Origin of the sequence: Sedimenticola thiotaurini (assembly GCF_001007875.1) — a bacterium.
Lineage (GTDB): Bacteria > Pseudomonadota > Gammaproteobacteria > Chromatiales > Chromatiaceae > Sedimenticola > Sedimenticola thiotaurini.
This window is the reverse complement of record NZ_CP011412.1, coordinates 2,991,647-3,049,317: the sequence shown is the minus strand read 5'-3', so window position 1 is coordinate 3,049,317 and position 57,671 is coordinate 2,991,647. Positions and strand designations below refer to the sequence as shown.

At 59.4% G+C, this 57,671-nt stretch carries 49 protein-coding genes, 1 tRNA gene, 2 other RNA genes and 2 riboswitches (1 of these 54 cut by a window edge); of the genes, 25 read left to right on the top strand and 27 right to left on the bottom strand.

The features are described from left to right. The 4 genes from gcvPB to gcvT all read right to left on the bottom strand — a co-directional run. On the bottom strand, positions 1–1,375 hold the 5' portion of the coding sequence (gcvPB, locus tag AAY24_RS13965) for an aminomethyl-transferring glycine dehydrogenase subunit GcvPB (RefSeq protein WP_046860215.1). Its footprint begins 80 nt before the window's first position; 1,375 of the gene's 1,455 nt are visible here — the first part of the coding sequence; its start codon is at positions 1,373–1,375; its stop codon lies beyond the left edge, outside the window. Between the two features lie 17 nt (positions 1,376–1,392). Beyond that, positions 1,393–2,790: an aminomethyl-transferring glycine dehydrogenase subunit GcvPA gene (gene gcvPA / locus AAY24_RS13960; protein ID WP_046860214.1), complete on the bottom strand. Its 1,398-nt coding sequence runs from the start codon at positions 2,788–2,790 to the stop codon at positions 1,393–1,395. A gap of 16 nt (positions 2,791–2,806) precedes the next feature. Further along, on the bottom strand, positions 2,807–3,202 hold the full coding sequence (gcvH, locus tag AAY24_RS13955; protein ID WP_046860213.1) for a glycine cleavage system protein GcvH: 396 nt from the start codon (positions 3,200–3,202) through the stop codon (positions 2,807–2,809). 99 nt (positions 3,203–3,301) lie between these two features. Next, entirely contained in the window at positions 3,302–4,393 is a 1,092-nt protein-coding gene (gene gcvT / locus AAY24_RS13950) for a glycine cleavage system aminomethyltransferase GcvT (protein ID WP_046860212.1), read from the bottom strand. Between the two features lie 133 nt (positions 4,394–4,526). Next, positions 4,527–4,622: riboswitch (glycine riboswitch) on the bottom strand. 15 nt (positions 4,623–4,637) lie between these two features. Next, positions 4,638–4,725, bottom strand: a riboswitch (glycine riboswitch). 213 nt (positions 4,726–4,938) lie between these two features. Between gcvT and AAY24_RS13945 the strand changes: the two genes are divergently transcribed. The 3 genes from AAY24_RS13945 to AAY24_RS13935 all read left to right on the top strand — a co-directional run bounded on the left by AAY24_RS13945 (position 4,939) and on the right by AAY24_RS13935 (position 8,793). Then, positions 4,939–5,955 (top strand): Fe(3+) ABC transporter substrate-binding protein, encoded by a 1,017-nt coding sequence (locus AAY24_RS13945; RefSeq protein WP_046860211.1) that lies wholly within the window; start codon positions 4,939–4,941, stop codon positions 5,953–5,955. Between the two features lie 128 nt (positions 5,956–6,083). Continuing rightward, positions 6,084–7,757 (top strand): ABC transporter permease, encoded by a 1,674-nt coding sequence (locus AAY24_RS13940; protein WP_046860210.1) that lies wholly within the window; start codon positions 6,084–6,086, stop codon positions 7,755–7,757. Continuing rightward, entirely contained in the window at positions 7,732–8,793 is a 1,062-nt protein-coding gene (locus AAY24_RS13935; RefSeq protein ID WP_046860209.1) for an ABC transporter ATP-binding protein, read from the top strand. The genes AAY24_RS13940 and AAY24_RS13935 overlap by 26 nt, the downstream gene beginning before the upstream one ends. Before the next feature lie 9 nt (positions 8,794–8,802). Here the strand turns inward: AAY24_RS13935 and pepP are convergent, their stop codons facing one another. Both pepP and AAY24_RS13925 read right to left on the bottom strand, forming a co-directional pair. After that, positions 8,803–10,110: a Xaa-Pro aminopeptidase gene (pepP, locus tag AAY24_RS13930; protein WP_046860208.1), complete on the bottom strand. Its 1,308-nt coding sequence runs from the start codon at positions 10,108–10,110 to the stop codon at positions 8,803–8,805. Then, positions 10,107–10,661 carry a UPF0149 family protein gene (locus tag AAY24_RS13925; RefSeq protein WP_046860207.1) on the bottom strand — a complete coding sequence of 185 codons (555 nt, stop codon included), beginning with the start codon at positions 10,659–10,661 and terminating at the stop codon, positions 10,107–10,109. The genes pepP and AAY24_RS13925 overlap by 4 nt, the downstream gene beginning before the upstream one ends. A 149-nt stretch (positions 10,662–10,810) precedes the next feature. Between AAY24_RS13925 and AAY24_RS13920 the strand changes: the two genes are divergently transcribed. The 5 genes from AAY24_RS13920 to AAY24_RS19255 all read left to right on the top strand — a co-directional run bounded on the left by AAY24_RS13920 (position 10,811) and on the right by AAY24_RS19255 (position 12,888). Further along, on the top strand, positions 10,811–11,041 hold the full coding sequence (locus tag AAY24_RS13920) for a TIGR02449 family protein (RefSeq protein ID WP_046860206.1): 231 nt from the start codon (positions 10,811–10,813) through the stop codon (positions 11,039–11,041). A 67-nt stretch (positions 11,042–11,108) separates the two neighbouring features. Beyond that, positions 11,109–11,423, top strand: coding sequence for a cell division protein ZapA (locus AAY24_RS13915; RefSeq protein WP_046860205.1), 315 nt, complete (start codon positions 11,109–11,111; stop codon positions 11,421–11,423). Positions 11,424–11,452: 29 nt separating this feature from the next. After that, positions 11,453–11,637, top strand: a non-coding RNA gene (ssrS, locus tag AAY24_RS18790) — 6S RNA. Between the two features lie 23 nt (positions 11,638–11,660). Beyond that, positions 11,661–12,248 carry a 5-formyltetrahydrofolate cyclo-ligase gene (locus AAY24_RS13910; RefSeq protein WP_046860204.1) on the top strand — a complete coding sequence of 196 codons (588 nt, stop codon included), beginning with the start codon at positions 11,661–11,663 and terminating at the stop codon, positions 12,246–12,248. Between the two features lie 193 nt (positions 12,249–12,441). After that, entirely contained in the window at positions 12,442–12,888 is a 447-nt protein-coding gene (locus AAY24_RS19255) for a hypothetical protein (protein WP_046860203.1), read from the top strand. Positions 12,889–13,028: 140 nt separating this feature from the next. Here the strand turns inward: AAY24_RS19255 and ilvA are convergent, their stop codons facing one another. Further along, on the bottom strand, positions 13,029–14,585 hold the full coding sequence (gene ilvA, locus AAY24_RS13900; RefSeq protein WP_046860202.1) for a threonine ammonia-lyase, biosynthetic: 1,557 nt from the start codon (positions 14,583–14,585) through the stop codon (positions 13,029–13,031). Positions 14,586–14,792: 207 nt separating this feature from the next. Between ilvA and rpiA the strand changes: the two genes are divergently transcribed. Further along, positions 14,793–15,446, top strand: a complete 654-nt coding sequence (gene rpiA, locus AAY24_RS13895) for a ribose-5-phosphate isomerase RpiA (protein ID WP_046860201.1) — start codon at positions 14,793–14,795, stop codon at positions 15,444–15,446. 292 nt (positions 15,447–15,738) lie between these two features. On the opposite strand, the gene AAY24_RS18605 is transcribed toward rpiA, so the two are convergent. The 6 genes from AAY24_RS18605 to rplM all read right to left on the bottom strand — a co-directional run bounded on the left by AAY24_RS18605 (position 15,739) and on the right by rplM (position 19,062). Continuing rightward, entirely contained in the window at positions 15,739–16,728 is a 990-nt protein-coding gene (locus AAY24_RS18605; protein WP_052761252.1) for a porin, read from the bottom strand. A gap of 438 nt (positions 16,729–17,166) precedes the next feature. Next, the gene (locus AAY24_RS13885) at positions 17,167–17,538 is read right to left on the bottom strand and encodes a hypothetical protein (RefSeq protein ID WP_046860200.1); all 372 of its coding nucleotides are present in this window, start codon (positions 17,536–17,538) and stop codon (positions 17,167–17,169) included. A gap of 405 nt (positions 17,539–17,943) precedes the next feature. Next, positions 17,944–18,065, bottom strand: a non-coding RNA gene (locus tag AAY24_RS18785) — RtT sRNA. Positions 18,066–18,106: 41 nt separating this feature from the next. Next, positions 18,107–18,180: transfer RNA gene (locus AAY24_RS13880), tRNA-Gln, on the bottom strand. A gap of 37 nt (positions 18,181–18,217) precedes the next feature. Next, positions 18,218–18,610, bottom strand: coding sequence for a 30S ribosomal protein S9 (gene rpsI / locus AAY24_RS13875; protein WP_046860199.1), 393 nt, complete (start codon positions 18,608–18,610; stop codon positions 18,218–18,220). Positions 18,611–18,633: 23 nt separating this feature from the next. Next, a complete protein-coding gene (rplM, locus tag AAY24_RS13870; protein WP_046860198.1) occupies positions 18,634–19,062 on the bottom strand; it encodes a 50S ribosomal protein L13 in 429 nt (142 codons plus the stop codon). Between the two features lie 346 nt (positions 19,063–19,408). Between rplM and AAY24_RS13865 the strand changes: the two genes are divergently transcribed. The 3 genes from AAY24_RS13865 to nspC all read left to right on the top strand — a co-directional run bounded on the left by AAY24_RS13865 (position 19,409) and on the right by nspC (position 23,200). Then, a complete protein-coding gene (locus AAY24_RS13865) occupies positions 19,409–20,617 on the top strand; it encodes a (Fe-S)-binding protein (RefSeq protein ID WP_052761251.1) in 1,209 nt (402 codons plus the stop codon). A 221-nt stretch (positions 20,618–20,838) separates the two neighbouring features. Further along, entirely contained in the window at positions 20,839–22,053 is a 1,215-nt protein-coding gene (locus AAY24_RS13860) for a saccharopine dehydrogenase family protein (RefSeq protein ID WP_046860197.1), read from the top strand. Positions 22,054–22,069: 16 nt separating this feature from the next. Beyond that, positions 22,070–23,200 carry a carboxynorspermidine decarboxylase gene (nspC, locus tag AAY24_RS13855; protein ID WP_046860196.1) on the top strand — a complete coding sequence of 377 codons (1,131 nt, stop codon included), beginning with the start codon at positions 22,070–22,072 and terminating at the stop codon, positions 23,198–23,200. A gap of 18 nt (positions 23,201–23,218) precedes the next feature. Here nspC and AAY24_RS13850 read toward each other — a convergent pair whose 3' ends face one another. Beyond that, positions 23,219–23,635, bottom strand: coding sequence for an OsmC family protein (locus AAY24_RS13850; RefSeq protein ID WP_046860195.1), 417 nt, complete (start codon positions 23,633–23,635; stop codon positions 23,219–23,221). 116 nt (positions 23,636–23,751) lie between these two features. Here AAY24_RS13850 and crp point away from each other — a divergent pair, with 116 nt between their 5' ends. Next, on the top strand, positions 23,752–24,405 hold the full coding sequence (gene crp, locus AAY24_RS13845; RefSeq protein WP_046860194.1) for a cAMP-activated global transcriptional regulator CRP: 654 nt from the start codon (positions 23,752–23,754) through the stop codon (positions 24,403–24,405). A gap of 112 nt (positions 24,406–24,517) precedes the next feature. Here crp and AAY24_RS13840 read toward each other — a convergent pair whose 3' ends face one another. The 3 genes from AAY24_RS13840 to AAY24_RS13830 all read right to left on the bottom strand — a co-directional run bounded on the left by AAY24_RS13840 (position 24,518) and on the right by AAY24_RS13830 (position 26,897). Next, on the bottom strand, positions 24,518–25,453 hold the full coding sequence (locus AAY24_RS13840; RefSeq protein WP_199930384.1) for a hypothetical protein: 936 nt from the start codon (positions 25,451–25,453) through the stop codon (positions 24,518–24,520). A gap of 68 nt (positions 25,454–25,521) precedes the next feature. After that, positions 25,522–25,974: an NfeD family protein gene (locus AAY24_RS13835; protein ID WP_046860192.1), complete on the bottom strand. Its 453-nt coding sequence runs from the start codon at positions 25,972–25,974 to the stop codon at positions 25,522–25,524. Further along, positions 25,974–26,897: an SPFH domain-containing protein gene (locus AAY24_RS13830; protein WP_046860191.1), complete on the bottom strand. Its 924-nt coding sequence runs from the start codon at positions 26,895–26,897 to the stop codon at positions 25,974–25,976. The genes AAY24_RS13835 and AAY24_RS13830 overlap by 1 nt, the downstream gene beginning before the upstream one ends. Before the next feature lie 270 nt (positions 26,898–27,167). Here AAY24_RS13830 and AAY24_RS13825 point away from each other — a divergent pair, with 270 nt between their 5' ends. Next, positions 27,168–28,214, top strand: a complete 1,047-nt coding sequence (locus AAY24_RS13825; protein ID WP_046861323.1) for an efflux RND transporter periplasmic adaptor subunit — start codon at positions 27,168–27,170, stop codon at positions 28,212–28,214. After that, positions 28,207–31,434, top strand: a complete 3,228-nt coding sequence (locus AAY24_RS13820) for an efflux RND transporter permease subunit (protein ID WP_046860190.1) — start codon at positions 28,207–28,209, stop codon at positions 31,432–31,434. The genes AAY24_RS13825 and AAY24_RS13820 overlap by 8 nt, the downstream gene beginning before the upstream one ends. A gap of 191 nt (positions 31,435–31,625) precedes the next feature. Here the strand turns inward: AAY24_RS13820 and AAY24_RS13815 are convergent, their stop codons facing one another. Beyond that, the gene (locus AAY24_RS13815; protein WP_046860189.1) at positions 31,626–32,825 is read right to left on the bottom strand and encodes a TraB/GumN family protein; all 1,200 of its coding nucleotides are present in this window, start codon (positions 32,823–32,825) and stop codon (positions 31,626–31,628) included. Positions 32,826–33,012: 187 nt separating this feature from the next. On the opposite strand from AAY24_RS13815, the gene AAY24_RS13810 reads away from it, so the two are divergent. Genes AAY24_RS13810 through AAY24_RS13800 form a run of 3 tightly spaced genes read left to right on the top strand, consistent with a single transcriptional unit; the run spans position 33,013 to position 35,198 of the window. After that, a complete protein-coding gene (locus tag AAY24_RS13810) occupies positions 33,013–33,429 on the top strand; it encodes a hypothetical protein (RefSeq protein ID WP_046860188.1) in 417 nt (138 codons plus the stop codon). After that, entirely contained in the window at positions 33,429–34,532 is a 1,104-nt protein-coding gene (locus AAY24_RS13805; protein ID WP_046860187.1) for an AI-2E family transporter, read from the top strand. The genes AAY24_RS13810 and AAY24_RS13805 overlap by 1 nt, the downstream gene beginning before the upstream one ends. Before the next feature lie 6 nt (positions 34,533–34,538). Next, a complete protein-coding gene (locus AAY24_RS13800) occupies positions 34,539–35,198 on the top strand; it encodes a hypothetical protein (protein WP_046860186.1) in 660 nt (219 codons plus the stop codon). A gap of 184 nt (positions 35,199–35,382) precedes the next feature. Here the strand turns inward: AAY24_RS13800 and AAY24_RS18600 are convergent, their stop codons facing one another. After that, complete coding sequence (locus AAY24_RS18600; protein WP_052761250.1) at positions 35,383–37,398, bottom strand: tetratricopeptide repeat-containing sulfotransferase family protein; 2,016 nt, start codon at positions 37,396–37,398, stop codon at positions 35,383–35,385. 172 nt (positions 37,399–37,570) lie between these two features. Beyond that, on the bottom strand, positions 37,571–41,434 hold the full coding sequence (locus AAY24_RS13790) for a DUF3683 domain-containing protein (protein ID WP_046860185.1): 3,864 nt from the start codon (positions 41,432–41,434) through the stop codon (positions 37,571–37,573). Positions 41,435–41,671: 237 nt separating this feature from the next. On the opposite strand from AAY24_RS13790, the gene AAY24_RS13785 reads away from it, so the two are divergent. Beyond that, the gene (locus AAY24_RS13785; RefSeq protein WP_046860184.1) at positions 41,672–42,640 is read left to right on the top strand and encodes a 2-hydroxyacid dehydrogenase; all 969 of its coding nucleotides are present in this window, start codon (positions 41,672–41,674) and stop codon (positions 42,638–42,640) included. A gap of 10 nt (positions 42,641–42,650) precedes the next feature. Here the strand turns inward: AAY24_RS13785 and AAY24_RS13780 are convergent, their stop codons facing one another. From AAY24_RS13780 to AAY24_RS13765, 4 genes are all read right to left on the bottom strand, one after another. Further along, on the bottom strand, positions 42,651–42,980 hold the full coding sequence (locus tag AAY24_RS13780; protein WP_046860183.1) for a PilZ domain-containing protein: 330 nt from the start codon (positions 42,978–42,980) through the stop codon (positions 42,651–42,653). A gap of 133 nt (positions 42,981–43,113) precedes the next feature. Then, positions 43,114–43,785, bottom strand: coding sequence for a methyltransferase family protein (locus tag AAY24_RS13775; RefSeq protein ID WP_234422181.1), 672 nt, complete (start codon positions 43,783–43,785; stop codon positions 43,114–43,116). Then, the gene (gene ppk2 / locus AAY24_RS13770) at positions 43,782–44,741 is read right to left on the bottom strand and encodes a polyphosphate kinase 2 (RefSeq protein WP_335337176.1); all 960 of its coding nucleotides are present in this window, start codon (positions 44,739–44,741) and stop codon (positions 43,782–43,784) included. The genes AAY24_RS13775 and ppk2 overlap by 4 nt, the downstream gene beginning before the upstream one ends. Positions 44,742–44,898: 157 nt before the next feature. Continuing rightward, complete coding sequence (locus tag AAY24_RS13765; protein WP_052761249.1) at positions 44,899–46,659, bottom strand: chloride channel protein; 1,761 nt, start codon at positions 46,657–46,659, stop codon at positions 44,899–44,901. A 104-nt stretch (positions 46,660–46,763) separates the two neighbouring features. On the opposite strand from AAY24_RS13765, the gene AAY24_RS13760 reads away from it, so the two are divergent. From AAY24_RS13760 to AAY24_RS13745, 4 genes are all read left to right on the top strand, one after another. Continuing rightward, positions 46,764–47,483, top strand: a complete 720-nt coding sequence (locus AAY24_RS13760; RefSeq protein WP_046860181.1) for a class I SAM-dependent methyltransferase — start codon at positions 46,764–46,766, stop codon at positions 47,481–47,483. Between the two features lie 200 nt (positions 47,484–47,683). Next, positions 47,684–47,938, top strand: a complete 255-nt coding sequence (locus tag AAY24_RS13755; RefSeq protein WP_234422180.1) for a FeoA family protein — start codon at positions 47,684–47,686, stop codon at positions 47,936–47,938. 41 nt (positions 47,939–47,979) lie between these two features. Next, entirely contained in the window at positions 47,980–50,292 is a 2,313-nt protein-coding gene (feoB, locus tag AAY24_RS13750) for a Fe(2+) transporter permease subunit FeoB (protein ID WP_234422179.1), read from the top strand. Further along, entirely contained in the window at positions 50,292–50,525 is a 234-nt protein-coding gene (locus tag AAY24_RS13745; protein ID WP_234422178.1) for a FeoC-like transcriptional regulator, read from the top strand. The genes feoB and AAY24_RS13745 overlap by 1 nt, the downstream gene beginning before the upstream one ends. Before the next feature lie 133 nt (positions 50,526–50,658). On the opposite strand, the gene AAY24_RS13740 is transcribed toward AAY24_RS13745, so the two are convergent. From AAY24_RS13740 to AAY24_RS13730, 3 genes are all read right to left on the bottom strand, one after another. Further along, positions 50,659–51,297 carry an SPOR domain-containing protein gene (locus AAY24_RS13740; protein WP_046860179.1) on the bottom strand — a complete coding sequence of 213 codons (639 nt, stop codon included), beginning with the start codon at positions 51,295–51,297 and terminating at the stop codon, positions 50,659–50,661. Continuing rightward, positions 51,297–53,057 carry an arginine--tRNA ligase gene (gene argS, locus AAY24_RS13735; RefSeq protein ID WP_046860178.1) on the bottom strand — a complete coding sequence of 587 codons (1,761 nt, stop codon included), beginning with the start codon at positions 53,055–53,057 and terminating at the stop codon, positions 51,297–51,299. Before argS ends, AAY24_RS13740 begins: the two co-directional genes overlap by 1 nt. A 96-nt stretch (positions 53,058–53,153) precedes the next feature. After that, a complete protein-coding gene (locus tag AAY24_RS13730; protein WP_046860177.1) occupies positions 53,154–55,355 on the bottom strand; it encodes a primosomal protein N' in 2,202 nt (733 codons plus the stop codon). A gap of 637 nt (positions 55,356–55,992) precedes the next feature. Between AAY24_RS13730 and AAY24_RS13725 the strand changes: the two genes are divergently transcribed. Both AAY24_RS13725 and AAY24_RS13720 read left to right on the top strand, forming a co-directional pair. Next, complete coding sequence (locus tag AAY24_RS13725; protein ID WP_046860176.1) at positions 55,993–56,589, top strand: HNH endonuclease; 597 nt, start codon at positions 55,993–55,995, stop codon at positions 56,587–56,589. 32 nt (positions 56,590–56,621) lie between these two features. Continuing rightward, positions 56,622–57,479, top strand: coding sequence for a fructosamine kinase family protein (locus AAY24_RS13720; protein ID WP_046860175.1), 858 nt, complete (start codon positions 56,622–56,624; stop codon positions 57,477–57,479). Positions 57,480–57,671 lie beyond the last annotated feature (192 nt).

Genomic DNA, 57,671 nt, shown 5'->3' with positions numbered 1-57,671 from the left:
AGGGGGCACCCTTCACCATTTCCGGGTTCTCCTTCGCCTCATCCAGAATCCTGCCCATGGCGTCGATGAAGGCATCCAGCGTCGCCTTGTCCTCGGTCTCGGTCGGCTCGATCAGCAGACACTCCGGCACCAGTAACGGGAAGTAGGTGGTGGGCGCGTGGAAGCCGTAATCCAACAGCCGTTTGGCGAAGTCCATGGTGTTGACGCCCAGCTCCTTGGCCTGCTGCTTCAGGGTAATGATGAACTCATGGGTCGCCCGGCGTTCCGGATAGGCAGCCTGGAAGCCGGCCGCCTGCAGCTGTTTCATCATGTAGTTGGCATTCAGGGTGGAGAACTCGGCCACCCGGGGCATGCCTTCTCGGCCCAGCATGCGGGCATAGATATAGGCCCGCAACAGCACCCCGGCATTACCGGCAAAAGCGGTCAGACGGCCGATGCTCTCGGGACACTCCCGCTCGGTCAGCCAGTGATACTGATCCCCGTCCCAGGTCACCATGGGTACTGGCAGGTAAGGGACCAGTCGTTCACTGACCCCCACCGGCCCGGCCCCCGGTCCGCCACCACCGTGCGGGGTGGAGAAGGTTTTGTGCAGGTTCATATGGATCACATCGAAGCCCATGGTACCGGGCCGCACCTTGCCCAGGATGGCATTCAGATTGGCGCCATCGTAGTAGAGCAGACCGCCCGCATCATGGACGGTTTTGGCAATCGCCTCGATATTACGATCGAACACTCCCAGGGTGGAGGGGTTGGTCAGCATGATCCCGGCAGTCTGGGGCCCGACCACCGCCTGCAGTGCTTCCAGGTCCACGTCACCCGCCGGTCCGGTGGGTATCTCCCGCACCTTGTAACCGCACATCACCGCCGAGGCCGGATTGGTGCCGTGGGCCGCATCCGGCACCAGGATTTCACAACGGGCGCTGTCACCCCGCGCATCGTGGTAGGCACGGATCATGGCCACACCGGCAAACTCGCCCTGTGCACCCGCCGCCGGACTGAGCGATACCGCCTTCATGCCGGTCACTTCCCGCAGCATCTCCTGCAGCTCATAAAGACAGGCCATAAAACCCTGGCTATGGCTCTCCGGCGCCTCCGGGTGGCGTGACTCCAGCCCCGGCAGACTGGCCAGGCTGTTACAGGCCCGCGGGTTGTACTTCATGGTGCAGGAGCCCAGCGGGTAGAAATGGGTGTCGATGGAGAAGTTCTTACGGGACAGACGGGTGTAGTGGCGTACCGCCTGCATCTCGGAAACCTCCGGCAGGGCGGCGGACCGCTTGCGGCGGAACTGTTCAGGCAAGCCGCTCACATCAGCCCGATTGAGGGGCGATTGCGCCGGCGCATAACGTCCGGTCTTGGATTGTTCAAAAATTAACATGCTGCAGATTCTCCCGATTACTCTTTCGGCACCAGACCGCAGGTCACACCACCCTGCAGCTGGATCACCCGGGCCAGTTTTTCCCCATAGGCGGCGATCTCGTCAGCGGTCCGCTTTTCCGTGGCACAGACCAGAATCGCCTCGCCCAGCTCCGGATAGTCGCGGGACAGATCCAGCCCACCCAACAGGTTGTGAGCGGCCAGGGAACGCAGCACACTGGCCGCCGGCGCCGGCAGGGTCACCACCCGCTCATGGAAAGCGGGCCGCTGGAAAAGGGTCTCCACACCCGGTATGGCGGTCAGGGTCTGCTCCAGCTGGCGGGTATTCTCATAACTGGCGGCGGCAGCCCGTTCCAGACCTTCACTACCCAGCAGTGCCATATGGATGGTGGCGGCGGTGACCATCAGCCCCTGGTTGGTGCAGATGTTCGAAGTCGCCTTGGAACGGCGGATATGCTGCTCACGAGCCTGCAGGGTCAGGGTGTAGCCCACCTTGCCATCCAGATCTTCGGTCCGGCCGATAATACGCCCCGGCATCTGCCGCACCTGAGCCTGCTTACAACAGAGGAATCCGAAGTAGGGACCGCCGGAAGAGAGTGGCGCGCCCAGCGGCTGGCCCTCACCACAGCAGATATCGGCACCGGTCTCTCCCCACTCACCGGGCGGGGTCAGCAGCGCCAGACTGAGCGGGTTGACCAGACCGATGGCCAGGGCGCCGTTGGCGTGGGCCCAGTCGGTCAGGGCATCCACCTCTTCCAGCACACCGAAGAAGTTGGGTTGCGGAATCACCAGGGCGGCAAAATCCTCACCTGCATACGGTTCCAGCACGGCCGGATCGGTGTGACCGCCCTGCGGGTCGAAGGGCAACTCCACCAGTTCGATCTGCTGGTTCCTGACGATGTTGTGCACCACCCGGCGATAGGCCGGATGGACGGTGCGCGGCATCAGGATACGTTTCGATTTGGACTTGCGATTGGCCCGCACCGCCATCAGCACCGCTTCGGCCAGCGCCGAGGCGCCGTCATAGAGGGAGGCGTTGGAGACATCCATACCGGTCAACGCCACCATCATGGACTGGTACTCGTACAACAGCTGCAGGGTACCCTGGCTGGCTTCCGCCTGATAGGGGGTGTAGGCGGTATAGAACTCACCCCGGGTGGTGATCTGCCAGACCGCCGCCGGAATATGGTGATCGTACGCACCGGCACCCAGGAAGCAGACTGGTTGACCATCCTGCTGGGCGCGCTGGCTCATCAGCCGGGTGATCTCCATCTCCGACAGCGCGGTGGGGATGGCGTCCAGCTGGGAGAGCCGCAGGCTGGCCGGTATCTCGTCGAACAGGTCGTCGGTACTGGCGGCACCAATGGCGGCCAGCATCTCCTGCACCTCTTCTTCTGTGTGGGGGATAAATGGCATCTCTCTAGGAATCCTCTCAGTGCGCTTCCGCTTCCATTACCTCGGTGTAGGCCTCGGCATCCAGCAGTTCATCCAGTTCTGCCGGGGCAGAGAGTTTGACCTGGAACAGCCAGCCGTCACCGAACGCATCCTGGTTGACCGTCTCCGGGGCATCCGCCAGGGCTTCGTTGATCGCTATCACTTCCCCGGATACCGGACTGTAGACATCCGAAGCCGCCTTCACCGACTCCACCACGGCACACTCACTGCCGGCTTCCAGGGTGGCGCCCAGTTCGGGCAGCTCAACAAAAACCAGATCACCCAGCATCTCCTGGGCATGCTCGGTGATGCCGACAAACACCGTACCGTCCTCTTCGTCCCGCACCCACTCGTGACTCTTGGCGTATTTCAGATCATTGGGTACATTGCTCATTTCTTGGCCCTCGTTATTTGGCTAATCAGGTTGTTAGCGCGAATTATAAAAGTTGAAACATCCGGCGAGCGCTGCCGGCCAGGGTTAGTCTGAATTGCCCTACAGCTCCACCAGCGCCTTGCCGTTGCGCACGAAGGGGGGCCGTACGATTCTGGCCGGTATCCGCTTGCCGCGAATCTCCACTTCACACTGCCCGCTCACTTCAGGCGCCAGCCGTGCCAGGGCGATGGATTTCTCCAGTGTAGGCGCAAATCCGCCGGAAGTGATCTCACCAACCTCCTGGTCGGCAACGAACAGCTTCTGATGATTGCGCAATACGCCACGACCACTCAATACCAGACCGACAAACTGCCGATTGGCCGGATCGTCCCGATGAGCCTCGATGGCTGTACGACCGATAAATGCCCGATCCGCCGGCTCCCAGGCAATGGTCCAGTTCAGACCCGCTTCCAGCGGCGACACGTTTTCGTCCATGTCGGAGCCGTACAGGTTCATACCCGCCTCCAGGCGCAGAGTATCCCGGGCGCCCAGACCACAGGGCTGCACACCGGCATCCGCCAGGGCCTGCCAGAAGGCAACCGCCTGATCCTCCGGCATCACCACCTCAAAGCCGTCCTCACCGGTGTAGCCGGTCCGCCCGACAAACCAGTCATCCGCAGTTGCGGCAAAAAAAGGTTTCAGTCCGGCCGCTGGCTCGCGCAGCGCTTCAGGCAGCAGGGGCAGCGCCTTGTTGCGCGCCTGGGGCCCCTGTACCGCAATCATGGCCAGGTCCCGGCGCGGCGTCACCGTAACGCCAAACTCCGGCGCCTGCCGGTTCAGCCAGGCAACATCCTTCTCAGTGGTGCCGGCATTGACCACCATGCGAAACCAGCTGTCACTCATAAAGTAGACGATGAGGTCGTCGATGACACCGCCCTGCTCGTTCAGCATGCAGCTGTAGAGGGCCTTGCCGGGCTGCTGCAGGCGCGCCACGTCATTGGCCAGCAGGTGGCGCAGAAAATCACGCACCCGGTCACCGGAGAGATCCACCACCGTCATGTGACAGACATCGAACATGCCGGCAACCCGGCGCACGGCATGATGCTCTTCCAGCTGGGAGCCATAGTGCAGCGGCATGTCCCAGCCACCAAACGGGACGATGCGGGCACCCATCTGATTATGGATATCGAAAAGTATGGTTCTGTTTCCCATCGGATTCTCCACCAGTCAAAAACAAGCCGTTGCCGACCGTCCAGGGTCAGCACAGCAAACGGGGCGTCCCTGAACAGAGCCGTTTCCGGCTGTTCCAGGACAAAAAAAAGGGCGGCGCAGGGGATCAATCCTGCGCCGCCCCTCTGTCCTGAACCTGAGAGTTTGAAACCGGACAAACCGGTCCCTGCCCCGTCGGTGGGCCTGACGGCCGCTCTCCAGAGTCAATCCGGAAGAAACAATTTCTCCCCACACCGAGGTCCTTCTGCCTGAGCGATTCCGGACGGTTTGCGCCTTCGGCGTCGGCCTGAGCCGATCTCTCCCGCGGTGTTTTGGACTGAGTGGTCGACTATACCTGCTGAATTCTGCTTTGCCAATAACGACGGTAGCGCCCGCTGCCAACTGCCCAGCGCCGCCAAGGGGAGCGGCGGATGCGTCGCAAACAATAGCCGGCAGTGGAAAGCATGGGGAGATAATAAAGATTGATAATGCGAATGATTCTTAATAGAATACAGATCAAGAACCAACCAACCTGGAGACAGATTCCCATGATTTCCCGTTTCAAGTTCGCCGTTTTCTCTACCGCCATCGCCCTCTGTGGCAATGCCCTGGCGGCGGAAGTGAATGTTTACTCCGCCCGTAAGGAGGCATTGATCAAACCGCTGCTGGATCAGTTCAGCAGTGAAAGCGGCATCCAGGTCAATCTGGTCACCGGTAAGGCCGACGCCCTACTGAAACGGCTGCAGTCGGAGGGGGCAAACTCCCCGGCGGATCTGTTTATCACCACCGATGCCGGCCGGCTGCACCGCGCCAAAGAGGCGGATGTACTGCAACCGATCAACAGTGAAAAGCTTACCAGCGCCATACCTGCTCACTACCGGGACCCGGAAGGCTACTGGCACGGCCTGTCAGTGCGGGCCCGGGTCATCACCTATGTAAAGGACCGGGTTGATCCCAAGCAGCTCTCCAGCTACGAGGCACTGGCGGACGAACAGTGGAAAGGCCGCATCTGCATCCGCGGTTCCGGGAACATCTACAACCAGTCACTGGTGGCCTCCATGATCGCAGCTGACGGTGAGGCCGCCACCCAGCAGTGGGCCGACAGCTTCGTGAAAAACTTTGCCCGCAACCCCAAGGGGGGCGACCGGGATCAGGTCAAGGCGGCTGCGGCCGGCGTCTGTGATCTGGCCATTGTGAACACTTACTATCTGGGTGCCATGATCAACAGCAAGGATGAGAATGAAAAGGCGGCCGCCGCCAAGGTCGCCCTGTTCTGGCCCAACCAGAGCGATCGCGGTGCCCATGTCAACGTCAGTGGCGCCGGTGTAACCCGCTCTGCCCGGAATAAGGCAGCAGCAATCCAGCTATTGGAGTTTCTCACCAGCGAAAAAGCCCAGGGCTGGTACGCCAGCGTCAACCATGAGTATCCGGTACGGCCGGGTGTGGAGTGGTCTGACACCCTGCAACAGTGGGGCAATTTCAAAGGCGATACCCTCAACCTCTCCGAACTGGGCAAAAACAACCCGGCCGCCGTCCGTCTGATGGATCGGGCCGGCTGGAAGTAACCGGACATCCCGGCGGCTGCTATTGCACTATCACGCTGGCAGCCAGAGAATAGGCCCTGCCCTCTCGACGCCATCCTAACGGGTGGCGTCGGGTTTTTTGTCTCAGTCATTCTGGTAGTAATAAACCCTTGGCTTCCAATAACTACAGGAGAACGAGCGCGCCACTGTCCTGGCGACTCGGCATTACGGCTACCGCCCTGCTGCTGGCCATGCCGGTGCTGGTGGTTACCAGTTATGCCCTGATCCCGGCGGGCGAGGTGTGGCAACACCTGGCCAATACCGTGCTGACCGACTATATCAGCAACTCACTGCTGCTGATGCTGGAGGTGACCGTCGGCACCCTGCTGATCGGGGTCTCCACCGCCTGGCTCACCACCATGTGCCGTTTCCCCGGCCGGGGCTTTTTCGAATGGGCACTGCTGCTGCCCATGGCTATGCCGGCCTATATCATCGCCTATACTTACACCGGCATGTTTGATGTGGCCGGTCCGGTACAGTCCACTCTGCGGGACTGGTTCGACCTGCGTTACGGTGACTACTGGTTTCCCGAGATCCGTTCCCTCTGGGGAGCCGGCGGCATGTTGTCCCTGACCCTCTACCCCTATGTCTACCTGCTCTCCCGCGCCGCCTTTCTGGACCAGTCGGTCTGTGTCCTGGAGGTGAGCCGCTCACTGGGCAACGGTCCCTGGCGAACGTTTTTCCGGGTCGCCCTGCCGCTGGCCCGTCCGGCCGTGGTGGCCGGCCTGAGCCTGGCGCTGATGGAGACCCTGGCCGATTACGGCACTGTACAATACTTCGGCATCGGTACATTCACTACCGGCATCTTCCGCACCTGGTTCGGCATGGATGACAGTGCGGCGGCCGCCCAACTCTCCACCGCCCTATTGCTGTTTGTTTTTACCCTGGTACTGCTGGAGCGCTGGTCCCGGCGCAAAATGCGCTACCACCACTCCAGCCAGCGCCACCAATCCCTGCCCGGCTTTGTGCTGCGTGGACGCCAGAAGCTGGGCGCCGTGCTGATCTGTTCCGCCGCGCTCTTCTTCGGTTTCCTGCTACCGGCGGGGCAACTGCTCTGGTGGGCCATCGAGACCCGGGAGATGATCGACGGGGAGTTTTTACGGCTGATACTGCACACCGTGGGACTGGCTGCCGGTACGGCGCTGCTGGCCCTGTTGCTGGCGCTACTGATGGGCTATGGCCGCCGCCTCAGTCCCGACCGGGCTACGGTGGTGGCGGTCCGGGTGGCCGGAATGGGCTATGCGGTTCCCGGTACGGTGATCGCAGTGGGCGTGATGCTGCCGCTGGCTTGGCTGGACAACAGCATCGACAGCTGGTTGCGAGCCCACTTCGACATCTCCAGCGGACTGCTGTTGAGTGGCACCTTAGTGGCGCTGGTACTGGCCTACCTGGTGCGCTTCCTGGCGGTATCATTACAGACTGTGGAAGCGGGACTGGGCAAGATCAAGCAGAGCATTGACGAAAGCGCCCGCACCCTGGGCGCGTCACCGGGCCAGGTGCTGCACCGGGTCCACCTGCCGATGCTGAGGGGGAGCCTGCTCACGGCCTTGCTGTTGGTGTTCGTGGATGTGATGAAGGAGTTACCGGCCACCCTGGTACTGCGCCCCTTCAACTTCAATACCCTGGCGGTGCGGGCGTTTGAACTGGCATCGGACGAACGCCTGCAGGATTCCGCCAGTGCCGCCCTGACCATTGTGCTGGCGGGTATCATCCCGGTCATCCTGTTGAGCCGCTCCATACGTAATTCGAGAGAGAAGCATGACCTATCAACTGGAACTGAATGAGGCATCCATCGGCTTTGGTGCAACCGAAGTGGTCCACCGGGTCAGCCTCAGGCTGCATGAAGGGGACATCGGTTGCCTGCTGGGTCCCAGCGGCTGTGGCAAAACCACCCTGCTGCGGGCCATTGCGGGATTTGAGCCACTGCGCGACGGCAGCGTCGCCCTGCATGGCAAAGTGGTCTGCGACACCCGGCACATGGTCGCGCCGGAACGGCGCCGGGTCGGCATGGTATTTCAGGACTTCGCCCTGTTTCCCCATCTGACGGTGGCTGAAAATATCGGCTTCGGCCTGCGTGGACAGGGCGTCCGGGCGAGGCAGACGCGGATCGCGGAACTGCTGGACCTGGTCGGCCTGGCCGATCTGGCCAGCCAGCACCCGCACCAGTTATCTGGCGGGCAGCAGCAACGTATTGCCTTGGCCCGGGCCATGGCACCCAGACCGACGGTACTGCTGTTGGATGAACCCTTTTCTGCCCTGGATCCCGAGTTACGGGGTCAACTGGCCAGCGAGGTAAGGGCGCTGTTGAAACAGGATGGAGTTACCGCCATCCTGGTAACCCACGACCAGACCGAGGCGTTCACCATGGCGGATCGGATCGGTGTCATGAACCGGGGTGAACTGCACCAGTGGGACACTGGTTACAACCTCTATCACCATCCGGCCACCACCTTTGTGGCGGATTTTGTCGGGCGGGGCGCCCTGTTTGACATCACCGTGAACGACAGAAACAGCATCAACACCCCGTTTGGACGCCTGAGCGGCAAACTGCCCGAGGGGATCGCCCCCGGTACCACCCTGCAGTTGCTGGTACGGCCCGACGATATTCACCTGACCACCAAACAGGAGGGTATCCGGGCACGCATCGACGAGCGGCTGTTCCAGGGGGCAGCCTACCTCTACACATTGCAGCTGGAGAGCGGCGACCGGTTCCAGTGTCTCGCCCCCAGCCATCAGCAGCACAGTGTCGGGGATAGTGTCGCCCTGAAACTGGATATCCAGGACCTGGTACTGTTTACGGCTGACGGCGAGGCGCTCTGAACAGGCAATTCAACGCGCCATCAGGGCCTCGATCTCCTCCACCGACTTGGGCACATCCTTGGAGAGGATGTCGTGCCCATCCTTGGTGACCAGCACGTCATCCTCGATGCGGATACCGATGTCCCACCACTTCCTGGCCACGCCTTTGGATCCAGCCGGAATGTAGAGTCCCGGCTCCACCGTCAACACCATGCCCGGCTCCAGTTGGCGCCACTTGCCATCGATTTTGTAATCCCCCACATCATGCACATCCATACCCAGCCAGTGGCCGGCCCGGTGCATGTAAAAGGGCTTGTAGGCTTCATTCTTTATCAGGGTGGAGACACGCCCCTTGAGTATGCCCAGTTCCACCAGTCCCTTGGTAATCACTTTCACCACGGCATCATTGGGATCATTCCAGTGATTACCCGGGCGAACCTGCTCGATGGCGGCGGCCTGGGATTTCAGTACCAGTTCATAGAGCGCACGCTGTTCCGGTGAAAACCGGCCGTTGACCGGGAAGGTGCGGGTAATATCAGAGGCGTAATAGTCGTACTCGCAACCGGCATCGATCAGCAGCAGGTCACCCGATTTCAACTCGGCGGAGTTCTCCACGTAGTGCAGAATACAACCGTTGGCACCACCGCCCACGATGGGCGTGTAGGCCTGAAAGCGACCACCATGCCGGGCACACTCGTGCACCAGTTCCGCCTCCACCTGCCACTCCATCAGCCCGGGTCGGCAATACTGCATGGCGCGTTTGTGTGCCTTGGCCGAAATCTTGGCCGCTGTACGCATGGTCTTGATCTCGGAACGGCTCTTATAGAGGCGCATATCGTGCAGATAGTGGTCCAGCGCCACAAACTCGATCGGGCCGGGCACGCCGGCACGTCCCTGGCGCCGGATGGCACTGATCCACTCCGACATCTGCTTGTCCAGCTCATGGTTGCAACCCATGGCGTAGAAGACCCGCTCACTCTGTTCGATCATCCGTGGCAGGATGTCGTTCAGATCTCCGATGGGGAAGGAGTCATCGGCGCCATAGAGTTCACAGGCACCCTCCTGCCCGGCCCGACGGCCGTTCCAGGTCTCCTTCTCCAGATCCCGTTCCCGGCAAAACAGAACGTACTCGGCCTGCTTGCGTCCGGGAATCAGTACAGCCACCGCTTCCGGCTCCGGGAAGCCGGTCAGATAGTAGAAATCACTGTCCGGTCGATAGGGGTAATCGGCATCCCGATTACGGATTGCCACCGGGGCGGCGGGCAGTATGGCGATACTCCCCGGTCCCATCATGCGCATTAACTGGCTGCGCCGCCGTTTAAACTCAGCGCGGGTCATGAACGTTCAGTCTCATCAGCTACCATCTCCCCGTGGACCAGCATTGCGGCCACCCAGATAAATTCTGTCACTTCCATCAACGCCTCTTCATCTTCTTCACCACTCTCCAACTGATCCAGGTCCATGCGGGTGATCTCGCTCAGAGAAGTCAACGCTTCCTGAGTCTCGCTGGAAAACTGATGACCCGCCGTCAAACCTGCCACACCGACACCATAGAGAAAGCCCTGACACCAGTCCGCCACCGCCTGGGCACGCAACTTGAGCGGCTTCTCATCATCCGGCAGAAATGGAGTGAAACCCAAGCCGGGACCCTGCACTGCAGCAACCGTTTCATCATGCAGTACACCGAGTGACGTGGCACACTCACGCACCAGCAGGTCGGTCGACTGCTCCTCATTAAACAACTCACTAAACCAACGTGCCCGGGCATCCTCCCGACCACTGCAGATCAGTCCGCATAAAATGCCATGCACCTCCGCACCACTGCTCTCAATATCGGCCGACGCCATCTGCCGCTCGACACGCTCATAATCTAAACTGCTTTCAGTCATCGGAAACCTGCCTCACGGAATCTTGACACATCGAAATATCAGAACAACGTCACCCGCCACGGAATATCTCATTCCATATCCTGTTAATCATTGTATCATGCCAGTGGATAACGTTGACCGACACGATGGCTCACTCTATATTGGACCCTATGAACGCGAACGACCCCAACTCCACCACAGAACTGGACCTGAAGCGGCTTGAATCCCAGGTGGATCAACTGATCCAGACTGTCGAGCGACTGCGCCAGGAGAACAGCAGTCTGCGCGGTAAGCAGCAGGAGTTGATGTCGGAGAGGGCAGAACTGATCGAGAAGACCGAACTGGCCAGAAGCCGGGTCGAGGCCATGATCTCCCGATTGCGGGCCATCGAAACCGGTTGACCGGGATTCAGGCAGCGCCGCACTTCCTATCCGAAACTACAAAACCTGTAAACACTGGGTACAAATCGTGACCGAAAACAGCATCCCCGTTATTGTGCGCATACTGGACAAGGAGTATCGAGTCGCCTGCCAGCCAAGCGAGGAGGAGAGCCTCAGATCCGCTGCACGCCTGGTGGATCAGAAAATGCGCGAAATTCGCTCCAGTGGCAAAGTATTGGGAACCGACCGGATCGCAGTCATGGCATCGCTCAATTTGGCCCATGAACTGCTGGAAAGGCAGCAGGCAAAAGAGGAGATCAACACCGGGGTTAACGAGCGCCTGCGCAATATGCAGCAAAAAATCGACGCCGTTCTTAGTAAAGAAAATCAGCTGGATCTTTAAACCCAATCGGGTTAGCCTGTTTACACAGGTATCCCCTGCAGTGTTTGTAAGCGAATCGGGTATTTTCTTGAGCCTATTCATTACCCCGGGGACTTAATAGGAGTGCCATTGTGCATGTCCGCCCCCGAGCGGAAAGCCTTAAGCCTCCTTGTCGTCCCCACTTGAACCTACTGGTTCAAGAACGATGATTTGCTACGGCACAGGTGGGGGGTACCTTATTTCATTCCCGCACAGTGTATGCAGAACCTCAAACAGATTCGCCGAACTATCCGCGCCAGACGCCGCACTCTCTCCAGCCGGGAGCAGCGCAGGCACAGCCGATCGGCAGCCAGATATTTCGTCAGAAACATTCATCTGGTTCGCTCCCGGCGGATCGCACTCTACCTGGCGTCCGACGGCGAACTGAATCCTCAGCCGCTGGCCGAGCGGTTGCTAAAACTCAACAAACAACTCTACCTGCCGGTGCTCCGACCCGGTTCATATAATGCCCTCTGGTTTGCAGAGTTCCGCCCCGGCGATTCCCTGCACCCCAATCGGTTCGGCATTGCCGAACCGGACACCCGACACAGAAAACCGGTGCCACCCTGGAGTCTGGATCTGATCATCATGCCGTTGGTGGCATTCAGCAATGACGGCACCCGTATGGGTATGGGTGGCGGTTATTATGATCGAACACTGGCTTATCAGCGTAGGCACAAAGGGTGGGTACGCCCCACCTTAATAGGTTATGCACACGATTTTCAACGGGTAAAAAAACTCAAGCGACAGACTTGGGATGTCCCGTTGCACGGTATTATTACCGAGCAGGGCTACCAGGCGTTTTGAAGCTATAGATAAACCGCTTCTAAAAAACCGCACTGCAACAAACAGCAGCAGCGTTTACCCACCATCCTTTATCAATGAACACCCCTACTGAACAGCCCAAAAAACTCCAAAATATCCGTGATTTACTAGCTTTTTCTGAATACTTTATTATACTCAAAACAGACTTTTGCATTCTGATCGCGGAGGGAGCGTAATGGCCGTCAAAAAAGCCAGCAAAAAGAAGGCTGCAAAAAAGAAGAGCGCAGCTGCAAAAAAAACCACCAGCAAAAAGGCTGTTACCCCCAAAAAGAGCATCAGCAAAAAGAAAGCAGTGACAAAGAAGAAAGCCGTCGCTAAAAAGAAGGTTGCCAAGAAAAAAGTAACCAAGAAGAAGAGCGCGGCCAAAAAGAAAGTCGTAAAGAAAAAAGTAGCGAAGAAGAAAGCCGCCGCAAAAAAGAAGGTGGTGAAGAAAAAGGTATCGAAGAAAAAAACGGCCGCTAAAAAGAAAGTTACCAAGAAAAAAGCGGCTCCAAAACAGAAGATTGCTAAAAAGAGCGCCTCTAAGAAAAAAGCCACCGCCAAAAAGAAAGTTACCAAGAAGAAGGCGGCCCTTCGTCCCAGAAAGGTCCGGCCCCGTAAAAAGGCCACCACAAAGCGTTAAATCGTTATCCAATAAAAAAGGCCCTGAAGCAGGGTCTTTTTTATCCGGGGAGCGGGTATCCGGTTACTTAACTTAAACCGGCAGGGCTGAACCGGAACAGACCACCGGACTATCCGACCGCGTCGCTGACTGCTGCCGTCTCAACCGTGATAGGCCTTCTCCACCGCATCCGAACATTCACCCCCGCAGGCGAACAGCCGATAGGCCGGGTTATCTGTCTCCTCGGCCCAGGGATAACCGAGTTCTTTCAGAAATGCCTGAAAATCACGCTTGTCACCATGGGCAATCTGCACCCCCATCAAAACCCGCCCATAAGCCGCCCCGTGATTGCGGTAGTGGAAAAGAGAGATATTCCAACGCTGCCCCATGCCGGTCAAAAAATTGAGCAACGCACCGGGACGCTCCGGGAACTCGAAGCGAAACAGGGATTCACTATTGACGCCCGGTGAATGGCCGCCAACCATGTAACGGATATGCAGCTTAGCGGTCTCGTTGTCGGTGAGATCCACCACCCGGTAACCCTTCTCAGTGAGTTGTTGCAGCACTTGCTCCCGTTCCGCGCCACCACCCGCCAATTCAATACCTACAAATACATGGGCCTGTGCCGAATTGGCATAACGGTAATTAAACTCGGTAACACTACGCTTGCCGATAGCACGGCAAAACCGAAGGAAACTGCCCGGCTGTTCCGGTATCTCCACCGCCAGCAGGACCTCCCACTGCTCGCCCAGTTCAGCCCGCTCCGCGACGTGGCGCAGACGATCAAAATTGATATTGGCGCCACTCTCAATAGCTATCAGGCTTTGCTCTTCCAGGTTTTCCCGGGCCACATACTTCTTTAACCCGGCAACCGCCAACGCCCCGGCCGGCTCAGCCACTGTCCGTGTATCATCGAACAGGTCCTTTATGGCCGCGCAGATTTCATCAGTAGACACCAGCAGCACCTCATCCACCAGCGCCCTCGCCAACCGAAAAGTCTCTTTGCCAATCTGCTTAACCGCCACACCGTCGGCAAAAATACCCACCTGCTGAAGGGTCACCCGACGCTTCTTCTGCAACGCGGTGTATAGAGTAGGAGCATCCTCCGGCTCCACACCGATCACTTTCACCTGGGGATAGACATATTTCACGTAGGCGGCAATGCCACTGATCAGGCCGCCACCACCGACCGGCACAAAGATGGCGTGAGGTGGACCAGCGTGCTGTCGCAACAGTTCCATGGCGATAGTTCCCTGGCCGGCAATCACCTCCGGATCATCGAAGGGATGGACAAAGGTCATACCCTTCTGCGCAGCCAGTTGCAGGGCATGCTCACAGGCTTCGTCATAGGAATCACCCCATAAAACCGTTTTCGCCCCATGCGCTTTAACCGCCTGGATTTTAATCAGTGGCGTGGTTTTTGGCATTACGATCAGCGCCTTGATACCCAGGTGCTTTGCCGAGAGCGCAACACCCTGGGCATGATTTCCGGCCGATGCAGCAATCACACCCCCGGCTTTTTCCCTCTCCGAAAGACCCCGTATCCGGTTATAAGCGCCGCGCAGCTTAAATGAAAAAACCGGCTGCAGATCCTCCCGCTTCAGGAGCACCACATTATTCAACCGCTCAGACAATCCAACCGCCTGATCCAGGGGTGTCTCCCGAACAATGTCATATATCTGTGCCCGAAGGATTCGCTCGATGTAACTCTGGGGCATACTCTGTCCTGTGTTTTCCCGACGGTAATGGAGCTAAGCAATCAACCTTACAGCGGATAGCTCCATCAATATATCAAACTTGCTTATACCCAAGCACAGAAATCCTTCTGCGATAAAGGACAGCATCATGGTACAAAGAACGAATTTTGTGATAAAACACCCGGCCATAGTAATTACCAGTCGGCTACGTGGAATTGAGGAGCGGTAATGAACCAAGACGAACTGAAACGGATGGCGGCGGCAGAGGCTGTCAAACAGGTCAAGGGCGGCATCATTGGGGTTGGAACCGGCTCCACGGTTAACCACTTTATCGATCTACTGGCGGAGATAAAACAGACCATAGACGGCGCAGTATCCAGTTCAGAGGCATCCACTGAACGCCTGAAAGGACACGGCATCCCGGTACTTGACCTGAACGCTACCGGCGAACTGGAACTCTACATCGATGGCGCCGATGAATCGACCCGACATCTGCACCTGATCAAGGGTGGGGGTGGCGCACTGACCCGGGAAAAGATCGTCGCCGGCGCCAGTAAAAGGTTCATCTGTATCGCCGACGAGAGCAAACTGGTGGATGTGCTGGGCGAGTTCCCCCTACCGGTGGAGGTGATCCCCATGGCCCGCAGCCACGTTGCCCGACAGTTGGTGAAACTGGGCGGTACCCCGGTGTGGCGGGACGGCTTTATCACCGACAACGGCAATATCATCCTGGACGTGCACAACCTGCGCATTATGGATCCGGTCAAAATGGAGCAGGAGATCAACAACATCGCCGGCGTGGTAACTACCGGCATCTTCGCCCTGCGACCGGCCGATCTGCTGATCCTAGGATCCCCGGAAGGGGTCAAGGTGATCGAGTAGACACCTCAGACGGATGGTATCCGTCGACTGATGCGGCTCCTACTAAACATTCCTCGCCAAAACACTCCGTAGGAGCTGCTTCAGCTACAATCCATAGCCGCCAAGAAAGCCTAGTCGCCACTCAAACACCTCCCACGGCCAGCAATCAGGATACGACTCGAAGAAAAACCACCCCACATCCACTGGAGCGATTCAGCAATCAAATCCCTTAACAGTTGTTTTTACGCCCACAAAAAAACGGGACCCGAAGGTCCCGTTCTTTATTACTGCTTTCTAACTGATCGAGATCAGATTAGAAGTCGTGACGCAGGCCCACACCAAAGGTGCTTGCATCGGTGTTAGCAGCGGTTTCCTGCTGAATGTAATCAGCATAGATGCGGGTAGCCTTGCTGAAGTTGTGCTGGATACCGATACCCCAGTTAGACAGATCGGTGTTGATGGCATCCAGATCCCTTTCGCCGTATACGGCGTACAGGGTGTTGTTACCGAAGAAGGCCTGTCCAGCGATAGCATAGGAGTCGGCACCGGTGTTAGGGGTATTGGGCAGATCATCCAGATCTTCGTACTGAGCAATGATCTTGAAGTTGCCGAAGTTGTAGCTACCGGCCAGACCCCAACGGTCGGCCATAGCAAGACCGTTGTCAACGTCCAGGTAGGAGAAACCGACGCTCAACGGACCGTTGTTGTAGTCCAAGCTAACGTTGAAGGCATCGATACCGTCGCTCGGGTCGACAGCAACAGCAGTACGACCGTCATCCATAATCATGGCTGCCTTGGCGCTGAAGCCATTGAAGTCAGGAGAGACATAAGCCACTGCATTGCCGGTACGGCTCAGACCCAGGTAGTGAGCGTTGGAGCTAGCATCCAGACCACCCATGGTAGCCTGACCAGGGTTGACGTTGAAGATATCGGTCTTATCCACAGAACCGTAGTAAGGGGTCCACTGGCGACCAACAGCCACGGTACCGAAGCCACCGGTCAGGCCGACAAAGCCCAGACGACCGTCGATAGCGTTAGCCGGACCGGTCAGACCACCACCTTCAGAGGTGTTGACTGCCCACTCGAACTGGAAGATGGCCTTCATGCCATTACCCAGATCCTCACCACCCTTTACGCCGATACGGCTGGTGTTGGTGATCACGTCCCAAACGTCACCATTGGCGGCGTCGCTGTCGTTATTGACTACGGCAACGTCAGCACGTCCATACAGAGTGGTCTCGGCGCTGGCAGCCATGGGCGCTACGATAGCAGCGGCGATGGCGATAGTAAGAAGTTTTTTCATTAGTAGATTCCCGCTAATTGAAATTGAAAATACGAAAATTGCTGTGCGGGGAAGATACTAGTACTCCCCTGAACGGTTTGCAACCTGTTTTTTTAAAAAAACCACAGTTTCCTGTTTTGTTGTAAAAATACAACGACATTAGAGGCGCTATTTAATTCCTAAGCAGACAAAAATACCGAATGACAGTACTTTAGGGAAATATCAGTACAATCTACTTTCAGTATCAAACAGCCCATATTTCATCTGAAGAATCTACCGGATCGATCAAAAATGGCTGACTGTCTGTTGAATGTCGCTTTTTTGTACTGCTCAAACCACGCCCACCCGGAGAAACCAGCCGAATATTGCACCCAATCAGGTTGAACACCATTTTTTGTCGACACAAAAAAACCGGATGACCAAGATCATCCGGGAAATAGGTATCAGAAATTCGCGGCCTTAGCGTATCCGACCAGCCCCCCGATAGAGCAGATCATGCTGCTGATCATCAATACCCGCGGAAGCAGACGCGCTAGCGGCCTCTCTACCCGCAGCTGTCGCTGGCATTCGGGTGAAGTCCACCTGGGACAAAGATGCACCCCCATAGAGAAGATCACTCTTCAACTCTTCAACACCACCGGATCTGATGGGGCTGGTGAAAGCCTTGCCAGCGGCGGTTGCCGGCAGTCGGGAAAAATCCACTGCAGACGCGGGCGCTTTGCCATAAAGCAGATCCTGACTCAGATCTTCGATACCGCTGGCCAAAGTAGCGCCGGATGCCAGAAAAGTTCCCAGCACAAGCAGGGTGGTGGCGGTTAATTTTTTCATCATTGGATCTCCTGAAGTGTTAATACCGTTAATTGGATTCACTAAAAAAGACCCGGCAAGCTGAGAAGATATTTCAGCCATTTGAGTATTTAGTTGATTCGTCAAACCCGGGCGGTTTATCGGGGATGGGGGATTATTCACCCTTTGGGAACAGCGCTGCACGCCGAACCTCGGTGAAGCTTCTCACCCTCCATACAGCACCTTTTTCACTGCCCATGAAAAAACCCGCCAGAGCGGGTTGTTTCAGGGGTTCTTCGGTTGACTCTGGGCGCATTGACCGGTGGGATGAAATATTCCGAATCAAGGCGAAGATTGAAGGCAATAGCAAAGCTATTGGCAAGATCTTTAACACAGAGTCGGGATATTTCAGCCAGCGGACAACAGTCCACGGGTCGACCGGAGAGCCCCAGTCTGGGGATGGAGGATTATTCGGCCTGCGGCCTCACCCTCCGGGCTCGTCGCTATGCTCCTCGTGGCGCTGCGCGCCGAACCTCGGTGGAGCTTCTCACCCTCCATACAGCACCTTTTTCACTGCCCATGAAAAAACCCGCCGGAGCGGGTAGTTTCAATATGGCTGGGGATGGAGGATTCGAACCTCCACTGACGGAGTCAGAGTCCGTAGTCCTGCCGTTAGACGAATCCCCAAATGTCCGGCGCCACCAGCGGCAGCACCAGGTACAGCTTAACGCTTGGAGTACTGCGGACGCTTGCGCGCTTTGTGCAGACCAACTTTCTTACGCTCCACCTCGCGGGCATCGCGGGTCAGGAAGCCGGCGCGGCGCATCGGGCTGTGCAGCGCCTCATCGTAATCAGACAGCGCACGGGCGATGCCGTGACGGATAGCACCCGCCTGTCCGGTGGTACCGCCACCCTTGACGGTCACTTTGATGTCCACGTTCTTCAACAGGTCAGCCACTTCCAGTGGCTGGCGGACAACCATACGGGCAGTTTCACGGCCAAAGTACTCGTCCAGGGGACGACCATTGACCACGATGTTGCCGCTGCCGGCACTCAGGAAGACGCGAGCAGCAGAGCTTTTACGACGTCCGGTTGCATAATTCTGGGTTTGAGCCATTTTTCTGTTCCGTTATAGGGATTTCAGATATCCAGTGCCTGGGGCTGCTGTGCCTGATGCGCATGCTCGGGGCCGGCAAAGACCTTAAGCTTCTTGAACATCGCACGACCCAGTGGATTCTTGGGCAACATGCCCTTGACTGCGGTCTCGATCACACGCTCCGGCGCCTTTTCCAGCAGCTTTTCCAGACTGATGGATTTCAGGTTGCCGATATATCCGGTGTGATGTTGATACATCTTGTCTTTCATCTTATTACCGGTCACGCGGATCTTTTCCGCATTGACTACCACAATGTAGTCACCGGTATCCACGTGCGGGGTATATTCAGGTTTATGCTTTCCGCGCAAACGGCGCGCAATCTCTGTTGAGAGACGGCCCAGGGTCTTGTCTGTGGCGTCGACCACGAACCAGTCGCGGCGCACTTCTGCGGGTTTTGCACTTACGGTCGTCATCTGACTTGCTCCAGCGGAGTAACAATACTAGCGCTTCAAAAAAGAGCGCGAATATTACCGGACCCCGCGCGCGCTGGCAAGGCCCGGTGAACTATTTATTCAAAAAAAGAGGCGTAGCAGGGGAAGCTACGCCTTTTAATAATATAAACCACCAAAGGAGGATGGAGTACTTAAAAATGCATCTGCATTTAAAGTTTCATAATTTTCTAATATAGTGATTTTTCTGTCAACCCCTATCGTCATCTGCTTTATGAATTGACATCATCCCGCCCTGCCACGACACTCAGCAACCGAAGGACCTCACCCGACCAATCCCAAGGGCCACCCCGACAAACCGGCTTTGATCTTGAAACAGACCACGTCAGACACCGTGAATCACAACGACGCCCTACTGAAAGAGGCTGACCGCTGCGTCAAATGCGGGATCTGTCTGCCCCACTGTCCCACCTACAAACTGACCCAGGATGAAGGTGACTCGCCCCGGGGACGCATATCCCTGATACAGGGAATAGCCAGTGGCGCACTGGACAGTCAACGGGCCCACCGGCATCTGGATCGCTGCCTCGGCTGTCTTGCCTGCCAGTCCGCCTGCCCCTCCGGCGTCGACTACAGCCGCCTGATTGATGGTTACCGGGCAACCCGATCCCAGACCCGCAGACAGCGGATCATCCACTCCCTGATTACCCGACTGCCCTACCAGGGATGGAGCCGAATCGGTTTATGGCTCTACACCCACACCGGTCTGCGTCAGCTGTTGCGCCCGCTGATCGGCAAAAAGATGCGTCGCCTGGACGATCTGCTGCCGAACCGGGCCAGATTGGGCAGTTGGCGCCCACGCTACCCGACCAGCTCCCCTAAACAGGGACGTGTCGGCCTCTTTACCGGTTGCGCGGGACGCATCAGTGATCGACCCGCACTGGATGCGGCTATCGCCGTCCTGACCCGATTGGGATATGAGGTGGTGGTCCCTGAAAACCAGGGGTGTTGCGGAGCCATGCATCAGCACGGAGGCGACCCGACCAGCGCCGAACGCATGAGCAACGTCAATCAACGGGCCTTTGACAACCAGGGACTGGACGCGATTATCTACCTGGCCAGTGGCTGTGGCGCCCAGTTGACCCGCCATCCGTTTGCCGCCCCGCTCTATGAGATCAGCCAATTCCTGAACCGTTGCCACTGGCCGACGGAGTGCCAACTCAACGCTATGGATTGCACTGTTGGGCTGCACTCACCCTGTACCCTTAAATATCCATTGGAACTGACCAATGAGCCGGAACAGCTGTTACGGCGAATTCCCGATCTCCGGCTGGTTTGCCTGGACCAGATCGATTGTTGCGGAGCGGCTGGCAGTTACCTGCTGGAACAACCGGCCATGTCCGATGCACTGGGCTCCCGGGCGATCCGGCAGGTAGCATTGCAGCAGTTGCAGTTCCTGGCCACCAGCAACAGCGGTTGTGCCCTGCAGTTGGCCAGGGAAGTGCGCCAGTCCCCCCAAACGATTCGTACCGTACACCCGGTTGAACTGATCAATCAGAGTCTGAATAACCATCCGTAGCACCCGCTGAAACCCCACGCCAGACACGCGGACGTAATGACTGCACCCTCTTCTACTGTTATGATTGCGACCCTCTTTCAGCACCCGAAAACCAAGCACCCGACCCGGTTCTACGGAGGCTGCAGGTTCGCTCTGAAATGCCGTTCCGGCACACGCGAGGGGAGAGAAGACCACCCTGCGCAGGGTATACCCTTACTAATCCTTTAAGGAATACTAAGACCATGAGTACTGTACTGATTATCGGAGCCGGCGGCGTGGGCCGGGTAGTCGCGCACAAGTGCGCCCAGGTGCCGGAGGTGTTCAGCGGCATCCACCTGGCCAGCCGCACCCGCTCCAAGTGTGACCAGATTGCCACCGAGGTGGCGGAAAAGACCGGCAGAACCATCCAGACCGCTCAGGTGGACGCGGACAAGGTTCCCGAACTGGTGGCGCTGATCAAACAGATCAAGCCGGCCATGGTGATCAACGTGGCGCTACCCTACCAGGATCTGACCATCATGGATGCCTGCCTGGAGACCGGCGTACACTACCTGGACACCGCCAACTACGAGCCGCTGGACGAGGCCAAATTTGAGTATAAGTGGCAGTGGGCCTACCGGGATCGCTTCGAGCAGGCCGGGCTGATGGCACTGCTTGGCTCCGGCTTTGATCCCGGTGTCACCAATGTGTTCTGCGCCCACATGCAGAAACATCACTTCGACCAGATCGACACGGTGGATATCCTGGACTGCAACGGCGGCGACCATGGCTACGCCTTCGCCACCAACTTCAACCCCGAGATCAACATCCGCGAGGTGACCGCCAACGGCCGCTATTATGAAAACGGCAGATGGGTCGAGACCAAGCCCATGGAGATCCATCACACCTTCGATTTCGAGCAGGTCGGCCCGAAAAAGATGTACCTGCTCTATCACGAAGAGATGGAATCACTCTCCAAGAACCTGAAAGGGGTCAAGCGCATGCGCTTCTGGATGACCTTTGGCGATGCTTATTTGAAACACCTGGAGGTGTTCCGCAATATCGGCCTGGACTCCATCGAGCCGATCATGTTTGAGGGCCGCGAGATCGTGCCGATCCAATTCCTCAAGGCACTGTTACCGGATCCGGCCACACTCGGCCCGCGCACCGTCGGCAAAACCAATATCGGTTGTATCGTCAAGGGCAGCAAGAACGGTCAGCCGGTCTCCCGTTATGTCTACAACATCTGTGACCACCAGACCTGCTACCGGGAGACCAACGCCCAGGGCGTCTCCTATACCACCGGCGTACCGGCTATGATCGGCGCCATGATGATGCTGACTGGCAAGTGGATGAAACCCGGTGTCTGGAACATGGAGGAGTTCGATCCCGACCCCTTCATGGCGGCACTCAACCAGCACGGTCTGCCCTGGACCGACGTGGCCACCGACATCGATATCGACGCCCTGCCCGAGTAAGGAGCCGGAAACCGCCATGACCCTCGACATCGCCCGAATCCCCACCCCCTGCTACGTGCTTGAGGAGGAGAAACTGCGCGCCAACCTGGCCCTGATGGACCGGGTGCAGCGGGAGTCCGGCGGCAAGATTATCCTGGCGCTGAAAGGCTACGCCATGTGGAGCACCTTCCCGATCATCCGGGAAGTGTTGCACGGCTGTACCGCCAGTTCCCTGAATGAGGCCCGGCTGGCCGCCGAAGAGTTTGGCAGGGAGGTGCATGTCTACGCGCCCGCCTACAGCGAGGCGGAGTTCCCGGAGATCCTCAAACTGGCCCACCACGTCACCTTCAACTCGTTCAGTCAGTGGCGCCGCTTTGGCCCACAGGCATTGGCGGCCGGTGTCTCCTGCGCCATCCGGGTCAACCCCCAGGTGGCCGAAGTGGCGGTGGATATGTACAACCCCTGCGGCAGCACATCCCGGCTCGGAGTCACCCCCGAGGAGTTCCACCCGGAGGCACTGGAGGGGATCGAGGGGCTGCATTTTCATGCCCTGTGCGAATGCGGCGCAGAGAGTCTGGAGCGGACCCTGGCCGCCTTTGAACAGCGCTTTGGCGAATGGATACCGCAGATGAAGTGGATCAACTTTGGCGGTGGACACCTGATGACCCGTCAGGGTTATGACGTGGAACTGTTGATCCGCCTGGTGCGTGATTTCCGCCAACGCTACGGCGTCGAAGTGTACCTGGAACCGGGTGGCGCGGTCGGCTGGCAGACCGGCCCGCTGGTGGCTTCAGTGCTGGATATCGTGCACAACAACATGGATATAGCCATTCTGGACACCTCGGCCGCAGCCCATATGCCGGACGTGCTGGAGATGCCCTACCGCCCCAATGTACGCGGCGCCGGCGAAGCGGGCAGTACGCCCTACACCTATCGACTGGGGGGCAACACCTGTCTGGCCGGAGATGTGATCGGGGACTACGCCTTTCGACAACCGCTGCAGGTGGGCGACAAAATCGTACTGGAAGATATGATCCACTACACCTTCGTCAAAAACACCACCTTCAACGGTGTCAACCTGCCTTCACTGGCTATCTGGACTACCGACGACCAACTGCGCATGATCCGCACCTTCGGTTACCAGGAGTTCAAGAACCGCTTGTCTTAGGCGGGCACTGCTTCTGGGCTATTCAGCCACCAGCTCAAAATCGTGGCTGATCTCCACCACCTGACCCAGCATGATCGACGCCGAGCAATATTTCTCCGCACTCAACCGCACCGCCCGCTCGACCGCCTTTTCAGTCAGGCCAGGTCCGGCCAGCCGGAAGTGGACATGGATACGGGTGAACACCTTCGGATCGGTGTCAGCGCGCTCCGCCTCCAGTTCCACTTCACAGAGCGTCACCTGATGGCGCCCCTTGCGCAGAATATGCACCACATCGAACTGAGTACAGCCGCCCAGCCCCAGCAGCAACATCTCCATCGGCCGCACACCCAGGTTGCGTCCACCGAAATCGGGCGGGCCATCCATCACCACCGCATGGCCACTGCCAGATTCACCCACCATGAGGGTCTGCTCGACCCATTTTACCCGTGCTTTCATCACATACTCGCAACTTTATAAAGCCCTGGAGACTAGCATAGTTCGACAATCAGGAGGAGCTCACATAGAATCCCAGTGGAACGTTTCATTCCCAGTCCTTAGCCAGAAGGTCGAACATGAGTATTATCAAGCCACCAGAACAGGAACCTGCTTTTCTAAAGCCCTTTCTGTCGTTCTGTCACAGACGCCGCTATCCTGCCAAAACGGATATCATCCATCCGGGCGATCGGGCTGATATTCTCTACTACATCGTCGATGGATCGGTCACCATCCTGATCGAGGATGAAGAGGGCAAGGAGATCATCCTCACCTACCTCAACAAGGGAGATTTTATTGGTGAAATGGGCCTGTTCATCTCCCAACCCAATCGCAGCTCCCTGGTTCGCACCCGCACAGACTGCATGCTGGCAGAGATCAGCTATGTGCGCCTGGAGCAGTTACTCGAAGGTGAGCTGAAGGAACATGCCAAGGATATTCTCTACGCCATCGGCGGTCAGCTGACCCAGCGCCTGATCCACACCAGCCGGAAAGTGGGACACCTGGCGTTTCTCGACGTCACCGGCCGGGTCGCCGGTACCTTGCTGGAGCTGTGTAAACAACCGGATGCCATGACCCACCCTGACGGCATGCAGATTCGCATCACCCGCCAGGAGATCGGTCGCATTGTCGGTTGTTCCCGGGAGATGGCCGGGCGGGTACTGAAGAATCTGGAAGAGCAGGGCCTGGTTTATGTAAAAGGTAAGACTATCGTGGTATTTGGCACCCGCTGATTGGTGACCTGACCAACCTTGTAACAGCTACACTTCCCCGTTTGTGCCAATTGCGCCCTGTACCTGACTTACGGGCACGCAGATCTTTTGTCCAGCCAACCCCAGTATCGGTTTAACGCAGGCCATCTTTAACTGACGTCTTCCGCACCAGGTCATCCTTGCTGCCGAAAACCTTGTCAGGACCTGCGGAGGAGACCTGGTAACTCTCTTCGCCCGGCTCAAAACGGAGCGCCGTTCCCCAGCCGTCCAGCATATCCTGCTCACCGATACCCAGATCCTGCTGCAACCGATCCAGCGTCACCTGGGCCGGATTGAATCCCGAACCGTACTGGATCATCCACACCTTGATGGATCGATTGAGTTGTCCGAGGCGACGATTGGTCTGCGCCAGTTGGGGATCCACCGGTTTGACGGGGGTTGTGGCCAGGGCAGGCTCCTCCGGCTCTGCTGTCAGCATAGGCAGAACCAGCACCAGACCCACGATCAACAGTGCCACTATGCCCGCGCCAATCCAGAGCAGGCGTTTTTTCCGTTGCGCCTCCTCCTGCTCCGGGTCATCACGCTTTACAGCCGTACTCCGCTCCAGGAAGACCCCCACATTTGCCGAATCGTCATCCGGACGGTAAGCCGCACGCTCCCCCTCCTCCAGCACGATCTTCTTGACTCCCTGGGGCTGAACCGCGGTCAGTGGACGGGTCGCCTCCGGATCCATAACCGGCTCTGGCAGGTCCAGCGACAGCGGTTCATCCGTCGTCGCGGCAGCACTCTCTGGCGGGGATTTTTCGGGACTGGGCGTGGCGGCGCGCACCGGGGGACCGATCGGCTCGATGGAACACTCTGCACCACGCGCCCTGACTTTCTCCAGCAGGTGCTCGGCCTTGGACTTTTCCAGCGCTTTTTTGATTCTGAAGCGGTCTCCCTGTATCAAATGTCCCGCCTGCTCCGGCGATATCTTGAGCAGCTGCGCCAAGGCTTCCTGCACCTCTGCGTGCTTGAATCCCTTGCGTAGTTTACCGCTGAAAACGAGTCGATAGTTCGGAGTAGTCATTGTTCTGGTTATTGTCAGGACCGGGAAAAATCAGCCCAAGGCTAGCACATCATTTCCCGGTCATTCCACTAAGTCTCCCGCAATTTCTCCACTTGCAACACTACGCCATCCACACCGACCACTTTTATCCGGGTTCCGCTCGGGCAGTCGGCACCCTCAATTTTCCAGATAGTATCATCCACTTTGATCTTGCCGCGTCCGTTCACCACCGGTTGATCCAGAGTGAATACCCGGTCGATATACTGTTCGCCACGGCGGTTCAGCCGCGGTTGATCACTGGGGGTGGGGTGTTTCAGCAGGTAGAGCCGCCAGGCCACGATACTGCTGACACTGAACAGGGCAAAAAACAGTACCTGGATCTCCCAGCCCAGTCCCGGTACCAGCAGGGTGGCCAGGCCGACGATACCTGCCGAGATGGCCATCCAGAGGAAGAAGGCGCCGGGCGAGAACACCTCCAATACCACCAGGATCACCCCCAGCACCCACCAGTGCCAATAGGTGGCGGCATCAAACAGCTCCATCACGGTTCACCCCGATTCGATTTTCCGACCGCCTCCCGGGCCAGCTCGGCGATTCCCCCAACCGAACCGATCAGGCTGGAAGCCTCCAGCGGCATCATGATCAACTTCTGGTTGGGTGCAGAGGCGATATCCTTCAGCGCCTCGGTATACTTCTGGGCGACAAAGTAGTTGATCGCGTTCACATCACCCTTGGCGATAGCCTGGGATACCATCATGGTTGCCTTGGCCTCAGCCTCGGCCAGGCGCTCTCGCGCTTCCGCCTCCCTGAAGGCGGCTTCCCGCTCACCTTCCGCCTCCAGAATGGCAGCCTGCTTCTCGCCTTCCGCCTTGAGAATCTCGGCCTGCCGCATACCCTCGGCCTCCAGGATCTGGGCACGCTTCTCCCGTTCCGCCTTCATCTGGCGCGCCATGGCATCCACCAGATCCCGGGGCGGCGAGATATCCTTGATCTCGATACGGGTCACTTTGATACCCCAGGGGGTAGTGGCATCATCCACCACCGCCAGCAGCTTGGCGTTGATCTGGTCACGCATGGAGAGCAGCTCATCCAGATCCATCGAGCCCATCACGGTCCGGACGTTGGTCATGGTCAGATTCAGGATCGCGTGGGTCAGCTGACTCACCTCGTAGGCGGCCTTGGCCGCATCCAGGACCTGGAAAAAGACCACGCCATCCACAGTCACCATGGCGTTGTCTTTGGTGATCACCTCCTGGGAAGGCACATCCAGCACCTGTTCCATCATGTTCAGCTTGGCCCCGACACTGTCCACCAACGGAATGATCAGGTTCAGTCCGGGACGTAGCGTCTTGGTATAGCGGCCAAAGCGTTCCACCGTATACTCCATGCCCTGGGGCACCCGTTTGACCCCCAGGGCCACGATCACCACCGCCAATACCAGCACCGCTACGGAAAAGAGTTCCATTGATATTTCTCCATGACTTAAGATCCGCCCGAGTATACCCTGCCGCCATTGCGGCGCATATGGTCACTGCATAACCCATAATTGGAAACTATTTCCCCGGAAAAAAACAGGGAGATGTGACCGCTCCATCCCTACCGCGGACCGGCCAGCCGCGGTAAGATAGACGCGGTTGGGAGCAGCCCGATAAACCGCAACCATCTGAAAATGAAACCATTCTCGTAGACGCAGCAATTCAGATTTATGAAACGCTGGCGCAATGAAGGACCCCCGATGCGATCCCTAACGTTCTCCCTGTTACTCTTTCTTGCCTTTCCGGTCAGCTCCACCTTTGCTGCCGACAAGCTGGCAACCGACACGGCTCAACGGGTCACCATGCCCCGTGAATACCGGCTGGATGGCGTGGTGGAAGCGATCAACCAGTCCACCGTGTCGGCCCAGACCAGTGGACAGGTGGTGGAGATTCTGGTGGATGTGGACGATTTCGTCGAACAGGGCGAGACCATCATCCGGCTCAAAGATACCGAGCAGCGCGCCCGACTGGAGCAGGCCGAAGCCGATTTGAAAGCGGCCGATGCGGTGCTGCAGGAGGCCAGCCGCGACTACGAACGCACCCGTGAGATCTTCCAGCGTAAGCTGGTGGCCCAATCCGCCATGGATAAGGCAACCGCCAACCTGAAGGCGTCGAAAGCACGGCAACAAGCCGCTGTGGCCGCCCTCAACCAGGCGCGGGAGCAGCTGGAATACACCCGCATCCGGGCGCCCTATGCCGGCATCGTCACCGAGCGCATGATCGAGATCGGCGAGACCGCCTCACCAGGCCAGCAGCTGATCAGCGGCATCTCGGTGGATCAACTGCGAGTCTCGGTTGATGTACCCCAGAGCCTGATTCCAGCCATCCGGCAGCAGCCCGACGTTCGCATCATCTTGCCAGATGGGCGCAGTGTAGAAGCCACCAAGGCAACCATTTTTCCGTTTGCCGATGCCGCCAGCGCCACTTTCAAGGTGCGCCTGAAACTGCCGGATCAAATACCGGGACTGTTCCCGGGCATGCTGGTGAAAACCCGCTTCCAGATCGGCCAGATGGAGGAGTTGCTGATCCCCACCGCCGCGGTGGTCTATCGCAGTGAAGTGACAGCCGTCTATGTGGTGGATGCCGAACAGCGGATCACCCTGCGCCATATCCAGACCGGCCAAAAACGGGGCGATGACCGCATCGCAGTCCTCTCGGGGCTGGAAGAGGGCGAGCGGGTAGCCCTCGATCCGATCAGGGCCGGCAGCCTGCTGAAACTCCAGTTGAAGGGTTCCGGCAATGAGTAAGCTGGGTATTTCGGGCCGTATCGCCGAACGTTTTCTCTCCACCGAAATCACCCCGCTGCTGGCCCTGGTGGGTCTGTTGCTGGGTGTGTTCGCCATCCTGGTGACACCGCGCGAGGAAGAGCCCCAGATCAATGTCACCTTTGCCGACATCTTTATTCCGTTCCCCGGCGCCAGCGCCATCGAAACGGAAAACCTGGTCGCCACACCGGCAGAACAGGTGCTGTCTGAAATCGAGGAGATCAAGCACGTCTACTCCATCTCCCGACCGGGCATGGCGATTATTACGGTCCAGTACAAGGTGGGCGTCGAACGCACCGATGCCATCGTGCGGCTCTATAACAAGATATTCTCCAACCAGGACTGGCTGCCGGAAAATCTGGGGGTAGGGCAACCGATCATCAAGCCAATGGGCATTGACGATGTGCCGATTGTCACCCTGACGCTGCGCTCCGACAACCCCACCACCGGCGCCTATGAGCTGGGCCAGGTGGCACACGCCATTGAATCGGAGCTGAAACGGGTAACCGGCACCCGGGATATCTACACCATCGGCGCCCCCACCCGGATAGTCAGCGTGCGCCTCAACCCGGAGGCACTGGCCGGCTACCAGATCAACCTCAACCAGCTACGCCAGAGCCTGCAGGCCGGCAACAGTGTCCGGGATGACCTGAACATCACCCGGGATAACCGGGAGGTGCTGGTACAGGCCGGCAGCTTCCTCACCAACAACGAAGAGATCGGCAACCTGGTGGTTACCACCCACGCCGGCAGACCGGTATTTCTGCGCGACGTGGCGGAGATCCGCCAGGGACCGGATCAGCCGGATCAATATGTCTGGACAGGCACCGGTCCCGGCACCGCAGCGGATCAGCAGATATCCGGTGGCACCACCCCGGCAGTTACCATTGCGGTGGCCAAAAAGCCAGGCACCAATGCAGTGGATATCAGCGATGCGGTGATCCAGCGTTTTAACCAGCTGAAGGGCACATTCATCCCCAGTGACGTGCAGGCCACCGTTACCCGTAACTACGGTGAGACCGCCGACACCAAGGCCAAACTGCTGATCAGCAAGCTCATCTTCGCCACCGCATCGGTGGTACTGCTGGTGATGTTTGCCCTGGGCTGGCGTGAAGCATTCATCGTCGGTTCCGCAGTCGTGGTCACCCTGGCCATCACCCTGTTCGCCTCCTGGGCCTGGGGCTTCACCCTCAACCGGGTCTCACTGTTTGCGCTGATTTTCTCCATCGGTATCCTGGTGGATGATGCCATTGTGGTGGTGGAGAACATCCATCGCCACCTGACCATGGGTGGCCGCAGCCTGCTGCAGGCGATTCCGGCGGCCGTGGACGAAGTGGGCGGCCCCACCATCCTGGCGACCTTTACCGTGATCGCGGCACTGTTGCCGATGGCCTTTGTGACCGGACTGATGGGCCCCTACATGAGTCCAATCCCCATCAACGCCAGCATGGGTATGCTGATATCACTGGTGGTGGCCTTTGTATTTACCCCCTGGCTGACCCGCAAGGCCCTCGGCCACATGGCAAACGAACAGGGCGATGAAGGGTCGCACGACAGCGCGATCAGTCCACTCGCCCAGCGGGTCTTTCAACGGATCATGCCGCCGTTTCTGATCGGCAGACGGGGCCGGGCCATGCGCTGGCTGCTGTTGCTCTCGGTACTGATCCTGATTGCCGGCTCGTTTGCCCTGGTAGCCACCCAATCGGTGGTGCTGAAGATGCTGCCGTTCGATAATAAATCCGAGTTCCAGGTGATGCTGGACATGCCTGAGGGCAGCAGTCTGGAGCGCACCGCCCAGGTGCTGGACAACATGGGACGCTACCTGAGCACGGTGCCGGAAGTCGCCAATTACCAGGTCTATGCCGGCACCTCCGCCCCCATCAGTTTCAACGGCCTGGTGCGCCAGTACTACCTGCGTGAAGGGGCACACCTGGGGGATATCCAGGTAAATCTGGTGGACAAGAAGTTGCGGGATCGCCAGAGCCACGACGTGGCCCTGGCAGTACGCGCCCCGCTGCAGGAGATCGCCCGGCAGTTTGATGGCAACGCCAAGATCGTCGAACTGCCTCCCGGCCCGCCGGTTCTCTCCCCGCTGGTGGCGGAAGTCTACGGTATCGACTACAAGGGGCAGATTCAGCAGGCCAAGGCGTTGCGGGAGCTGTTTGCCGATACGGCGGATATCGTGGACGTGGATGACTCGGTGGAGTTCCCGTCGGAAAAGATCATCCTGCAGGTGGATCGGGCCAAGGCGGCCCGGCTCGGCATCGCCCAGTCGGAGATCACCCGCACCCTGGGCATGCTGCTGACCGGTGAGGATGTCAGTTACCTGCATGGGGAAAATCTCAAGTACGCGGTGCCGATCCGGGTTGAATACAGCCCCGGAGACAAAACCGATCCGATCCAGCTGCTGACCTTGCGACTGCCGGGGGCGGACGGCAGGCAGATCCCCCTGTCGGAGATTGTCACGCCGCTACCGAGCCAGCGCGCCCACTCCATCTACCACAAGGATCTGCTCCCGGTTGTCTACGTGACCGCCGACGTGGCGGGTGAAACAGACAGCCCGTTGTATGGCCTGTTCGCCATTTCCGAGCAGCTAAACCAGTCCGACGGCCTGGCACAGTGGTTCCTGAGCCAGCCGGACGACCCCTACGAGTACAGCCTGAAGTGGGACGGCGAGTGGCAGATCACTTACGAGACATTCCGCGACATGGGCATCGCCTACTCGGTCGGCCTGCTGCTGATCTATCTGCTGGTGGTGGCACAGTTCCGCTCCTACCTGGTGCCATTGGTGATCATGGCTCCAATCCCGCTGACCCTGATCGGCATCCTGCCGGGCCATGCGGTATTGGACCGGCAGTTCACCGCCACCTCCATGATCGGCATGATAGCCCTGGCCGGTATCATCGTGCGCAACTCCATTCTGCTGGTGGATTTCGTCAACCAGGAGGTGCGCAAGGGTATGCCACTGGCCGAGGCGGTGGTGCTGTCGGCGGTGGTGCGGGCCAAGCCGATCATCCTGACCGCACTGGCGGCGATGGCCGGCGCCTTCTTCATCCTGGATGATCCGATCTTCAGCGGTCTGGCGGTCTCCCTGATCTTCGGCCTGTTTGTCTCCACCCTGCTCACCCTGGTGGTGATACCGGTGGTCTATTATGCGGCGATGGAGAAGCGCATCGACAGGATCATCTCGACGCCGGAGTGATGCCGGATCGGGTAGCCAGAACCGGCCCGCCGGGGTACGCAGCGCGCCCCGGCGGTGTTATGGAAATGCCGCAGGGTGAGCACGCTTTGTGTGCCCACGCGGATTCAGATGACAACGGGGGCAGAGATGACGCGCCCACCCAACAAACCTGTAAAAAGCCCCCCCTGGCCAAACGGTCACAGTGCCATTCATCACCCGGTCAGACGATCAAAGATCCGGAAACCGGCCAGGTAGGTACCGGCCGCCGAGCCCAGGGTACTGAACAGGAATACCAGCAGGGTGCGGGAAACCCGGTTACGCCACCAACCCCGTATCCGGGTGGTATCGTGCTTGAGGCGGGAGAAATCCCCCACCTCCGGCTTGCGCAGGAAAATCTCCACCGCAGCGGTCACCATGCCGGCCCCGACCGTGGGATTGAGCGAGGTGATCGGCGCCGCCACAAAGGCGGTCACAATCGTCAGTGGATGGGCAGCCGCAAGCAGCGCCCCCAGGGCCGACAGTGCTCCATTGATCAACACCCAGTCAGCCACCAGTTGCCAGCCCAACGCCGGACTGCGCAGAAAACCGATCACGAACCCGGTCACCACCAGGGCCACGATCAACCAGGGGATCAGCTTCGGCCAGCGGCTGGGGGTGGGCAGATGATCCAGCTTTTCGATCTCCCGGGCCGGTCGATCCATGCCCGCTGCCAGATACTGGCGAATACCCTTCAGGTGTCCGGCACCCACCACCGCCAGCACCCGTTCCGGCGACCCCACCTGTACCTCCTGGATCAGGCGTGCCGCCATGTAGCGATCCCGCTCATCAATCAACGGGGTAAACAGATCTTTGCGATCCTCAGCGAACTCGGCGAAGGTGTGCTCCAGCACATCGCCCTCCTTCAATCCCTCAATATCCGCTTCGCTCACTTCGTCGCGGGACACCAGGCTACCCAGCAGGCCGGCAAACAGGCCAAAGCGTTTCCACCAGGGTACGTTGTGCAGCACCCGCTTCAGGGTGACACCGATTTCCCGGTCGATCAGCAGTACCGGCTTGTGATGTTCCTGGGCATGGTGGATGGCGGCCAGCTGTTCCGCGCCAGGTTCGATTTCAAACTGCTCGGCGAGCCGCTGCTGATAGGCGCCCAGGGCCAGATTGGCCGCCACCATGCTCACCTTGCCCTCCCGAATCACTTTGAACAGATCCATACGGGAGAGGGCGTCCGGATCCAGTATGGCCTGATAGCGGCTGGGGCAGAGTTCCACCGCCACCGCATCGTAGTCACCGCTTTCCAACAACTCCCGAACCTTATCGGCACTGGCCCGGGAAACGTGGGCAGTCCCCAGCAACGTGATCTGACTGCTACCTACCTGAACCTCGACCAGAGGCTCCTGTTCCACCGTTTCTGACATCGAATTTAACTCCCTGGCAAGCCGTGCATAATACCCTCTTTACCCGCCGTTTGTCTTTGCCACGCCACTCACCGGCCAATTTGGACGGTTACAGCAAACCGACGGGCAAAGCTGTTTTCCAAGACCCACTGCGTACAATTTTTTACTGATCCGGGTTACACTGCCGGCTTCAGACAAGGAGCGAATTATGACCCGAACCGTCCTGAGAGTCGCCGCCCTAGTGGCAACCCTCATTCTGCTCAGCGGTTGCAAAACCATGAACCTGATGCAGGACAAAAAAGAGGAGTCGCTACAGAACCGGCTGAAAGCCTATCAATCGACCCTGCGTTGGGGTTATCCGGGACAGGCCTACAACTTCCTGCGCAAGGATATTGCCGCCAAAACCCCGCTGCCCCAAAACCTGAGCAATGTGAGTGTCACTGAATACAAGGTGATCCGGCCGCCTGACCTGGTGGCGGAGAACCAGGCGACCCAGACTGCAGTGATTGGCTACATCTTTGATGATCGGCAGGTGGAAAAAACCCTGCATGACCGACAACTGTGGGAGTACGATCCGGAGGCCAAAACCTGGTTCCGCATCAACCCGATTCCCGAGTACCGTTGATGACCGAGGCGAGCCGATCAGCTGACGGAGGACGCTTCCTGCTGACCACGGCGGCTTTTGTCATCGTGGTGGCCGGCATGCGCGAAGCCCAGGGTGTGCTGGTGCCGTTTCTGCTCTCCGGCTTCATCGCCATCATCTCCGCCCCGGCTCTGTTCTTCCTGCGCGCCTACCGGGTGCCCTCGGTGATCGCCATCATACTGGTGATCCTGGCCATCGCCTCTATCGGGTTGCTGCTGGGGGTGCTGGTGGGCAACGCGGTGGACGATTTCTCCTCCCAGCTGCCCACCTACCAGGCCAAGCTCAAGACCCTCACCGGCGAGGGCCTGCAGTGGCTCTCCGGTATGGGCGTGCCGGTACCGGAACAGATCTTTTCCAAGCTGCTCGACCCGGCCAAGGCGATGTCCATGGCGGCCCAGGGACTGAGCAGCCTGGGCGGACTCCTCACCAACACCTTCCTGATTCTGCTGACGGTGGTGTTTATCCTGTTGGAGGCCTCCAGCTTCCCGGCCAAACTGCGCCGCATCCTGGCCAACCCGGAGCAATCGTTTCCCCACTTCGACCAGTTTATCGACAACATCAAGCGCTACATGGTGATCAAGACCGGCACCAGCCTGCTGACCGGCGCTATCATCTATCTCTGGCTGCTGGTGGTAGGGGTGGATTACCCGGTGCTGTGGGGTGTGATCGCCTTCTTTCTCAATTTCGTACCCAACATCGGCTCCATCATCGCCGCCATTCCGGCCCTGCTGCTGGCACTGGTACAGCTGGGACCGGGCGGCACCGCCTGGGCGGCACTGGGCTATCTGCTGGCCAACAACCTGGTGGGCAATGTGATCGAGCCGCGCTTCATGGGCAAGGGCCTGGGTCTCTCCAGCCTGGTGGTGTTTCTCTCCCTGGTGTTCTGGGGCTGGGTGCTGGGCACGGTGGGAATGTTCCTGTCGGTCCCCCTGACCATGACCATCAAGATCGCCCTGGACAGTAACGACAGTACCCGCTGGCTGGCCATCCTGCTCGGCCCGGAAGTTGATGATGAACCGGAGCAAAACAAACCCGGCAGTCTGCTACGCTGGCGGCTACCCCATAAACACGAGAGCGACGAGTAGTAATCCATGCCACTTCGATTCAGCACATTTCCCGGAAAACGGGAGCGCCACCTGCTGCGCAAACAGGACAATCCACTCTTTCCGGCGGAGCAACGCCAGATCACGCCCGCCCAACTGGAGGAGGCGCAGCGACTGGACCACGAAGAGCTGGTGGAGTTTATCAGCGCATTTCGTGCCCTGGTGCATGAGGCAACCCGCCTGCCGGACAACGCCGAGAGCACCCAGATCCTCTCCATCAAAGAGCGGCTGGACCAGACCTACGAACAGGCCGCCCGCATGGTGGACAATCAGCGGGAAATCCAGCAGGGAGTGGAAAAGCTGGTGGCAGTGGTGATGCAGGCGGTCAGGCGCGGCGCAGGCAACGATGCGGTCGCACTGCAGGAACTGGCCGACGAGGAGGCCGCCCGCACCGCCCACTACGCCCTGCTGGCCTATCCGCTGGTGGCCGATCTGCTGGACCCGGAATCAGTCATTGAAGAGCACGAACTATTGCCAAGCCTGCTCTCCGCTTCGGCGGATGAATTGCAGGCGGCCTGCTCACTGTTCGACCAGGAGCAACTCACCGCACTGATCGAGACCGGTAAGCGCCTGCTGGAAGAGAGGGCAGATGTACCGGACGAAGCCCGGGAGAGACTCCGGCAGCTGTCCCGGCAGCGGGACAATTAACCCATCACGCCAGACCGACAAATGCCCACTCACGACTTCACTGCCGTAGAAACCATAGGGTGGCACGCTTTTTGTGCCCACACAGTTGCAGACGCCGCGTGGGCACAGACGACGAAACTCCGGGAGCTGTCGCCACACCGGGACAACTAGTCAGCCACGGCGGGCAAAAAAACCGGTCGCGACCTCACACTTCTACGACATCCCCCAGAGCCTGGATCAGCGGCTGAAGATGTGCTTCATAGTGCCGCCAACGGGCCACCGATGTGGTGTAGATCGGCTGGCGCGCCTGCCAGATACTGGCGGTCTGGATTGCCCGCTCGGTGTTCTGGAACGCCAGACAACGATCATCCCATTCCAGCCCGGCAAACTCGATCAGCCCGCGAGTGGTGCCCTCCTGGTCAGCGACCATCTCCTCATACCGCAGATCCAGGATCGGATTGGGTAACACCCGGCGCCAATGGGCCATCAGGCGAAGATACTGGCGATAATAGTGTCCCAGGGCCTGCTGGTCGTAGGCATAGAGATGCTCTCCCTTGAAGTTCTGGAAGTAGATGGAGAGGCAGGTGTCAATCGGATTACGCATGCAATGTACGATCTTCGCCCTGGGAAACAGCAGCCCGATCAGTCCCAGGGAGAGAAAGTTGGATGGCATCTTATCCACTATCCGCAGAGCATCCCTGTCCAGACTGTCGAGATAGGCCAGGTAACGCGCTATCTCCGCTGGAAACAGAACTGAAAGATGCTCCGCAATCGCAGCTGGATAGGGTCGCTCCCCGCCACACGCTTCCTTCAGCCGCCCCTCCAGAGTACCGAAATAGAGCTGCTCCCCTCCGCCGTGGACCGCTGGATGGCTGGCCAGAATCTGCTCAGTAAGGGTAGTTCCTGAACGGGGCATTCCGAGTACGAAGAGGGGGCGTTCGCTATCACTGGCGATATCGGCGACCGTTTCAAACAGGGCAGGGGTGAAGGCGTCCATGAGTGCCTGGGTCTTCTGCTCCTGGAGATCGGATTCATAGCGGCAGCCCTTAAGCCGGTTACCCCGGGCATAGTGTCCGAAAGCGCGATCGTACAGACCGGCATCATCGCACACTTTTCCAAGGGCGAAATAGAGTGCGAGTTGCAGCTCATCGGAAAGGCCATCAGAATCAATCATCGCCTCCAGACGCTCAATGACCTCCGTTGGTGTCTCTCGACGATTGATACGCACCATGGCGAGCAGGGCCTGGGAAAGTCCCGGGTCGAGTTCCAGGGCCTGACGGTAACTCCGGGTGGCATCATCAAAGCGGCCCAGGCGGGACTGGGCTGAACCGATCTTCAGCAGCGCCAAGGTCTGCTCATAACCGGCCCCAGCGGCTGCCTGATAGTGCCCTACAGCCTCTTCCAGGTCATTTCTCTGCACACAGTAGTCACCAAGCAGAATCCGCACATCGGGATTTTCCCCATCCAGGCTGAGCAGGGTATCCAGGGTCTGTTTTGCCAGCTCATTTCTCTGATGAGCCAACGCCACCACAGCCAGGTTTTGCAGCAGGTCCAGGTTTTGCGGGGCCAACCGCAAGGCCTGCTGGAAGGCATCAATCCCTTCATCCATCCGATTACAATTGACATAGGCGACACCCAGGTTCTTCCAGCCGGACAGATAATCGGGATGCTGGCGGCAGACCGGCTCCAGGATCTGTACCGCTTCATCATTCTCTCCGATCTCAATACAAGCCGCTGCGTAGTTGCCCCGGGCATCGACAAAGTCAGGGGCCTGGCCCATCGCCTTGCGATAACACGCCAGCGCCTCCTGATGGCGTTTCTGGGCACTGAAGGTCATACCCAGCCCGTTATGTGCCTGGGGAAAATTCGGCTGTAGACGTATCGCCTTTCGGAAGACCTCACGAGCCTCGTCAAAGCTGCGCAGTGAGTTGAGCAGATTACCCAGCGTAAGCAGGAATACCGGGTTGCGCCGATCCAGCTCCAACGCCCGGCGCAACACCTGCACACCCTTCTCCCGCTCCCCGCCCTGACCATAGACCACGCCGAGCAGGTAATGGGCGTCACCACTGGAAGGGAACTGAACCACTAACCGCTCCAGTAACAGGCGTGCCTGTGCGCCCTGCCCGGCCTGGATCAACTGTTGTGCCTGGCCAAGCCCTGACGTCAGTTGGGGCGGCAGGGCCTTACGCTTCCCGGTCCGGGTCTGTTTCAGTTTTGCCATATCATCATCTCTGCTCTATGCAGACAGCCCGCGGGCCGCCCCTTTCTGCATCCTGGAACTTAAACCGGGCAGCCGTAGGGTGGGTACGTTCTGGGTGCCCACGCTGTCATCCGCATCCACGTGGGCACAAAACACCTGCCCACCCTACCAAGTGCGGTGGACAGTCCGTCTCTCAGAGCAGCACCCGTTCGATGCCACCCTGCACGACTCGCTGCACGAACTCCTGCTGCCAGTTCGGCCCCAGCCGGTCCCGCACCAGCTCCTCCACGATGTAGGAGACCTCGAGACCGGTCTCATCCTTGTAGCGGTTCAACCCCTGGGTACAGGCGGGACAGGAGGTGAGCATCTTCACGTTGCCATTGACCGCCCGCTCGCCGCCGCTCAGCTCCCTGATACCCTGCTCCAGCTCCTCCACCTTGCGATAGCGCAGCTGGCTGGCGATATCCGGCCGGGAGGTGCCCAGGGTGCCCGCCTCGCCACAACAGCGATCCGACAGCAGGACCGGCTTGTCCATCAGTTTGGAAGCCACCTCGGTGGGATTGTACTGTTTCATCGGGCTGTGGCAGGGGTCGTGGTACAGGTACTCGGTGCCATTGCCGTCTCCCAGTACCACCCCCTTCTCCATCAGGTACTCGTGGATATCCAGCAGTCGGCAGCCGGGAAAGATGTTTTCAAACTCATACTTCATCAGCTGATCGATGCAGGTGCCACAGGAGACGATGACCGTCTTGATGTCCATGTAGTTGAGGGTGTTGGCGACCCGGTGGAACAGCACCCGGTTGCCGGTGGTGATCTCCAGCCCCTTGGCGTGCTGACCCGCCGCGGTCTGGGGATAACCACAGCAGAGATAACCGGGTGGCAGCACCACCTCGTTGCCCAGTTCGTACAGCATGGCGATGGTAGCCAGCCCCACATCACTGAACAGCCGCTCCGAACCGCAGCCGGGGAAATAGAAAATGGCATCCGAATCATCCGTCACCCGGGCCGGGTCGCGGATAATGGGGATCATGTTGGACTCCTCGATCCCCAGCATGGCGCGGGTGGTCTTCTTGGGCAGTTCCACCCGGATCGGCCGACGCATCATCTCCACCGCCAGAGATCGGGGTTCCAACCGACCGGTGGTGGCGGCCGGTATCTGGCGACCCCGTCCCAGCAGGCCGGCCCACTTGAACGCCGCATGTCCCAGCGCCAGTCCTTTGAAACCCCACTCCAGCATACCCTTGCGCAGCGTGCGTATGGTGCGCGGATCGGTGGTATTGAGAAACGACATGGCGGCCCAGGTGCCCACATTACGCCGTTTTTTGCCCTGCACCGTGAGGATCTTGCGCATGCGCACGGTCACGTCGCCAAAGTCGATATTGACCGGGCAGGGGTTGAGGCACTTGTGGCAGATGGTGCAGTGATCCGCCACGTCATTCATCTCTTCAAAATGGCGTAGCGAGATGCCGCGCCGGGTCTGCTCCTCGTAGAGGAACGCCTCGATAATCAGGCCGGTGCCGAGGATCTTGTTACGGGGCGAATAGAGCAGGTTGGCACGGGGTACGTGGGTCATGCAGACCGGTTTGCACTTGCCGCAGCGCAGGCAGTGCTTGATGTCGTCGTTCAGCTCACCCAGCTCGCTCGCCTCCAGGATAATCGCCTCCTGCTGTACCAGGCGCAGGGACGGCGTGTAGGCAGTGTCCAGGTTGGAGCCGGGCATCAACTTGCCCCGGTTGAAGTGGCGATCCGGATCAACCCGCTTCTTGTAGGCGACAAAGTCGCGCAGTTTCGACTCCTCCAGGAACTGGATCTTGGTCAGGCCGATACCGTGCTCGCCGGAGATCACCCCGTCCAGGGACTGGGCCAGTGCCATGACCCGTTCCACGATGCGCTCCGACTCCCGCAGCATCTCGTAATTGTGCGAGTGCACCGGGATGTTGGTGTGCACGTTGCCGTCCCCCGCGTGCATATGCAGGGCGACAAACAGACGCGCATCGCGAATCTCCGCATGGATGCTGTTGAGACGCTCCTGCACCGCCAGCATATCCTGGCCATCAAAGATCTCGTTCAGCCGTGCCGCCACCTCCTTGCGATAGTTCTGCACCAGGTCGCGCCGCAGCATCATGTCCAGCAGGCTATCGCCGGGCTCCATTTTGGCCAGCGCCTTGTCCCCCAGCAGGTGGCGAAACCCCTCTGCCGGCGCATCCAGGTTATCCTGAATCTGCCGCCAGCGCTGCATGGATTCCGACACCACTTCACAGGCGGCGTCCCGCTTGGCCTGCAGAATGACGCGACTCTCTTCAGACTCCTCATACTCGGCCGGCAGACGCAGCTCCGGCATGGGACCGTGCAGATATTCCAGCACCGCCTGCATGATCTGCAGTTTGTTGCTGATCGACTGTTCGATATTGATCTGTTCAATGCCACGGCTGTACTCGGCCAGTCGCTCCAGGGGGATCACCACGTCCTCATTCACCTTGAAGGCGTTGGTGTGGGCGGAGATGGCCGCGGTACGGCTGCGGTCCAGCCAGAAACGGCGCCGCGCCTCGGGACTGACCGCGATAAAGCCTTCACCCTCCCGGGCATTTACCAGGCGCACCACTTCCGAAGCCGCCCGGGCCACCGCATCCTCGTCATCCGATACCAGATCGGTGATCAGCACCATCTTGGGACGTTCCCGGCGGGGCGCCTTGGTGCTGTACTTGACCGCCCGGATATAGCGTTCGTCCAGGTGCTCCAGACCCACCATCTCGACCCCGTCGGTGGCCGCGATACGGTCGCGGATCTCGATAATAGCCGGCACGGCCCGGGACAGGTCACTGCCGAAAAACTCCATGCAGACCGTACGCACATGGTCCGGCATGCGGTGCAGAATGAAGCGGGCCGATGTGATCAGGCCGTCACAGCCCTCTTTCTGCACCCCCGGCAAGCCGGACAGGAACTTGTCGGTGACATCCTTACCCAATCCCGCCTTGCGGAAACTGGCGCCGGGCATCTCCAGGATCTCCGGCTCGCCGATCGGGCGGTTGCTGTCCGCCCCATAGCGGGTGATGCGAAACCGGACCCGCTCCTGCTCGTGGATCTTGCCCAGGTTGTGATCCAGCCGCTCCACCTCCAGCCAGTGGGAGTCGGGCATCACCATGCGCCAGGAGGCCAGGTTATCCAGGGTGGTGCCCCACAGCACCGCCTTCTTGCCACCGGCATTCATGGCGATATTGCCGCCGATGGTGGAGGCGTTCTGGGAGGTGGGGTCCACCGCAAAGGCCAGGCCATGGGCCTCCGCCAGATCAGAGACCCGCTTGGTCACCACCCCGGCACCCACGGCGACGGTCGGCACTTTGCCTTCGACTCCGGGCAGTTCGCGGTACTCGACCTCGCCAAGCTGCTCCAGCTTCTCCGTGTTGATCACCGCGCAGTAGGGGTCGAGTGGCACGGCGGAGCCGGTATAACCGGTGCCGCCGCCCCGTGGAATAATGGTCAGGCCGCATTCGATACAGGCCTGCACAATGGCCGCCACCTCCTCTTCCCGGTCCGGGCAGATCACCACGAAGGGCACCTCGACACGCCAGTCGGTCGCATCGGTAGCGTGGGAGACCCGGGCCAGACCGCCAAAATCCACATTGTCACGGCGGGTGATCCTGGCCAGCGCCCGGGTCACCTGGCGGCGCAGATCCTTGTTGCGCTGAAAACAGGCGGAGAAAGTCTCCACCGCTGTCCGGGCAGCGGCCAGCAGGCGGATCGCATCCTGATTGCCATTGGTGCGGGCTTCAAACTGATCCAGCCGATGCTTCAGGGCGTCGATCAGGGCCCCGCGCCGGGCGGTATCCATCAGCAGATCGTCCTGCAGGTAGGGGTTACGCGCCACCACCCACATATCCCCCAGTACTTCGTAAAGCATACGGGCGGAACGGCCGGTGCGACGACTGCCGCGCAGCCGCTCGATCACTTGCCACATCTCCTCGCCCAGGAAACGGATAACGATCTCCCGGTCCGAAAACGACGTGTAGTTGTAGGGTATCTCGCGGATACGCTGGGGTTCAGTTGCGGGGTCAGCCATGGAATCTATCAACTCTGAGGGAAGAGTTACTCGCGGTTTCAGCAGTTAGGGTACGCACAGCGCCTTCTGTACAGGTGAGCCGGATATGTTAGCCCAATCCGGACTAAAACAGTAGGTCGTCTATACAAACCCGATCCGGCACAACCCCTGTCACTGCAGGGATAAGGAAAGAACCCGATGATTCTGCAAAGCACGTTCACACTGCTAATATGGAGCACAATCCGGAGGAAAGATCACATGCCACAACCAAAAGCCGTTTTTCTCGATACCGCCACCCTGGATAAGGGGGACCTGGATCTCAACGATCTTGCCGCTACCCCGTTTGACTGGGAATTCCATACCAACACCAGCAGAGAACAGGTACTGGACCGGATCAGCCGGGCCAGCCTGGTGGTCAGCAACAAGGTGATACTGGATCGGGAGATTCTGCGTCAATCCCCCGAACTGAAACTGATCTGCGTGGCCGCCACCGGCACCAACAACGTGGATCTGAAAACCGCCGCCGAGCTGGGTATCGGGGTGACCAATGTGACCGGCTACGGCACCGCCACCGTGGCCCAACACACCTTCTGCCTGATACTCGCCCTGACCACCCGGCTGCTGACGTACCAGGCAGCGGTGCGACGCGGCGACTGGCAGCGCAGTGATATGTTCTGCCTGATGGATTACCCGATCCGGGAGATCGCCGGCAAGACACTGGGTATCGTCGGCTACGGCACCCTGGGCCGGGGGGTGGCACGCATTGCCGAGGCGTTCGATATGCAGATTCTGCTGTCCCAGCGTCCGGGTGGCGCACCCCAGCCGGGACGCCTGCCACTGGAGGAGCTGCTGCCCCGGGTGGATGTACTGACCCTGCACTGTCCGCTGACGCCGGCGACGCAGAACCTGATCGGTGCCGCCGAGCTGGCCCTGATGCGACCGGATGCCCTGCTGATCAACACTGCACGGGGCGGCATCGTGGACGAACAGGCGCTGGCCGACGCCCTGCGCTCCGGCGCACTAGGGGGTGCGGGCGTCGATGTGCTGACCCAGGAGCCGCCCTCTGACGACAATCCGCTACTGCAGGACGACATCCCCAACCTGATCGTAACTCCCCACAACGCATGGGCCAGCCGGGAGGCCCGCCAGCGTCTGCTGGATGGTGTGGCAGCCAACATCCGGGACTATCTGGCGGGCGGTACCGCGAACCGGGTCGAGACCAACTAAACGGGAACGATCAGGGGAAGTCGGCCCCCACCTGATCCACCGGCAGCATCTGTTCGATTGCACAGGCGATGGAGAATCCGCCTCCGGCCTCCTCCGATGGGGTGCAGCGGATCACCTTGGCCACCGCATGCAGGGGGGGGGTGATCTCCTTGGCGGGCCGGATCTCCACATTCAGCACGGCGCCGGCTGTAAGCTCCTGATCGGTACGCAACTGCAGGCCACTGGCGCTGAGGTCCCGGACCATAGCTTGCTGGACCGCCTGCTCCCCCTTTACCCGGTAACGTGCCGTACAGTCCACCGCCATGCGATAAAAATCCCTCTTCTCTGCGTAGTCTCGCATTGCTCACCCCTCGAGTTATTGTTGATCCCCCGGCGCTGCTGCCGCCCGCTGATATTGTTCCACCGGGCCTGCCACAATCGCCAAATGACTCTACCCTTAAGGGTCGACCGGTTTGGCCGATCCTTAAGGGGTATCAACACCTTTTATCGACCGTCAGCCCCATCAGTTGGCGTGCCTGGGCAACGCTTAGATAACGCCAGGGCAGGGGAATCAGGGCCGGCACCCGCTGCCGGTAACGCCGGTAGAGCTCACCATGATATGCCAGCAGCTTGCGCTCCTCTAGACGCAGCCCCAGGATCAGGTAACCGGTCATCATCAGACTGGAGAGGAGCATGACGCCGTCCATATCCCGGGTCCAGAGGATCACCAGCCCGAGCGTATACCAGGGGTGACGCACAAAACGGTGCAGCGGAGAGATATGGAAATGCTCCTGATCCTCCACCCGCACCGCCCGTTCGCGCCACTGGCGCAGCCCGGCGAACTCGCTGCCGTCGTAATAACGTAACGACAGCACGAACCCGGCCACCGCCAACAACGCCAGCGTGTTGGCAATCCACCAGCCAGCACCCGTCCATTGCCAGAGGTAATCACCGTGCCAAAAGTAAATCAGCAACAGCGGCGGGATCAGGGTGACAACCGATAACAGGTTGAAGGCCAACCGATAGATCGGCATGCAGGCCGGCCAGCGCCCAACCACCAGACGCTTCAGCCAGAGTGACGCCGTCAACGAATGCAGAGCGCCATACAGCAGCCAGACGCCGCACACCACCACTACCTGACCGGTGCTGAGCCCTATCCCGGTCAATGGGTGAACTTACCCTTCTTCAACAGTTGCGCCTCCATAATCTCCAGCTCCCGGGCGCCGGACACCACCACTTTCGGATCCGGCACGAAATCCAGCTTCGGATCGAGCCGTTCATAGGGTACCGAGTTGAGAATCATCTTGATGGCGTTGAGTCGGGCCTGGTGTTTGTCATTGGAGCGGATAATGGTCCAGGGCGCATGGGTGGTGTTGGTCTTGCGCAGCATTTCGTACTTCACATTGGTAAAATCGTCCCAGCGCTCCTGGGCCTGCACGTCCACTTCGCTCAGTTTCCACTGACGCAGCGGATCATTCTTACGCCGGTCGAAGCGTTTCGCCTGTTCATCCTTGGTCACGCTGAAATAGAGCTTGATCAGTATCGTCCCCTGGCGCACCAGATCCTTCTCAAAACCGCTCACCCCAAGCATGAAGTTGCGATACTCCTCATCGCTGCAGAAGCCGAATACCGGCTCCACCATGGCCCGGTTGTACCAGCTGCGGTCAAACAGTACCACCTCACCACCACGGGGGAACTGCTGCACATATTTCTGGAAAAACCACTGGGTCTTCTCCTGCTCGGTCGGCTTGCCCAACGCCACCACCCGGTAGTGCTTCTCATTCATGTAGCGGGTCACCCGGCGAATGGTACCGCCCTTGCCGGCGGCATCCCGCCCTTCAAACAGGATAATCATCCGGGTGCCGGTGGATTCCAGGTACTGCTGCATCCTGATCAGCTCGGCCTGATAGGGTTTGAGCTGTTCCTCCCGCTCGAAGCGACGGATTGCCTTGCCACTTTTTGTCTTTAGCGCCTCCATGGCGGCACGCAGCTTTTGATTCTCCTGCTGAAGCTTCTTCAGCCGCTGCTCTTCCTCCCTGGCCGACTCCTGTCCGTTCTCCGGCACCTGCTGCTCAACCGCCTGCTCCATTGCCGCTCTCTCCTGCTGTTTCTCTGCCGCCATAAACACCTGCTCCTTTTATCACGCTGACTTTTCCGGATGCGTAAGCAACTCCAGTTCTCCCTATCATATTACGCGCCGGCGTACGCCACTGCATGCCAGGCAGGCTTAAAAGCCCGATCCATTGAGCCATATCAAACGTCCTGTACTGCCACCCTGCTCACAGTTTGTAGGCGGACTCCAGCTGTTCCCGGGTCAGCACACCGTAGATGCGCCGAATGCCCGGTGCAGTCATCCTCTCCACATAGAGCGCCTCGGCACCACCATTCAGTTTTTCCAGCGCCTCCTGCAAAGTGGCCTGGAGATAGATCGGCGCCACATCGATACGCCGCCCCGGAATCTCCAGCAGATCCAACTCGTTGAGTGCCCCGCCCGCGTCGCTTTTCAGGTAGCGCAACAGATCCAGGGCCGGCATCAGGCTGACCGGCTGTTCATCACCCTGGATCAGCAACCACTCCGGTTCATCCTGTAACAGGGCTTCCGCCTTGTCGTGGCTGATCAGGCGATCGACCCGGGCAAAACGCCGCCGCATGACACTGGCAACACCGGCACGGCGCAGCGCCAGCATGACCGGGTTGGAGTCATAATCTTTGCCAATCGCACGCATCAGGGTAAGGAACAGTGACTCTTTGTGGAAAAACTCCCTGACCGTCAATCCTGCCACCACGATCACCAGCATGCCAGGCATGATGGTCTGGGGTGCGTGAGTCAGTTCCATCATGGCGGTAAGCGCCGCCAGCGGTGCCTGCAGGGTGGCCCCCATCATGGCGCCCAGGCCGAGCAGCGCGTAGAAGCCCACGTCCAGCGTATCGTGATGGAACACATGGGTGGCAATCTGGCCAGTCAGGCTGCCCAGGCAACCACCCAGGAACAGCAGCGGCCCGATATTGCCTCCCGGAATACCCAGCCCAAGGGAGGCTACGGTGGCCAGCACCTTGGCCACCAGGATCATCAACAGCAGGCTTATCCCGAGCTCTCCCAGCAGCGCGCTGTTAACGGTGTCGTAACCGATCCCCATCGCCTGGGGCACCAGCAGCCCGATCACTCCCATCAGCAAGCCGGCTATCAGCACCCGGAGCCAGAACGGCACCGCGGCCACCCGTCCCATGGTCAGTTGCATCAGATGGATGAACAGGGATGCCAGCCCGCCCACCAGGAGGCCCAGCAGCAGCACCACCGGGATCTCCGCCAGGGAGGGCAGCGTCATGGACGGAATCTGAAACGCCGGCGCATTGCCGAACACGGCGATGGATATCACGGTGGCCGTAACCGCAGACAGAATGACCGGGATAAAACTGACCAGCGAGTACTCCATCATCACCACCTCAAGGGCAAAGATCACCCCGGCCAGCGGCGTATTGAAGGAGGCGGCGATGCCCGCCGCGGTACCGCAACCCAGCAGGGTGCGAATACTGTTGTTGGGCAGAGAGAGGCGCTGTCCCAACAGGCTGCCTGATGCCGCACCCAGCAGTATATGGGGTCCCTCACGGCCCACCGAATGACCGCTGATAATGGCCACGGCGGCCCCGACGAACTGGAGGATAAAGGCCCGCAGGGTGAGGTAACCCTGATGGTAAGCCATGCGCTCCATGACATAGGTGACGCCCAGTACAGTGTTACCCTGCCCGTAGCGACGGAATATGAGCGCTATCACAAGCGCCCCGCCGATCGGCAGCAGGAAACGGGCCCAGGGGGAGAGTGCTTCGTAGTTTTCCGGCATGCTGTCCAGCAGGAAACTGGCCTGGGTCTGCTCCACCACAATGCGGAAAAGTACGATCACGCTACCGGCCAGCAGACCGGTCAGAAGACCCAGAAGGGAGAGTTGCAACAGGGCATCATGCCGTGACAAATGTAGCTGCAACCGTTCCAGCCGATTCCCATACCAGCCCCGGAACCGTTGCTTCAGGTTGAATTTTTTCATTGTGTTATAGATTATCCGCCATCAACATAGGCACCAAACTTGCGCGGCATTCCGGTATTCGTGAAACCGAATCCCGCTTGATAACCCATAACAGGAACAGCAGCATGCAGATCAACGCCCCGGAAAAATATCAGACTGCCACAGAGCTTGAGATTATTCAGCAATATCTCCCGGTTAAGGATAAATTAATCCTCGAACTCGGTTGTGGACGGGCCTGGATGACCCGCCAACTGGCCGAACAGTTCGGCCCATGTCAGATCATTGCCACGGAAGTGGACATCATACAGCATGAGAAGAATCTGCTGATCGATGACCTGCCCAACGTCACCTTTCTGGCCGGCGGCGCGGAGGATATCAAACAGGAAGACAACAGCGTGGACGTGGTGATCATGCTGAAATCCCTGCACCACGTACCGGTATCATTGATGGATCAGGCCCTGTCGGAGGTTGCCCGGGTATTGAAACCCGGCGGTCTGGCCTATATCTCGGAACCGGTCTATGCCGGCGACTTCAACGACATCATGCGCCTGTTCAATGACGAAAAAGTGGTGCGGGAAGAGGCGTTCGCGGCGCTACAGCGGAGCGTGGCCAAGGGGGAGCTTGCGCTGCAGCAGCAGATCTTCTTCAACGCCCCGGGCAGCTACCGGGATTTCGACCATTTCGATGAACGCATGCTGCAGGTCACCCACACCGATCACCAGATCGATGACACCCTGTACCAGCAGATCAGGGAGGCCTTTAACCGTCACATGGGGGAGAACGGCGCCCACTTTCTCAAGCCCTCCCGGGTCGATCTACTGCAGAAACCGTCCCAGCACAACTGACCGCTGGAACAGCCGGCTACGCTCTCCCGCTTCGGTCTGACACGGTCGTCGGGCCGAAGCGGAACTGGCCGGGAATGGCGCTCCCAGCAACCACTGATCACAACCCTGCTTTTTTTAAAGTTTTTCCTCTCGATCAGTTGTTCCTAATATAATTCGGTGATAGATTAAACGTTAATCATTCTTATTGAGATGTTGCCGTGGTGGATACCGCCGTACCGTTGGACAACCGTGACACCCTGGACCATATACCGGCCGGGACACGGGCGCGTATCGCCCAGATTCAGGGGGGCAAGCTGCTGACCCGACGTCTGCTCGCTCTCGGTCTGCGGGTCGGCTCAGAGATCCTGGTCGTACAGCAACGCCGTCGTGGCGTGGTAGTCGCCAGCGCGGGTTGCCGGGTTGCTCTGGGCGGCACTATCGCGGAAAAGCTGTTGATGCAACCACTCGACTCATAACCCCAGCCCTGGGCTGGACTTCCCGGCCACCGGAGGAGATCGTGATCACCATCGCCCTGGGAGGTAATCCCAACTGCGGTAAATCGGCCCTGTTCAACGCCTTTACCGGTATCCGGCAGAAGACCGGGAACTGGCCCGGTGTCACGGTGGATCGCAAGGAGGGGCGCTTCCGGCTGGACGACCAGGATGTGGCCATCATTGACCTTCCGGGCATCTACTCCCTGGATGCCTCCTCCATTGATGAACAGGTCACCCGGGACTACCTGCTGTCCCGTGAAGCCGCACTGATTATCAACGTACTGGACGCCTCCAACCTGGAACGCAATCTCTATTTCAGCGTGCAGCTGCGGGAGATGGGCATACCCATGGTGGTGGCCCTGAACATGATGGACGTGGCACGCAAGCGCGGCATCGAGGTTGATATCGAACGACTCAGCCAGGAACTGGGCTGCCCCGTAGTACCCGTCGTGGCGGTAACGGGTGAGGGCATGGATAGACTCAAGCAGGCCATCAGCAACCTGACAGACCAAGCCGCAGGGTCATTTCAGGTCACCCATGAAGAGTCTGTGGAACAGGCCATCACCGAAATCACTACACACCTGGCTGATATTGCCTCGCCGGCCAACCGACGCTGGCTGGCGCTAAAGCTGTTGGAGAGTGACAGCCACGCCTTCAGCCTGGCGGGAGAACAGATTCGCCCACTGGTGGAGCAGTGGCAGGAACATATCCGTGATCGGGCCGGCGAAGATGCGGACATCCATATCGCCGACGCCCGCTACGGCCATGCCCATATCCTGGCCCAGCGGGTGATCCGGGAACGGGGACAGATCGGCCGCAGCCTGTCTGACCGTATCGATCGGGTGGTGCTGAACAAGATCGCCGGCATCCCGATCTTCATGCTGCTGATGTACCTGATGTTCATGTTCACCATCAACATCGGTGGCGCCTTCATCGACTTTTTCGATATGGCCGTCGGCGCGGTGATGGTGGAGGGGATGAACCACTGGTTGAGCAACCTGGGGCTGCCCGCCTGGGCACGGCTGTTTATTGCCGATGGCTTTGGTGGCGGTATCCAGGTGGTCTCCACCTTCATTCCCATCATCGCCTGCCTCTACCTGTTCCTGTCGGTACTGGAAGACACCGGTTACATGGCCCGGGCCGCCTTTGTGATGGACCGGGCCATGCGTGCCATCGGCCTGCCGGGCAAGGCCTTTGTGCCACTGATCGTCGGCTTCGGTTGCAACGTACCCGCAGTCATGGCGACACGCACCCTGGAGAACCAGCGGGAGCGCAAGCTGACCATCCTGATGAACCCCTTCATGTCCTGTGGCGCCCGGTTACCGGTATACGCCCTGTTCGCCGCCGCCTTCTTCCCCAGCAACGGCCAGAACCTGGTATTCCTGCTCTATCTGATCGGCATCCTGATCGCCGTACTGACCGGGGTCATCATGCGCCGTACTTTGCTTAGCGGCGAGAGCAGCGGCTTCATGATGGAGTTACCACCCTACCATCTGCCCACCCTGAAGGGCGTTACCCTGCGTACCTGGGACCGGGTCAAGTTGTTCATCCGCGATGCCGGCAAGGTGATCGTGGTGATGGTGCTGGCCCTGAACCTGCTCAACTCCATCAGCACTGACGGTCAATTCGGCAACCAGGACAGCAATCATTCCGTGCTCAGCGCGGTGAGCAAGTCGATCACCCCCCTGTTTGCCCCGCTGGGAATCGAGCAGGATAACTGGCCCGCCACCGTGGGCATCTTTACCGGGGTGCTGGCCAAAGAGGCGGTGGTGGGTACGCTGGACTCCATCTATACCCAACTGGCGCAGCAGGATGCAGGAACAGCACCGGAGGAGGTGCCGTTCCACCTGTTGAGCCGTCTCGGCGAAGCGGCCGCCACTATCCCGGACAACCTCGGCGCCGTTCGTGACCTGGTCCTGGATCCACTCGGGCTGAACCTGGGGGATATCGACAGCGCCGAGGATGCAGCGGCCGCACAGGAGGTCAACAGCGGTATCTTCGGTGCCATGGCGGCCCGTTTTGACGGCCAGGCCGGCGCCTTCGCCTACCTGCTGTTCATCCTGCTCTATTTCCCCTGTGCCGCAACCATCGGAGCCATCGTGCGGGAAGCCGGTGGCGCCTGGGCCCTGTTTGTGGCCGCCTGGACCACCGGCGTCGCCTACACCTGCTCCACCATCTTCTACCAGGCCGCCACCTTCAGCCGGCACAGCGCCAGCTCCGCCGCCTGGATCATTGGCCTGAGCCTGTTCATCGCCGGCGTTATCGTGGCCCTGCGTATCTGGGGGAACCGGGACCCCCAGGCGCCATCAATGACCGACGGCAAGGCAGCCGCCTGATGCTTGCTTCGATTAAACGTTATCTGCAACACCGGGGGCCGGTCTGCCTGTCCGATATCGCACTGCATCTGGGGGCAACGCCGGATGCCACCCGCGGCATGCTGGAGACCTGGATACGCAAGGGTCGGGTACGGCGCCAGTTGATAAACCCGGCCTGCGGTTCCAGCTGTGGAAAGTGTCGGCCCGACAGCATGGAGTTTTACGAGTGGAGCGAGGAGAAATCTGACGGCTGATGTCGGCCTATGATCGGCCCGGAGCACTATCCGCATGGGCACACAAAGCGTGCCCACCCCACTGACTGATTATCTGATCCACGGGCTACCGCGGTTAACCCGACCGACCTGCCCACTATCGGGAGCTGGCCGGTTACTTCTTCAGCTTGATGACCAGGCTGTTGATGTTGTTCTGGGCCAGCCGCGTGCGCAGGGTATTGACCTGGTTGCTGGTATAGGGACCACTGCGGACCCGATGGAACACCTCGCCCCCATCCAGGGTGAATTTCTGAATCTCCGCCTCAATACCCACCAGGGCCAGACTCGCCTTCAACTTGTCCGCGTCGGCAAACTTCCGGAACGACCCCATCTGCAACATGTAGTATGCAGACGGAGCCGGGGTGCGGGCAGTGGCACTGACCACCGGCGCAGCCCCGTCAGTCGCCGGCGTGGCGGCCGCTTGCTTGTCCGGCTCCGGCTCCGGATCCGGCACCACCACTTCCATCTCGGGCAGAATGGTGTAGAAGTCGAAACGGGGCTTGGGCGCAGCCGCCGTCTTCTTCTCGACCGGTTCCGGCTCCGGCCTGGCCGCCTCTTCCCGGGGTGGGGTGTAGGAGCGTTCAACCACCGCCGGTGTCGGCCGCTGGGGTCCCTCAGGGGTCAGTGCGAGCCAGACCAGCAAGGTTACGAACAGCCCTACCAGCAGACCAGCTGCAAACCACTTCCATCCGCTTTGCGGTTTTTTCTTGCTCTTTCTCGCCGGTGTCGCCCGACTCTTATAATCCCGCGGCATTACATCTTCTCCGGCGCGGAGACCCCCAGCAGATTGAGTCCGTTGCGCAATACCTGGCGCACCGCAAGAATCAGCTTGATCCGGGCATCCCGCAATGCTTCATCCTCCACCAGGAACTGGTGGGCGTTATAGTATGTGTGGAAGTCGTTGGCCAGATCCCGGACATAGTGGGTCAGCTGATGCGGCTCCTCGTTCAGAGCGGAATTCTCCACCACCTCGGGGTAGCGGGACAGGGTCTTGAGCAGCGTCTGCTCATGCGCCTCAGTCAAGCGCTCCAGATTCTGCTGGCCCGGAGTGATCTCCACCGGTATCCCCTTCTCTGCCGCCTGGCGCAGCACACTACAGACCCGTGCGTGGGCGTACTGTACGTAGTAGACCGGGTTATCGCTGGACTGGGACTTGGCCAGATCCAGGTCAAAATCCATATGCTGCTCGCACTTGCGCATCACGTAGAAGAAGCGCGCTGCATCGGAACCCACCTCCTTGCGCAGCTCCCGCAGGGTCACAAAAGAGCCGGAACGGGTGGACATCTGCACCCGCTCGCCACCGCGATAGAGGATGGCAAACTGCACCAGCAGGACATCAAGCCGTGAAGGATCATCCCCCACCGCCTGCATGGCCGCCTTGACCCGCGGCACATAACCGTGATGATCGGCGCCCCACACATCGATCACCCGCTCGAAGCCGCGCTCGAGCTTATCCATGTGGTAAGCGATATCGGAGGCGAAGTAGGTGGTCTGGCCGTTGTCCCGCACCACCACCCGGTCCTTTTCGTCGCCAAATTCGGTGGACTTGAACCAGAGCGCGCCGCCCTTCTCATAGACGTAGCCGGAGTCCTGCAGGCGCTGCAGGGTTTTGTTCACGGCCCCCGACTCGGTCAGACTGCGCTCGGAGAACCACTCCTGGTAAGTGACACCAAACAGGCCCAGGTCGTCCCGGATATCATCCAGAATGGTATTGAGGGCCAGCTCGAACACGTAGCGATAACGGTTATCCCCCAGCAGCTGCTTGGCCCGCTCGATCACATCGTCGATGTGCTTCTCCTTGTCACCCCCGGCCGGCTCATCCGCCGCAACACCGTCAAACACTTCTCTGGCGGCAAACCGATAGCTGTCGCCGTGCTCCCGGTGCAGGGTGGCGGCAATATCCCAGACATAGTCGCCCCGGTAACCGTTGCTGGGGAAGGCGATGGTTTCATCGCACAGCTCCAGGTAGCGCAGCCAGACACTGGCCGCCAGGATATCCATCTGTCGGCCGGCGTCGTTGACGTAGTACTCCCGGTGCACGTCATAGCCGACGGCTTCCAGCAGGTCGGCCACCACAGCGCCATAGGCGGCGCCCCGACCATGGCCCACATGCAGCGGACCGGTGGGATTGGCGGAGACGAACTCCACCTGTACCCGCTTACCCTGACCCAGGTTGCTGCGGCCGTAATCATGCCCCTGGTTCAGCACCTCGCTGATCACGGCACGGTAAGCATCCGGTGCCAGGGTGAAGTTGATAAAGCCGGGACCGGCAATCTCCACTTTGGCCACCACCGGCGACGGGGGCAGGGCGGCGATCAGCTGTTCGGCCAGATCCCGTGGTTTGCAGCGCGCAGCCTTGGCCAGCATCAGCGCCACGTTACAGGCGAAGTCGCCATGCCGCGAATCCCGGGTACGCTCTATGATCGGTTGGGGAATCGGCGCATCACCAAGCCTGCCATCCTCGGCGATCTTGTTCAGGGCCTGGGATACCAACTGCTGAATCTGGTTCTTCATCTTCTACCTAGGGGAAAAACGGAAACGGGTAAGGATACAACAAAGCCGGTGACAGGGTAACTGCCGGCCGTCCGGAAGACGGCCTTGGGTACCTGGTCAGAACATCTCCTGGGGATCCACGTCGATAGACCAGCGCACCCGCCGGGCCGACTTGAGCACCGCCAGGCGATGTACCCAGGCGGATAACAACCGTTGCAGATCGGTACGCTGATCCGCCTGTAGCAGCAGGTGGGCACGGTAGCGTCCGGCCCGCCGCTCCATTGGAGCCGGTACCGGCCCCCACAGCTCGACCCGCCCCCCGGAAAGGTTTTCCGCCAGCTCCCGGGCCTCGTCCAGAAACTCCCGGGGTGCCTGCTCCCGGGGCGCCTCAGCCCGCAGCAGGGCCTGGTAACTGAACGGTGGAAAAGCAGCCGCCTGACGCTCCGCCAGCATCTCGTCGGCAAAAGCGGCATAGCCCCGATGCACCAGCAACTGCATCATCGGATGGTCGGGATGGCGGGTCTGGATCAGCACCCGGCCCGGTTTTTCCGCCCGCCCGGCCCGACCAGCCACCTGAATGATCAACTGGGCCATGCGCTCCGCGGCACGGAAGTCGGCCCCGAACAGGCCCTGATCCACATCCAGGATACCCACCAGGGTCACATCCGGAAAGTGGTGCCCCTTGGCCAGCATCTGCGTGCCCAACAGGAGTGAGTACTTACCTGTACGGATACCGTTCAGCAGTTGATCCAGACTCCCCTTGCGGCGGGTACTGTCCCGGTCGATACGGGCGATGCCCACATCGGGAAAACAACTGGCCAACACCTGCTCAACCCGTTCCGTCCCCTGTCCCAGGCTGCGCAGATCGGTGTCACCACACTCGGGGCATTTATCATCCTGCCGCCGCTGTGACCCACAGTGGTGACACCACAGCAGTCGGCTGGCGGCGTGCAGGGTCATGCGGGCATCACAACGGCGACACTGGGCCACCCAGCCACAGGCGTGGCAAGTGACAATCGGTGCGAATCCGCGCCGGTTGATAAACAGCAATGCCTGATTGCCGGCATCCAGAGTCTCCCGCAACTTCTGCAGCAGCACCGGCGAGAGTCCCGCCTCCATGCGCACTGAGCGGATATCCAGCAGATCCATGCGCGCCGGCTTGGCCTCGCCGGCCCGTTGCGTCAGGCGCAGATGGGTATAGCGCCCGGCACGGGCATTCTGCAGTGACTCCAGTGACGGGGTGGCACTGCCCAGGATCACCGGACAGCCGGTGCGCTGGGCCCGGATCACCGCCAGATCCCGAGCCGAATAACGAAATCCATCCTGCTGCTTGAATGACAGATCATGCTCCTCATCCACCACAATCAGACCGAGCCGGGGCAGCGGAGTCAGCAGAGCCGAGCGGGTACCCAGCACCACCGCGGCGTGACCCAGCCGGGCCAAGTGCCAGGCGCGCTCCCGTTCACCGGCTGCCAAACCGGAATGGAGCACCGCCAGCCCCTGCCCAAGGCGTCGCTCAAAGCGACGGATCAGCTGCGGGGTCAGGCCGATCTCCGGCACCAGTACCAGGGCCTGGCGTCCCTTTGCCAGTACCCGTCCCACCAATTCCAGGTAGACCTCGGTCTTGCCGCTACCGGTCACCCCATCCAGCAGACAGGCGTCAAAGCGTTCCAGATCGACTCCATCCACCGCGCTTTGCTGATCCCCATTGAGGCGCGATGGGGCGGGAGGGGGGGCCGCCCCAGGGGCCTCCGGCAATCGTTCATCCACACTGATCCAATCTTTATCGGCCAGCGCTTTCAAAGCCGGCCGGCAGCTCCCGCAGATCTGCAGAAGCTGAGTCTGTTCCAGGCTGCCCCCCGACTCCCGCAGCAAATCCAGTAGTTCCGCCTGTTTCGGGGCGCGCCTGAGTGCGCTCCGCTCCTGTTGTTTGCCGAGCGGTGTCAATGACCAGATCCGCTGCCGAATAGGAACCGGCGCCTCCCCTTTGCGTAACCGCACCGGCAAAGCGTTGGCAATCACCTCCCCGATCGGGTGGTGGTAATAGCCTGCCGCCCAGCGCAACAGTGCCAGATCGTCGGCGGAAAACAGGGGCTGCGGGTCCAGGATAGCGCCGGCCGCCTTCAGGCGGCGCCCGTCACCTTCCCCCGGCGAGACCAGTTCCAGCAGCACACCACAGCGTTCACCACGCCCAAATGGCACCCGCACACGCACCCCCGGGATCAGCCGGTCAGCCGCCACATCATCCGGTGGCAGATAGTCAAAGCAGTGGTGAAGCGGGGCCGGTACGGCGACCCGGAGGATCAGTTGTTCTGGCATGGCGGAATGCTACCTGACTCCCGGTAATTTAACACTAATGGAGAGCCCCTCATTGAACAGGAGTAACCGGACGGAAAGAGCGCTGCCGTCCATCAGGTTGAGCACAGGCTCACTTCAACCGGGCCAACCAGCAAGGGGGGTCAGATACCGCTTGAGAATGAAGCGAAATCTACACAAAAACCCCTAACTCCCTATTCCTCAATAAACAATTGGATTTATCCACAGAAGCTGTGGATAACTCTGTTGAAAAACCGTTGGAACCGGCCGCAAAGGCTGTAGTTCATTGCATTTTTGTTAATTTGACAAAAAAATGAACAAATCACTGTTCTTCTTTTAAATCAATTAGTTAGCTTATTTAAGCATTCCTTGAATCAGGTGCAGACAGAAAACTGATTAAAACTCTTCTTGCTGCACCGCAGCTGTGCATAACAACAAGCGAGGGTTGCAGTTTTTCCACTTTGTCAACCACTTTTCATAGATATTCTGTGCTGGCTGGATGACCCAGCGGCCCAATCCGGTCACCTGAGCCTGAATTCCCTGGCCGCACCGAACATCCGCAAAAAAATGCGCTCGGGGCACGATTTGCGGTCAATTTCAAACTATGCTAACTAAATAAGCAGTAATCAGGATTTCCAACATGGCAGGGCTTCAGCAACTAATCCTAAGAACTGATCTGGCCGGCATGCCGCTTGAGTGGGTCGATTACCGGGATGCGGTCCGACTGCACTTCCTTGATCAGATCGCCTACACCTGTGGGCGGGTGCTCTACCGCGTACACGGCGGTATCAATGCCCGAACCCACCGACAGAGTCATGTCGACGTCAATTCAATTATCGCCACCCACGGTAACAGCCGGGCGCTGGAGAAGATGCGCGACGGCTATTCTCCACCACTCAACAACCATACCCTGTTCCAGCGCGACGGCCATATCTGCCTCTACTGTGGTCAGCGTTTTCCCAGAAAGCAGCTCTCCCGGGATCATGTTCGGCCGCTGAGCTTGGGTGGCCCCGACGAATGGAATAACGTGGTAACCGCCTGTGTCCGCTGCAACAATCACAAGGCGGGACGCACACCGGAAGAGGCCGGCATGCAACTGCTGGCAATTCCCTTCACTCCTACCCATGCCGAGTATATTTATCTTCAGGGACACAATGTCCTGGCGGACCAGATGGAGTTTCTGCGGGCCCACTTCCCCCGCAGCAGCCCACTGCACCAACGGCTGCAAAACGGTTGAACAGCGCACCCACGAACAGGGACTGGCGCGCAATGCTCCAGACCATTGATCCCGCCACCACCGAGAAAGAAGTGGAGATACGCTGCCAACCGGTGGCTGGAGGCTGCATCAACCAGGCGTACAGCATCTCATTTGACGACCAACGATACTTCGTGAAGCTGAACCGTGTCGACCGCCTCTCCCAGTTTGAGGACGAAGCGGACGGTCTCGACGCACTATCCGCTGCTGAGGCAATCCGGGTTCCCCGCTGTCTCGGGTACGGGGTTACCGGACGCCACGCCTACCTGGTACTGGAGTATCTTGATCTGAACGGCCGGGGTGATCCGGCTCACGCCGGGCGGCAGCTGGCGGCACTTCACCAGCACAGGGCACAGCGCTTCGGCTGGCGGCGGGACAATACTCTCGGTAATACTCAACAGCCCAATACGCCAAGCGACTCCTGGATTGAGTTCTGGCAACAGCAACGCCTTGGTCATCAACTCAATCTGGCAGCAACCCGGGGAGAGAATGGCCCCTTGCAGGCGCGCGGCCAGCGCCTGCTTGAGGCGGTGCCCGCCCTGCTTGACCACGCCCCGCCACCCTCACTGCTGCATGGCGACCTATGGGGGGGCAATTTCGCTTATGAGCGGACGGGACAACCGGTCATCTTCGATCCGGCGGTCTACTATGGCGACCGGGAAACCGACTTGGCAATGAGCGAACTGTTTGGCGGCTTCCCAGCGGACTTTTATGCAGCCTACTGTGAGGCCTGGCCGCTGCCTGCCGGTTATCCGGTGCGTAAACAGCTTTACAACCTGTACCATGTACTTAACCATCTCAACCTGTTTGGCGGCAGCTATCGCCAACAGGCCGTGACTCTTATCGATCAGCTGCTGGCAGAAATCGGATAGCGCCCGCCCCTCCCTACCCCGGTTTATTCCCATGGGTGAACCGCTGCACGGATTTCTGAATAACAACCTGAAAACCAGCAACTATTGATCTGGAGCAATTAACCTTTTTTTTAACGTGTTTATTATTAGAACGCTTCTAAGAAAGCGTCCAACTTTTTTGTTCCGGAGGATCCTAAAGTGAACAAAGTTAAA

What these genes read in the sequence shown, in the direction of transcription:
- gcvPA (WP_046860214.1), bottom strand. Translation starts at nt 2,790, where the DNA reads ATGCCATTTATCCCCCACACAGAAGAAGAGGTGCAGGAGATGCTGGCC.
- gcvH (WP_046860213.1), bottom strand. Translation starts at nt 3,202, where the DNA reads ATGAGCAATGTACCCAATGATCTGAAATACGCCAAGAGTCACGAGTGG.
- gcvT (WP_046860212.1), bottom strand. Translation starts at nt 4,393, where the DNA reads ATGGGAAACAGAACCATACTTTTCGATATCCATAATCAGATGGGTGCC.
- AAY24_RS13945 (WP_046860211.1), top strand. Translation starts at nt 4,939, where the DNA reads ATGATTTCCCGTTTCAAGTTCGCCGTTTTCTCTACCGCCATCGCCCTC.
- AAY24_RS13935 (WP_046860209.1), top strand. Translation starts at nt 7,732, where the DNA reads ATGACCTATCAACTGGAACTGAATGAGGCATCCATCGGCTTTGGTGCA.
- pepP (WP_046860208.1), bottom strand. Translation starts at nt 10,110, where the DNA reads ATGACCCGCGCTGAGTTTAAACGGCGGCGCAGCCAGTTAATGCGCATG.
- AAY24_RS13925 (WP_046860207.1), bottom strand. Translation starts at nt 10,661, where the DNA reads ATGACTGAAAGCAGTTTAGATTATGAGCGTGTCGAGCGGCAGATGGCG.
- AAY24_RS13920 (WP_046860206.1), top strand. Translation starts at nt 10,811, where the DNA reads ATGAACGCGAACGACCCCAACTCCACCACAGAACTGGACCTGAAGCGG.
- AAY24_RS13910 (WP_046860204.1), top strand. Translation starts at nt 11,661, where the DNA reads ATGCAGAACCTCAAACAGATTCGCCGAACTATCCGCGCCAGACGCCGC.
- AAY24_RS19255 (WP_046860203.1), top strand. Translation starts at nt 12,442, where the DNA reads ATGGCCGTCAAAAAAGCCAGCAAAAAGAAGGCTGCAAAAAAGAAGAGC.
- ilvA (WP_046860202.1), bottom strand. Translation starts at nt 14,585, where the DNA reads ATGCCCCAGAGTTACATCGAGCGAATCCTTCGGGCACAGATATATGAC.
- rpiA (WP_046860201.1), top strand. Translation starts at nt 14,793, where the DNA reads ATGAACCAAGACGAACTGAAACGGATGGCGGCGGCAGAGGCTGTCAAA.
- AAY24_RS18605 (WP_052761252.1), bottom strand. Translation starts at nt 16,728, where the DNA reads ATGAAAAAACTTCTTACTATCGCCATCGCCGCTGCTATCGTAGCGCCC.
- AAY24_RS13885 (WP_046860200.1), bottom strand. Translation starts at nt 17,538, where the DNA reads ATGATGAAAAAATTAACCGCCACCACCCTGCTTGTGCTGGGAACTTTT.
- rpsI (WP_046860199.1), bottom strand. Translation starts at nt 18,610, where the DNA reads ATGGCTCAAACCCAGAATTATGCAACCGGACGTCGTAAAAGCTCTGCT.
- rplM (WP_046860198.1), bottom strand. Translation starts at nt 19,062, where the DNA reads ATGACGACCGTAAGTGCAAAACCCGCAGAAGTGCGCCGCGACTGGTTC.
- AAY24_RS13860 (WP_046860197.1), top strand. Translation starts at nt 20,839, where the DNA reads ATGAGTACTGTACTGATTATCGGAGCCGGCGGCGTGGGCCGGGTAGTC.
- nspC (WP_046860196.1), top strand. Translation starts at nt 22,070, where the DNA reads ATGACCCTCGACATCGCCCGAATCCCCACCCCCTGCTACGTGCTTGAG.
- AAY24_RS13850 (WP_046860195.1), bottom strand. Translation starts at nt 23,635, where the DNA reads ATGAAAGCACGGGTAAAATGGGTCGAGCAGACCCTCATGGTGGGTGAA.
- crp (WP_046860194.1), top strand. Translation starts at nt 23,752, where the DNA reads ATGAGTATTATCAAGCCACCAGAACAGGAACCTGCTTTTCTAAAGCCC.
- AAY24_RS13840 (WP_199930384.1), bottom strand. Translation starts at nt 25,453, where the DNA reads ATGACTACTCCGAACTATCGACTCGTTTTCAGCGGTAAACTACGCAAG.
- AAY24_RS13835 (WP_046860192.1), bottom strand. Translation starts at nt 25,974, where the DNA reads ATGGAGCTGTTTGATGCCGCCACCTATTGGCACTGGTGGGTGCTGGGG.
- AAY24_RS13830 (WP_046860191.1), bottom strand. Translation starts at nt 26,897, where the DNA reads ATGGAACTCTTTTCCGTAGCGGTGCTGGTATTGGCGGTGGTGATCGTG.
- AAY24_RS13825 (WP_046861323.1), top strand. Translation starts at nt 27,168, where the DNA reads ATGCGATCCCTAACGTTCTCCCTGTTACTCTTTCTTGCCTTTCCGGTC.
- AAY24_RS13820 (WP_046860190.1), top strand. Translation starts at nt 28,207, where the DNA reads ATGAGTAAGCTGGGTATTTCGGGCCGTATCGCCGAACGTTTTCTCTCC.
- AAY24_RS13815 (WP_046860189.1), bottom strand. Translation starts at nt 32,825, where the DNA reads ATGTCAGAAACGGTGGAACAGGAGCCTCTGGTCGAGGTTCAGGTAGGT.
- AAY24_RS13810 (WP_046860188.1), top strand. Translation starts at nt 33,013, where the DNA reads ATGACCCGAACCGTCCTGAGAGTCGCCGCCCTAGTGGCAACCCTCATT.
- AAY24_RS13805 (WP_046860187.1), top strand. Translation starts at nt 33,429, where the DNA reads ATGACCGAGGCGAGCCGATCAGCTGACGGAGGACGCTTCCTGCTGACC.
- AAY24_RS13800 (WP_046860186.1), top strand. Translation starts at nt 34,539, where the DNA reads ATGCCACTTCGATTCAGCACATTTCCCGGAAAACGGGAGCGCCACCTG.
- AAY24_RS18600 (WP_052761250.1), bottom strand. Translation starts at nt 37,398, where the DNA reads ATGGCAAAACTGAAACAGACCCGGACCGGGAAGCGTAAGGCCCTGCCG.
- AAY24_RS13790 (WP_046860185.1), bottom strand. Translation starts at nt 41,434, where the DNA reads ATGGCTGACCCCGCAACTGAACCCCAGCGTATCCGCGAGATACCCTAC.
- AAY24_RS13785 (WP_046860184.1), top strand. Translation starts at nt 41,672, where the DNA reads ATGCCACAACCAAAAGCCGTTTTTCTCGATACCGCCACCCTGGATAAG.
- AAY24_RS13780 (WP_046860183.1), bottom strand. Translation starts at nt 42,980, where the DNA reads ATGCGAGACTACGCAGAGAAGAGGGATTTTTATCGCATGGCGGTGGAC.
- ppk2 (WP_335337176.1), bottom strand. Translation starts at nt 44,741, where the DNA reads ATGGCGGCAGAGAAACAGCAGGAGAGAGCGGCAATGGAGCAGGCGGTT.
- AAY24_RS13765 (WP_052761249.1), bottom strand. Translation starts at nt 46,659, where the DNA reads ATGAAAAAATTCAACCTGAAGCAACGGTTCCGGGGCTGGTATGGGAAT.
- AAY24_RS13760 (WP_046860181.1), top strand. Translation starts at nt 46,764, where the DNA reads ATGCAGATCAACGCCCCGGAAAAATATCAGACTGCCACAGAGCTTGAG.
- AAY24_RS13745 (WP_234422178.1), top strand. Translation starts at nt 50,292, where the DNA reads ATGCTTGCTTCGATTAAACGTTATCTGCAACACCGGGGGCCGGTCTGC.
- AAY24_RS13740 (WP_046860179.1), bottom strand. Translation starts at nt 51,297, where the DNA reads ATGCCGCGGGATTATAAGAGTCGGGCGACACCGGCGAGAAAGAGCAAG.
- argS (WP_046860178.1), bottom strand. Translation starts at nt 53,057, where the DNA reads ATGAAGAACCAGATTCAGCAGTTGGTATCCCAGGCCCTGAACAAGATC.
- AAY24_RS13730 (WP_046860177.1), bottom strand. Translation starts at nt 55,355, where the DNA reads ATGCCAGAACAACTGATCCTCCGGGTCGCCGTACCGGCCCCGCTTCAC.
- AAY24_RS13725 (WP_046860176.1), top strand. Translation starts at nt 55,993, where the DNA reads ATGGCAGGGCTTCAGCAACTAATCCTAAGAACTGATCTGGCCGGCATG.
- AAY24_RS13720 (WP_046860175.1), top strand. Translation starts at nt 56,622, where the DNA reads ATGCTCCAGACCATTGATCCCGCCACCACCGAGAAAGAAGTGGAGATA.